General features: G+C 60.5%; 46 protein-coding genes and 2 pseudogenes (2 of these 48 cut by a window edge). 25 read left to right on the top strand and 23 right to left on the bottom strand.

Annotation, left to right across the window (positions count from 1 at the left end):
- The 3 genes from AACY44_RS16545 to AACY44_RS16535 form a co-directional block, all read left to right on the top strand.
- Nucleotides 1-100, top strand: partial view of a 2-hydroxyacid dehydrogenase gene (locus AACY44_RS16545; protein WP_339415941.1) — the 3' portion only. 854 nt of this gene lie to the left of the window's left edge; only the last 100 of its 954 coding nucleotides appear in the window; the start codon falls outside the window, past its left edge; it ends in the stop codon at nt 98-100.
- Nucleotides 101-229: 129 nt separating this feature from the next.
- On the top strand, nt 230-1,297 hold the full coding sequence (locus AACY44_RS16540; protein WP_339415939.1) for a phosphotransferase family protein: 1,068 nt from the start codon (nt 230-232) through the stop codon (nt 1,295-1,297).
- Nucleotides 1,298-1,319: 22 nt separating this feature from the next.
- Complete coding sequence (locus AACY44_RS16535; protein WP_049713006.1) at nt 1,320-2,087, top strand: SDR family oxidoreductase; 768 nt, start codon at nt 1,320-1,322, stop codon at nt 2,085-2,087.
- Between the two features lie 50 nt (nt 2,088-2,137).
- Here AACY44_RS16535 and AACY44_RS16530 read toward each other — a convergent pair whose 3' ends face one another.
- Entirely contained in the window at nt 2,138-2,767 is a 630-nt protein-coding gene (locus AACY44_RS16530) for a DNA-3-methyladenine glycosylase I (protein WP_339436585.1), read from the bottom strand.
- A 217-nt stretch (nt 2,768-2,984) separates the two neighbouring features.
- On the opposite strand from AACY44_RS16530, the gene AACY44_RS16525 reads away from it, so the two are divergent.
- The 3 genes from AACY44_RS16525 to AACY44_RS16515 all read left to right on the top strand — a co-directional run bounded on the left by AACY44_RS16525 (nt 2,985) and on the right by AACY44_RS16515 (nt 5,899).
- Entirely contained in the window at nt 2,985-4,310 is a 1,326-nt protein-coding gene (locus tag AACY44_RS16525) for a C4-dicarboxylate transporter DctA (RefSeq protein WP_339416329.1), read from the top strand.
- Between the two features lie 177 nt (nt 4,311-4,487).
- A complete protein-coding gene (locus AACY44_RS16520; RefSeq protein WP_339415936.1) occupies nt 4,488-5,189 on the top strand; it encodes a FadR/GntR family transcriptional regulator in 702 nt (233 codons plus the stop codon).
- 17 nt (nt 5,190-5,206) lie between these two features.
- Complete coding sequence (locus AACY44_RS16515) at nt 5,207-5,899, top strand: GntR family transcriptional regulator (RefSeq protein WP_339530664.1); 693 nt, start codon at nt 5,207-5,209, stop codon at nt 5,897-5,899.
- 101 nt (nt 5,900-6,000) lie between these two features.
- On the opposite strand, the gene AACY44_RS16510 is transcribed toward AACY44_RS16515, so the two are convergent.
- Complete coding sequence (locus AACY44_RS16510; RefSeq protein WP_339427584.1) at nt 6,001-10,869, bottom strand: NAD-glutamate dehydrogenase; 4,869 nt, start codon at nt 10,867-10,869, stop codon at nt 6,001-6,003.
- A 488-nt stretch (nt 10,870-11,357) separates the two neighbouring features.
- Between AACY44_RS16510 and AACY44_RS16505 the strand changes: the two genes are divergently transcribed.
- The 7 genes from AACY44_RS16505 to AACY44_RS16475 all read left to right on the top strand — a co-directional run bounded on the left by AACY44_RS16505 (nt 11,358) and on the right by AACY44_RS16475 (nt 18,761).
- Complete coding sequence (locus tag AACY44_RS16505) at nt 11,358-11,711, top strand: hypothetical protein (RefSeq protein ID WP_339530662.1); 354 nt, start codon at nt 11,358-11,360, stop codon at nt 11,709-11,711.
- Nucleotides 11,712-11,918: 207 nt separating this feature from the next.
- Nucleotides 11,919-12,878 (top strand): AAA family ATPase, encoded by a 960-nt coding sequence (locus AACY44_RS16500; RefSeq protein ID WP_003174327.1) that lies wholly within the window; start codon nt 11,919-11,921, stop codon nt 12,876-12,878.
- Nucleotides 12,879-12,883: 5 nt separating this feature from the next.
- Entirely contained in the window at nt 12,884-13,816 is a 933-nt protein-coding gene (locus AACY44_RS16495) for a DUF58 domain-containing protein (protein ID WP_339415932.1), read from the top strand.
- On the top strand, nt 13,813-14,307 hold the full coding sequence (locus AACY44_RS16490; protein WP_339456823.1) for a DUF4381 domain-containing protein: 495 nt from the start codon (nt 13,813-13,815) through the stop codon (nt 14,305-14,307). The genes AACY44_RS16495 and AACY44_RS16490 overlap by 4 nt, the downstream gene beginning before the upstream one ends.
- Nucleotides 14,300-15,388 carry a vWA domain-containing protein gene (locus AACY44_RS16485; RefSeq protein WP_339415930.1) on the top strand — a complete coding sequence of 363 codons (1,089 nt, stop codon included), beginning with the start codon at nt 14,300-14,302 and terminating at the stop codon, nt 15,386-15,388. The genes AACY44_RS16490 and AACY44_RS16485 overlap by 8 nt, the downstream gene beginning before the upstream one ends.
- Nucleotides 15,385-17,124 (top strand): tetratricopeptide repeat protein, encoded by a 1,740-nt coding sequence (locus AACY44_RS16480; protein ID WP_339436587.1) that lies wholly within the window; start codon nt 15,385-15,387, stop codon nt 17,122-17,124. Before AACY44_RS16485 ends, AACY44_RS16480 begins: the two co-directional genes overlap by 4 nt.
- The gene (locus AACY44_RS16475) at nt 17,121-18,761 is read left to right on the top strand and encodes a BatD family protein (protein ID WP_339436588.1); all 1,641 of its coding nucleotides are present in this window, start codon (nt 17,121-17,123) and stop codon (nt 18,759-18,761) included. The genes AACY44_RS16480 and AACY44_RS16475 overlap by 4 nt, the downstream gene beginning before the upstream one ends.
- A 660-nt stretch (nt 18,762-19,421) precedes the next feature.
- Here the strand turns inward: AACY44_RS16475 and AACY44_RS16470 are convergent.
- The 3 genes and pseudogenes from AACY44_RS16470 to AACY44_RS16460 all read right to left on the bottom strand — a co-directional run.
- A pseudogene (locus AACY44_RS16470) lies at nt 19,422-19,595 on the bottom strand (xylose operon transcription regulator XylR); the annotation flags it as partial.
- Nucleotides 19,596-19,683: 88 nt separating this feature from the next.
- Complete coding sequence (locus tag AACY44_RS16465; protein WP_339415926.1) at nt 19,684-20,073, bottom strand: hypothetical protein; 390 nt, start codon at nt 20,071-20,073, stop codon at nt 19,684-19,686.
- A 506-nt stretch (nt 20,074-20,579) separates the two neighbouring features.
- Nucleotides 20,580-21,038: a hypothetical protein gene (locus AACY44_RS16460; protein ID WP_339415925.1), complete on the bottom strand. Its 459-nt coding sequence runs from the start codon at nt 21,036-21,038 to the stop codon at nt 20,580-20,582.
- Nucleotides 21,039-21,483: 445 nt separating this feature from the next.
- Between AACY44_RS16460 and AACY44_RS16455 the strand changes: the two genes are divergently transcribed.
- The 4 genes from AACY44_RS16455 (at nt 21,484) to AACY44_RS16440 (ending at nt 27,256) form a co-directional block, all read left to right on the top strand.
- A complete protein-coding gene (locus AACY44_RS16455) occupies nt 21,484-21,678 on the top strand; it encodes a DUF6124 family protein (RefSeq protein WP_339427585.1) in 195 nt (64 codons plus the stop codon).
- Nucleotides 21,679-21,789: 111 nt separating this feature from the next.
- On the top strand, nt 21,790-23,031 hold the full coding sequence (locus tag AACY44_RS16450) for an exonuclease SbcCD subunit D C-terminal domain-containing protein (RefSeq protein ID WP_339415923.1): 1,242 nt from the start codon (nt 21,790-21,792) through the stop codon (nt 23,029-23,031).
- Complete coding sequence (locus AACY44_RS16445; RefSeq protein ID WP_339427586.1) at nt 23,028-26,666, top strand: AAA family ATPase; 3,639 nt, start codon at nt 23,028-23,030, stop codon at nt 26,664-26,666. Before AACY44_RS16450 ends, AACY44_RS16445 begins: the two co-directional genes overlap by 4 nt.
- On the top strand, nt 26,663-27,256 hold the full coding sequence (locus AACY44_RS16440; protein ID WP_339415920.1) for a glutathione S-transferase: 594 nt from the start codon (nt 26,663-26,665) through the stop codon (nt 27,254-27,256). Before AACY44_RS16445 ends, AACY44_RS16440 begins: the two co-directional genes overlap by 4 nt.
- Before the next feature lie 157 nt (nt 27,257-27,413).
- Here AACY44_RS16440 and AACY44_RS16435 read toward each other — a convergent pair whose 3' ends face one another.
- From AACY44_RS16435 to AACY44_RS16410, 6 genes are all read right to left on the bottom strand, one after another.
- Nucleotides 27,414-27,539 (bottom strand): hypothetical protein, encoded by a 126-nt coding sequence (locus AACY44_RS16435; protein ID WP_339415919.1) that lies wholly within the window; start codon nt 27,537-27,539, stop codon nt 27,414-27,416.
- 159 nt (nt 27,540-27,698) lie between these two features.
- Entirely contained in the window at nt 27,699-27,878 is a 180-nt protein-coding gene (locus AACY44_RS16430; protein ID WP_016980181.1) for a hypothetical protein, read from the bottom strand.
- A 156-nt stretch (nt 27,879-28,034) separates the two neighbouring features.
- Nucleotides 28,035-29,207 carry a lactonase family protein gene (locus tag AACY44_RS16425; RefSeq protein ID WP_339427587.1) on the bottom strand — a complete coding sequence of 391 codons (1,173 nt, stop codon included), beginning with the start codon at nt 29,205-29,207 and terminating at the stop codon, nt 28,035-28,037.
- Complete coding sequence (locus AACY44_RS16420; RefSeq protein ID WP_339415915.1) at nt 29,197-29,490, bottom strand: DUF5629 family protein; 294 nt, start codon at nt 29,488-29,490, stop codon at nt 29,197-29,199. Before AACY44_RS16420 ends, AACY44_RS16425 begins: the two co-directional genes overlap by 11 nt.
- Before the next feature lie 79 nt (nt 29,491-29,569).
- Complete coding sequence (locus AACY44_RS16415; protein WP_339439191.1) at nt 29,570-31,945, bottom strand: efflux RND transporter permease subunit; 2,376 nt, start codon at nt 31,943-31,945, stop codon at nt 29,570-29,572.
- 15 nt (nt 31,946-31,960) lie between these two features.
- Complete coding sequence (locus tag AACY44_RS16410) at nt 31,961-33,001, bottom strand: WD40/YVTN/BNR-like repeat-containing protein (protein WP_339416327.1); 1,041 nt, start codon at nt 32,999-33,001, stop codon at nt 31,961-31,963.
- A gap of 307 nt (nt 33,002-33,308) precedes the next feature.
- Here AACY44_RS16410 and AACY44_RS16405 point away from each other — a divergent pair, with 307 nt between their 5' ends.
- Complete coding sequence (locus AACY44_RS16405; protein WP_339415912.1) at nt 33,309-34,424, top strand: Gfo/Idh/MocA family protein; 1,116 nt, start codon at nt 33,309-33,311, stop codon at nt 34,422-34,424.
- Between the two features lie 34 nt (nt 34,425-34,458).
- Here AACY44_RS16405 and AACY44_RS16400 read toward each other — a convergent pair whose 3' ends face one another.
- The 10 genes from AACY44_RS16400 to AACY44_RS16355 all read right to left on the bottom strand — a co-directional run bounded on the left by AACY44_RS16400 (nt 34,459) and on the right by AACY44_RS16355 (nt 48,039).
- Nucleotides 34,459-36,162, bottom strand: a complete 1,704-nt coding sequence (locus tag AACY44_RS16400) for an AMP-binding protein (protein WP_339439190.1) — start codon at nt 36,160-36,162, stop codon at nt 34,459-34,461.
- 31 nt (nt 36,163-36,193) lie between these two features.
- The gene (locus AACY44_RS16395) at nt 36,194-37,492 is read right to left on the bottom strand and encodes an acetyl-CoA C-acetyltransferase (RefSeq protein ID WP_339439189.1); all 1,299 of its coding nucleotides are present in this window, start codon (nt 37,490-37,492) and stop codon (nt 36,194-36,196) included.
- The gene (locus tag AACY44_RS16390; protein ID WP_339415908.1) at nt 37,489-38,379 is read right to left on the bottom strand and encodes a MaoC/PaaZ C-terminal domain-containing protein; all 891 of its coding nucleotides are present in this window, start codon (nt 38,377-38,379) and stop codon (nt 37,489-37,491) included. The genes AACY44_RS16395 and AACY44_RS16390 overlap by 4 nt, the downstream gene beginning before the upstream one ends.
- 3 nt (nt 38,380-38,382) lie before the next feature.
- Nucleotides 38,383-39,726: a 3-oxoacyl-ACP reductase gene (locus AACY44_RS16385; RefSeq protein WP_339427590.1), complete on the bottom strand. Its 1,344-nt coding sequence runs from the start codon at nt 39,724-39,726 to the stop codon at nt 38,383-38,385.
- Between the two features lie 148 nt (nt 39,727-39,874).
- Complete coding sequence (locus AACY44_RS16380; RefSeq protein WP_339415906.1) at nt 39,875-42,400, bottom strand: acyl-CoA dehydrogenase; 2,526 nt, start codon at nt 42,398-42,400, stop codon at nt 39,875-39,877.
- 229 nt (nt 42,401-42,629) lie between these two features.
- Nucleotides 42,630-44,081 (bottom strand): outer membrane protein transport protein, encoded by a 1,452-nt coding sequence (locus AACY44_RS16375; protein WP_339530701.1) that lies wholly within the window; start codon nt 44,079-44,081, stop codon nt 42,630-42,632.
- 120 nt (nt 44,082-44,201) lie between these two features.
- Entirely contained in the window at nt 44,202-44,705 is a 504-nt protein-coding gene (gene praB / locus AACY44_RS16370) for an alkane oxidation protein activator PraB (protein ID WP_339415903.1), read from the bottom strand.
- A gap of 131 nt (nt 44,706-44,836) precedes the next feature.
- Nucleotides 44,837-45,331, bottom strand: coding sequence for an alkane oxidation protein activator PraA (gene praA, locus AACY44_RS16365; RefSeq protein ID WP_339530657.1), 495 nt, complete (start codon nt 45,329-45,331; stop codon nt 44,837-44,839).
- Nucleotides 45,332-45,465: 134 nt separating this feature from the next.
- The gene (locus AACY44_RS16360) at nt 45,466-46,746 is read right to left on the bottom strand and encodes an alkane 1-monooxygenase (RefSeq protein ID WP_339530655.1); all 1,281 of its coding nucleotides are present in this window, start codon (nt 46,744-46,746) and stop codon (nt 45,466-45,468) included.
- A gap of 294 nt (nt 46,747-47,040) precedes the next feature.
- Nucleotides 47,041-48,039: an alpha/beta fold hydrolase gene (locus AACY44_RS16355; RefSeq protein WP_339415900.1), complete on the bottom strand. Its 999-nt coding sequence runs from the start codon at nt 48,037-48,039 to the stop codon at nt 47,041-47,043.
- Between the two features lie 266 nt (nt 48,040-48,305).
- Here AACY44_RS16355 and AACY44_RS16350 point away from each other — a divergent pair, with 266 nt between their 5' ends.
- Genes AACY44_RS16350 through AACY44_RS16340 form a run of 3 tightly spaced genes read left to right on the top strand, consistent with a single transcriptional unit; the run spans nt 48,306 to nt 51,580 of the window.
- On the top strand, nt 48,306-49,844 hold the full coding sequence (locus AACY44_RS16350; RefSeq protein ID WP_339530652.1) for a flavin-containing monooxygenase: 1,539 nt from the start codon (nt 48,306-48,308) through the stop codon (nt 49,842-49,844).
- A complete protein-coding gene (locus AACY44_RS16345; RefSeq protein ID WP_339436597.1) occupies nt 49,841-50,731 on the top strand; it encodes an SDR family NAD(P)-dependent oxidoreductase in 891 nt (296 codons plus the stop codon). Before AACY44_RS16350 ends, AACY44_RS16345 begins: the two co-directional genes overlap by 4 nt.
- A 15-nt stretch (nt 50,732-50,746) precedes the next feature.
- Nucleotides 50,747-51,580, top strand: coding sequence for a metal-dependent hydrolase (locus AACY44_RS16340; RefSeq protein WP_339436598.1), 834 nt, complete (start codon nt 50,747-50,749; stop codon nt 51,578-51,580).
- Here AACY44_RS16340 and AACY44_RS16335 read toward each other — a convergent pair.
- A complete protein-coding gene (locus AACY44_RS16335) occupies nt 51,577-53,652 on the bottom strand; it encodes an EAL domain-containing protein (protein ID WP_339436599.1) in 2,076 nt (691 codons plus the stop codon). The genes AACY44_RS16340 and AACY44_RS16335 overlap by 4 nt on opposite strands.
- A 309-nt stretch (nt 53,653-53,961) precedes the next feature.
- On the opposite strand from AACY44_RS16335, the gene AACY44_RS16330 reads away from it, so the two are divergent.
- A complete protein-coding gene (locus AACY44_RS16330) occupies nt 53,962-54,228 on the top strand; it encodes a hypothetical protein (protein WP_339436600.1) in 267 nt (88 codons plus the stop codon).
- Between the two features lie 13 nt (nt 54,229-54,241).
- On the top strand, nt 54,242-54,571 hold the full coding sequence (locus tag AACY44_RS16325) for a DUF6388 family protein (RefSeq protein ID WP_339436601.1): 330 nt from the start codon (nt 54,242-54,244) through the stop codon (nt 54,569-54,571).
- A gap of 4 nt (nt 54,572-54,575) precedes the next feature.
- Here the strand turns inward: AACY44_RS16325 and AACY44_RS16320 are convergent, their stop codons facing one another.
- Nucleotides 54,576-55,316: a serine/threonine-protein kinase gene (locus tag AACY44_RS16320; protein WP_339415889.1), complete on the bottom strand. Its 741-nt coding sequence runs from the start codon at nt 55,314-55,316 to the stop codon at nt 54,576-54,578.
- Nucleotides 55,317-55,326: 10 nt separating this feature from the next.
- On the opposite strand from AACY44_RS16320, the pseudogene AACY44_RS16315 reads away from it, so the two are divergent.
- Nucleotides 55,327-55,748: pseudogene (locus tag AACY44_RS16315) on the top strand (Tn3 family transposase); the annotation flags it as partial.
- A 185-nt stretch (nt 55,749-55,933) separates the two neighbouring features.
- Nucleotides 55,934-57,671, top strand: partial view of a type VI secretion system Vgr family protein gene (locus AACY44_RS16310; protein ID WP_339415888.1) — the 5' portion only. 872 nt of this gene lie beyond the right edge of the window; 1,738 of the gene's 2,610 nt are visible here — the first part of the coding sequence; its start codon is at nt 55,934-55,936; the stop codon falls past the right edge of the window.

The following is a 57,671-nucleotide window of genomic DNA, read 5'->3' as shown; positions in this document are numbered from 1 at the left end:
CGCCCATGACACGGTGCAGCGCGTAGCGGACAACTTGGTGGAATACTTCGCCGGGCGTCCAGTGCTCACGCCGGTCGCCCTGCCCCCGCCCAATAAATGACCGATCAGGCACGCTGATCATCACCCAACACGCTAACCTATTAAGCCGCCACGACCTTGTCGCTGGGCGGTGGTGCGCATTAGATTAGGAAATAGTCCAAGGCCTTTAGAATAAGCAGAAGGGATAAGCATGGCGCTGAACGACCAATCGACCCAGATTCGCCCAGGCGAAGAACTTGATGCCAGCCTGATCGATCCCTACCTCAAGGCCCACATCCCCGGTTTGAGCGGCACGCCTACGATCAGCCAGTTCCCGGGTGGTGCGTCCAACCTGACCTACCTGTTGGAATACCCCGGTCAGGAATTCGTGCTGCGTCGCCCACCGTTTGGTCACAAGGCCAAGTCCGCTCATGACATGGGCCGCGAATACCGCATTCTCAACCAGCTCAAAGACGGCTTCCCTTATTGCCCCAAGGCCTACGTGCATTGCACCGACGAGTCGGTGATCGGTGCCGAGTTCTATGTGATGGAGCGCGTCAACGGCATCATCCTGCGCTCCGACCTGCCGCCCGAACTGGGCCTGGATGCGGCCAAGACCGAGGCGTTGTGCAAAAGCTTTATCGACAAATTCGTCGAACTGCACCAAGTGGACTACAGCGCCTGCGGCCTGGCTGACCTGGGCAAGCCGCAAGGCTACGTAGAGCGCCAGATCCGTGGCTGGAGTGATCGCTACGAAAAAGCCCTGACCCCCGACGCGCCGCGCTGGGACGCCGTGCGCGCGTGGCTGAATGAAAAAATGCCCGCCGACCACCCGACGTCGAGCATCGTGCATAACGACTACCGCTTCGACAACGTGATCCTCGACCCAAACAACCCGATGCAGATCATCGGCGTGCTGGACTGGGAGCTGACCACCCTCGGCGACCCGCTGATGGACCTGGGCAACACCCTCGCCTACTGGATCGAAGCCGCCGACCCTGCGCCGGTGCAACTGATGCGCCGTCAGCCAAGCAACGTCCCCGGCATGCTCACCCGCCGCCAGTTCGTCGATTACTACGCTGAACGCGCGGGCCTGCAGATCGACAATTTCGACTTCTACTACACCTACGGCCTGTTCCGCCTGGCGGGCATCGTGCAGCAGATCTACTACCGCTTCTTCCATGGCCAGACCCAGGACAAACGCTTTGCGCAGTTCATTCAAATGAACAAGCTGCTGGAGCAAATGAGCCTGAATGTCATCGGCAAATCAGCGCTCTGATCGCACACACCAAGGAACCCTCATGTCCAAGACCAACCTGTTCGACCTCGATGGCAAGATTGCTTTTGTTTCCGGCGCCAGCCGTGGCATCGGTGAAGCCATCGCCAAGTTGCTGGCCCAACAAGGCGCTCACGTGATCGTTTCCAGCCGCAAGCTGGAAGGCTGCCAGCACGTGGCTGATGCAATCATCGCCGACGGCGGCAAGGCCACCGCCGTGGCCTGCCATATCGGCGAAATGGAGCAGATCACCCAAGTGTTCGCCGGCATTCGCGAGCAGTTTGGTCGCCTGGATATCCTGGTGAACAACGCTGCGACCAACCCGCAATTCTGCAACGTGCTGGACACCGATCTCGGTGCGTTCCAGAAGACCGTTGACGTGAACATCCGTGGCTATTTCTTCATGTCGGTGGAAGCCGGCAAGCTGATGCGCGAAAACGGTGGCGGCAGCATCATCAATGTGGCGTCGATCAACGGGATTTCGCCGGGTGTCTTCCAGGGCATCTACTCGGTGACCAAGGCCGCCGTGATCAACATGACCAAGGTGTTTGCCAAGGAATGCGCCGAGTTCGGCATTCGTTGCAACGCCCTGTTGCCGGGCCTCACCGACACCAAGTTCGCCTCGGCCCTGGTGAAGAATGACGCAATCCTGAAAATGGCCCTGGCGCAGATCCCCCTCAAGCGTGTGGCGGATCCGAGCGAAATGGCCGGCGCGGTGTTGTTCCTGGCCAGCGATGCGTCCAGCTACACCACGGGTGTGTCGCTGAATGTGGACGGTGGTTTCCTGTCCTGATAGCCCAGACACCGCCGCACCCACAGTGTTGACAGTCTGGAACCAGGGATTCAGGGCCGTTTGAACTGCTGCCGCAGCGTTTCAATTCGCGGCCGGCAGCAGCAGCCTTCCAGATGATCATTCACCATCCCCATCGCCTGCATCAGCGCATACATCGTGGTCGGGCCGACAAACGTCCAACCCCGCTTCTTCAGGGCTTTCGACAAACGTTCGGAAGCCGGCGAGGTGGGGTTACCTGTCCAGTAAGCCATGTCCACCACGGCCGGGCGCTCATCGTCAGCGGGCTCAAACGCCCACAACCACCGTGCCAGCGAGCCGGTCTCCTCCACCAACTCACACGCCCTGCGCGCATTGTTGATGGTGGACACGATCTTCGCGCGATTACGCACGATGCCCGGGTCCTGCATCAGCCGCTCTATATCCGCCGCGCCGTACTGCGCCACCCGGCGAAAATCAAACCCCTCGAACGCCGCGCGAAACTGCTCGCGTTTGCGCAGGATGGTGATCCACGCCATGCCTGCCTGAAAACCTTCCAGGCAGATCTTCTCGTACAGCTGGGTATCGTCCGCCACCGGCACGCCCCACTCACAGTCGTGGTAATGCGGGTATTCCGGCGCTGCGGTGCGCCAGGTGCAATGGGTGCACCCGGTGTCGTCAGTGGTCAGTCCTGGCGGGTCCATCTATCACCTCGTATGCCGAGCGACGGATGATAAGCGAAAAAAATCCCACCCCGCCAACCGCTCAAGCATCGACCTCACCGACCAACTGGTCAGACCGGGACCCGTCAAACGCTAAATAATGACTTGTTATTTCAAAAATACCTGGCCTAGACTGGCCCCGCACTGGACTTACCGGTATGACCACAACAATTAAGCCCTGGAATCACCAGGGCACCGAATAGAGATCCCTCCCATGCTCAGATGGTGCTCGCGTTCGATTTTCCTGCAAGTCGTGATTGGCCTGATGCTAGGCGTAATCTGCGGCTTGGCCCTTCCCGAATTCTCCTCGCAACTCAAACCCTTGGGCGACGGCTTCATCAAGCTGATCAAGATGCTGATCGGCCTGATCGTGTTCTGCGTGGTGGTCAGCGGCATCTCCGGCGCCGGCGACTTGAAAAAGGTCGGACGCATCGGCCTCAAGTCGGTGATCTACTTCGAGGTCCTGACCACGGTCGCCCTGGTGATCGGACTCATCATGGCTTTTAGCACCGGTATCGGCACTGGCGCCAATATCCATCTGGAGCAGTTGTCGTCTGCCGGTTTGAATGACTTGGCCGACAAGGGCCAGCACATCAAGGGCACCAGCCAGTTTCTGATGGACCTGATCCCCAACTCGGTCATCGGCGCCTTTGCCGAGAACAACGTGCTGCAAGTGCTGTTGTTCTCGGTGCTATTCGGCAGCGCGTTGAACCTGGTGGGCGAAGCGGCGTCGGGCATTTCCCGGCTGATCAACGAACTGAGCCATGTGATCTTTCGCATCATGGGCATGATCGTGCGCCTGGCCCCGATCGGTGTATTCGGCGCGATCGCCTTTACCACCAGCACCTACGGGCTTGATTCGCTGCAACACCTGGGCAGCCTGGTCGGCCTGTTCTACCTGACGTGCTTTGCCTTCGTCGGCCTGATCCTGGGCCTGGTAATGCGCCTGTCGGGCCTGCGCATGCTGCCGCTGCTCAAGTACCTGCGCGAAGAACTGCTGATCGTGATGGGCACCGCCTCCTCCGACGCCGTGCTGCCGCAAATCATGCGTAAGCTGGAGCACCTGGGGATCGGCAGCTCCACCGTGGGCCTGGTAATTCCAACTGGGTATTCGTTCAACCTCGATGGCTTTTCGATCTATCTGACCCTGGCCATCGTGTTTATCGCCAATGCCACCGGCACACCGCTGTCGATGACCGATCTGATGACCATCTTGTTGGTATCGTTGATTACATCCAAGGGCGCCCATGGGATTCCCGGTTCGGCGCTGGTGATCCTGGCGGCGACCCTTACCGCGATCCCGGCGATTCCGGTGGTGGGCCTGGTGCTGGTGCTGGCGGTGGACTGGTTCATGGGCATCGGTCGCGCCCTGACTAACCTGATCGGCAACTGCGTCGCCACCGTGGCCATTGCACGCTGGGAGAAAGACATCGATATCCAGCGCGCCAACAAGGTCCTCGATGGTCACCAAGGCTACGCTTTCCAGGCCAAGAAACCGGTGCTGCCCGCGCATCAGGAGTTCTGAGCAAGCGACACCGTTTAAATGTGGGAGCTGGTTTGCCTGCGATAGCGGTGGGTCAGCCTACAAAGCTATCAGCCGATAGTCAGCCAGCGCAGCGATGCGGCGACCCGACAAGCCAGCGCCCACATTGGCTCAATGCCAGTTTAATTATTGTATTGGCAACTTAAAGGAGTGTACGACGTGATCAGCACCTCAACCGTCGTCAATTCAGTCGTAGAAAAACTCCGAGCCGCTCTGGCGCGGGGCCAGTGGCGCCGCGGCGAAATGCTCCCCGGCCAGCGCGAACTGGCCGAACAAATGGGCATCAGCCGCCCCAGCCTACGCGAAGCCGTGATCGTCCTGGAAACCCTTGGCCTGGTGCGCTCCATGCCCGGCAAAGGTGTGGTGGTGCTGGAAACCAGCGTCAGCGACGCGCACTCCAGCGACACCGTGGCCGACGCCAGCCTCGAAGACATCCTGCAACTGCGCTACACCCTCGAGCCGTTCATTGTCGGTCTGGTGGCCCAATCCATCAGCAGCAAAGAGGTCGGCCAATTGCGCCTGACCTTGATGGACATGCGCGAAGCCCTCGACGCCGGCGACGCCGAAGCTGGCATGAACGCCTACATCGGCTTCCATGAAGAACTGTTCGCCCTGACCTCCAACCCGATCTTCCAGAACGTGGTGCAACAAACCAGTAACGCCCTCAAGCAAAGCGCCCAAGTGCTGCGCAACTCGCCCGAGCACCTGGCGGAGCGCCTGCGGGAAAACGAAGCCGTGGTGCGCGCCATCCGCAACAAGAACAGCGCCCTGGCCAGTGCGGAAATGCGTCGGCACATCCTTCAGGAAGGTCTGCGCATGGGCATCCGTTTGAACATCCCGGACGACCATCTGGGCAGCTGACTTTCTGGAGACAGGCCATGACCGCTCACGCGCTGCAACGCGACCCTATCCTCCCTGCCCTGCGCCTGGTCGCTGGTAAAAAGCCTTCGGTGGACGACATCTACCCGCGCCTGTTCGACGCCATCCTCGAACAACGCATCGCCCCAGCCAGCCGTTTTACCGAAGAAGGCCTGGGCGAAATCTTTGGCGTGAGTCGCAGTGTGATTCGCCGGGTCCTGGCAAAACTGTCCCATCAGCAAGTAATCATCCTGCGGCCCAACCAACGGGCCCAGGTCGCCGCGCCGGACCCGCAGCAAACCCGGCAAATCCTTGAAGCACGGCGCCTGACTGAAATAACTGTGGTGCAACTGGCCTGCGCACACGCCACACCGCCCCAGGTGCGCCAGTTACGCGAGCTGATTGCCCGCGAGCGCGAGTGCATCGAGCGCGACCAGCGTGGACCGGCGATTCGGCTGTCGGGGGAATTTCATCTGCAATTGGCAGCGATGGCGCGCAATGCACCGCTGGCGCAGTTCCTTAACAGTTTGGTGCCGCTGACGTCGTTGATCATTGCCCAATACGAAGCAAAAGCCTGCACGTATTGCGCGTGGCAGGAGCATGCGGCGATTGTGGATGCGGTGGAGCACCGTGACTCAACCACTGCGGTGAACCTCATGATGCAGCACTTGGATCATCTGCAAAGCAAACTAGTAAAACACCACTGCACCTAAGTGAATGAAGATCAAAATGTGCCCTTCAGTGTTTGATAAATAGCGCTGCAACAAAAAGCCCCCGCATCTCACGATGTGGGGGCTTTTGTTTTACCGCTTGATCAAGCCGGTTGCAGCACCGGCTGACCACTCAACGCCAGGTCCAGCAACTCGCGGTTGGCCACGGCATACATGGCGTAGTCCGTACCCACAGCAGCACGAATCTCAACCATCATCGCCACCCAACGCTCGGCCATGTCCTTGTGCTGCTCAAGCCACAGGGCCACGCGGGCTTCCATGTCTTGTGGCGCGTCGGCCATTTGCAGGACGGAGATGGTGATTGCACGCTGCTGCCAGTCCACGTCATCGCGGAAGGCTTCGCGGGCCTGGGCCTGCCAGTTGTTGGCCACCGGCAGATCGCTGATCTGCTGCAGGTACCATGGCAAGTCCAGGGCGCTGCCAACGGCGAAGTAGGCCTTGGCCACTTCGGCGGCGTCATGCCCGGTGACGTCAGCGGCTTCGATGATCGGCAGCAAGGTGTACAGGTGAGCCGTGCCTGCAACCATGCGTGCCAACAGCTCAGGAACACCGGCTTCGGTGTAGGCCTGGTAACGGTTCTGCCAACCTTCACGGGTCGGGCCTTCCAGCAGTTCGTCGAGCTTGAGGCCCAACGCCGCCAGGTGCGGACCGAAGTGCGCGGTGTCACGGCCAGCGTCCTGCTCGTTGCGACGGCTGCGCAGGAACCAGCGCGTGGCGCGACGACCCAGGCGCATCAGCTCGTCCATCAGCTCCAGTTGCACGTCAGCCGACACCTGGTGGTCCAGGGCTTCGATCTGGCGGAACCAGTGCGGGAGATGGAAGATGTCACGCACGATCACGTAAGCGCCGGCTACGTTCGCCGGGGTCATGCCGGTCGACTCTTTGAGCCGTTGAACGAAGGTGATACCCATGTGGTTGACCAGATCGTTGGCGATCTGGGTGCTGACGATTTCGCGCTTGAGGCGGTGGCGGCGCATGGCCTCGCCGAACTTGGCGACCAGACTCGGTGGGAACGCGGTCTCCATGTCTCGGGTCAGGTAGTCGTCATCCGGTACGCGAGACTTGAGCAGCGCTTCCTTGAGGTCGATCTTGCTGTACGAGATCAGCACCGACAGTTCCGGACGGGTCAGGCCCTTGCCATTCGCGGCGCGCTCGACGAGCTGCTCCTCGGTCGGCAGGTACTCGATGGCGCGGTCCAGCTTGCCACGGCCTTCCAGGTCGCTCATCAGGCGCTTGTACTCGGCGGCACGCTCGTAGGCACGGCGCGCAGCCAGGGACAGGGCCTGGGTCTGCTTGTAGTTGTTGCCCAACACCAGGTTGCCGACTTCGTCGGTCATGCTCGCCAGCAACTGGTTGCGTTGCTTGTCGGTCATGTCACCGGCCTGCACCACTTCGTTGAGCAAGATCTTGATGTTCACTTCGTGGTCGGAGCAATCCACACCACCGGCGTTGTCGATGAAGTCGGTGTTGGAACCGCCGCCATTGAGGCCGAATTCCACACGACCCAGTTGGGTCATGCCGAGGTTACCGCCCTCGCCCACCACTTTGCAGCGCAGCTCGTTGCCATTGACGCGCAGTGCGTCGTTGGCTTTGTCGCCCACATCGGCGTGGCTTTCAGTGCTGGCCTTGACGTAGGTACCGATACCGCCGTTCCACAACAGGTCTACCGGCGCCTTGAGCAAGGCGTTCAGCAATTCGGTCGGGGTCAGCTTGTTGGCCGAGATGGCGAAGCGCTCTTTCATCTGTGGCGAGATGGCAATGCTCTTCGCGCTGCGCGAGAAGATACCGCCGCCTTCGGACATGATGCTGGTGTCGTAGTCGGTCCAGGCCGAACGCGGCAGCTCAAACAAGCGCTGGCGCTCAACGAAGCTGGTGGCCGGGTTCGGGTTTGGATCGATGAAGATATGCAGGTGGTTGAAGGCCGCGACCAGTTGCAGCTTGTCGGACATCAACAGGCCGTTACCAAACACGTCACCGGCCATGTCGCCGACGCCCACAACAGTGATGCTGTCTTCCTGCACATTGATGCCGCGCTCACGGAAGTGACGCTGCACACCGACCCACGCGCCCTTGGCGGTGATGCCCATTTTCTTGTGGTCGTAACCGGCGGAACCACCCGAGGCGAACGCGTCGCCCAGCCAGAAGCCGTAGTCGATGGCGATGCCGTTGGCGATGTCGGAGAAGGTCGCAGTGCCCTTGTCCGCAGCCACCACCAGGTACGGGTCATCGTTGTCATGGCGCACAACGTTGGCCGGCGGTACCAGGGCGCCGTCTTTCAGGTTGTCGGTGATGTCCAACAGGCCGGAAATGAAGATGCGGTAGCAGGCGATGCCTTCGGCCGCGATCTCGTCCCGGCTGCCGCCCAGTGGCAGGCGACGCGGCAGGAAGCCGCCCTTCGCCCCCACTGGCACGATGACCGAGTTCTTCACTTGCTGGGCTTTTACCAGGCCAAGCACTTCAGTACGGAAGTCTTCTTCACGGTCGGACCAGCGCAACCCGCCACGCGCCACGTTGCCGAAGCGCAGGTGCACACCCTCAACCCGTGGCGAGTACACGAAGATTTCAAACTTCGGCACTGGCTTAGGCAGCTCAGGAATCGCGTGCGGGTTGAACTTGAAGCTGAAGTACGACTTGTTCTGACCGTTGGCGTCGGCCTGGTAGAAGTTGGTACGCAGGGTGGCCTTGATCAGGTCCAGGTAGCGGCGCAGGATGCGGTCTTCGTTGAGCACCTGAACGTCGTCCAGGGCGCTGAGAATCGCTTGTTCCAGGCGTTGCTGCTTGTCTTCCAGGTCTTCGGCGGTGAGTTTGCGGGCCAGGTAGAAACGGGTCTTGAACAACCGGGTCAACTCGCGAGCGATGTCGGTGTGGTTGTTCAGGGTGCTGGCGATGTAACCCAGGTCAAAGCCCAGGCGGATCTGCTTCAGGTAACGGGCGTAGGCACGCAGCAAGGCCACGTCGCGCCAAGGCAGGCCAGCAGTCAGTACCAGGCGGTTGAACGCATCGTTCTCGGCGTCGCCATGCACGATGTGCACGAACGCGTCTTGCAGGGTGTCGTTGAGCTGCTGGATATCCAGGTTCACGCCTTCGGCGGCGATGAACGCGAAGTCATGGATCCAGAACTCACGACCACTGGCATGACGCAGGCGATACGGGAACTCACCCAGCACGCGAAGGCCGAGGTTTTCCAGGATCGGCAGCACGTCGGACAGCGCCAGCGGGGTGTCGGCATGGTAGAGCTTGCAATGCAGCTCGCGTTGGCCGGAGACCTGGCCCAGTGGCTGGTAGAAGCTCATCACCAGCGGGTTGGCTTCGGTCAGGCTGTTGAGGTGCTGCATGTCGACCACAGCCGAATGCGCAGCAAAACGCTCGCGGTAACCGGCGGGGAAGCCTTTCGGGAAGTCGGCCAGCACGTTGGTGCCTTGGGCTTCGCCGAAGCTTTCCACGACCAGGCTGGAGTAGTCGTCCTGCCAGCTGCGGCAGGCCTGCACCACTTCTTTTTCCAGTTGCAGCGTGTCGATGTCCAGGCGGTTCTTCGGGTCAACCCGCAGAATCAACTGCACGCGCGCCAGCACGGACTCGGAGAAGAAGGTCCAGAATTCGCAGTCCGAGGCCTTCAGGCGATCCATCAGCACTTGCTGGATTTTCTGGCGCACTTCGGTGGAATAGACGTCGCGCGGCACGTAGGCCAGGCAGTAGCAGAAACGACCGTACGGGTCTTTGCGCAGGAACACACGGATCTTGTTGCGTTCCTGGATCTGCACGATCGACATCACGGTGCTGAACAGCTCGTCGACCGGAGTCTGGAACAGGTCATCACGCGGCAGCACCTCAACGACTTGAGCAAGCTCCTTGCCCAGGTGAGCCTTGGGCTGGAAGCCGGAACGGCGTTCGATTTCCGCGACCTTGCGGCGGATGTACGGGATCACCCGCACGCTTTCGCCATACACCGAGGAAGTGTACAGGCCCATGAAACGGTGTTCCTTGATGACCTTGCCGTCGGCGCTGATCTCACGGATCGACACGTAGTCCGGATACGCCGGGCGGTGCACGCGGCTCGGGTGCGCAGCCTTGGCGAACGACAGCACGGTCGGCTCACGCAGGTACGCCACGGCATAGTCTTCGATGCGCAGGTCGTCGGCGGTAAGGCCGGCGCGCAGCAGTTTGGTCAGACCGAGGAAGGAATCGGCGTCATATTCGATATGACCGCCATCCGCCTCGTCACGTACCACAAACTCTTCATAACCGAGGAAGGTGAAGTGGTTGCCCACCAGCCATTCCAGGAAGTTCTTGATCTCGGCTTTTTCTTCGCCGTCGATGCTGAACTGGCTGGCGTCGATACCGGCCAGCAGGTCCTGGACCTTGGCTTTCATCGGTTCGAAATCAGCCACGGCCACGCGCACTTCGCCGAGCACCTGCTCAAGCTCTTTGCTCAGCACGCTCAGTTCGGCGGCGTTGGCGCAGCGGTCAATTTCCAGGTACATCAGCGATTCTTGCTGGATGCCTTCGCCCTGGGTGCCTTTCGGCAGGATTTCCAGCAACTCGCCCTTGGCACCACGACGTACGCTGAGCACGGTAGTTTGCAGGGTGTGGATGCTGTAGCCACGGCGGTTCAGTTCGGTGCGGACCGAGTCCACCAGGAACGGCAGGTCATGGTGCAGCACTTCGACCGCGGTGTGGGTCGACTGCCAGCCATGACGTTCATAATCGGGGTTGTAGACACGCACCTGCGGCTGGGTGTGGTCAAAGCGCTCAAGCAGACGCCACGCAGAGAGGGTGCAGCCGGCCAGGTCGGAAAGGCGACGCTGGGTCAGTTCGTCCAGGGAAATGATGCCGAAGAATTGTTCAGCAAACAGCGCCACTTGTGGCAGTGCCTGTTCACTGATGTGCTGGGCCAGTGCCGCTTGCAGTTGATGCTGGAAGTCGGCCTTGCTGGCTGCGGTGAAGAACGCCATCTGTGGTACTCCGCTTGGGCTTGTTATTGATGGAAGCGTCGCGTGTTATCCCCTTGGGGGACCGTCAGCTCTGTTCGCTGGGAATTCTGGAAACACCATAAACGAATCAGAGTGACAGGTGGGTGAAGCTGGACAAGACAATCAGGTCACATACAACTTCCATAAGATGCGCACCTTGCCGGGTGACGGTACGACGGGCAGGTCAGGCGCCTGGCGGGTGCACATCCGTTGCGCAGCTTAACGAGTGTAGGAAGACAGCTGCTTGCGACGCTGCGACATATTCGGTCATCGGTAAGCAGGCTTGGGGTTGCGACTTGGGCAACCCGGATTTCCAGGTAGAAAAACCGACGCTTTTCAATCCCCCGAGTACCAGAAGTGACTGATTCAGCCGGCCAGGTCATGCACGGGATCTGACACTGGATGCAGCACAAAATTCGTCGCAATGGCACAATTGCCCCCATCACGCCCTACCCCAGACAGGATTCCCCATGCTGCAACTGAAAACCGAGGCCCTGATGGTCACCCCGTGCGACGACGAAGAAGACAACATGGCCATGCTCTGCTGCCACGGCAAAAACGGCGAGATGTTCATGCTCACCCGTTATCCCGATGAAGATGAGGTGGAACTAACCTGGGACTACGCGCCGTCGACCCTGGATGGGTTGAAGGTCACGCTGAGTGAGACGACCGTGCTGGTAGAACTCGCCGCCGGCGATGCCGACGCGTTGGGTGGCAAGGATCAGTTGCAGATCACCCATGCCACGGCCGTGTCGGACATGGCCGAAGTTGAAGAAACCCTGCAGAACATCCTCAAGGGCACCGGTACCTTCTCCCGGACTTAAGTCACTGTTTAGTGAGCGGGCTTGCCCCGCTCACTAAACACCCGGTCCAGCCCTCATTCCTCGCGGACACACAAAAATCCTACAAGTTTTGCCAAAAATACCCGTTACGTCGTTAGTCGCCTGCCCCCTCGATGGATTAAAGTAAGCCCCCCAAGCCCGGCGGTTTTTACTCGACGCCTGCGCTCATCTCTCCAGGAACCGTCATCGATGGAACATCGTGAAGCGCTGCTTGCGCTGCGAACTTTTCTTTCTACGCAGATTCTCGGCCAGGAAAAACTCATCGATCGCTTGCTGATCGCCTTGCTCGCTGACGGCCATATGCTGGTAGAAGGCGCGCCGGGCCTGGCCAAGACCAAGGCCATCAAAGAGCTGGCCGAAGGCATAGAGGCGCAGTTCCATCGAATCCAGTTCACCCCCGACCTGTTGCCCGCCGACATCACCGGCACCGAGATCTATCGCCCGGAAACCGGCAGTTTCGTGTTCCAACAGGGGCCGATCTTCCACAACCTGGTGCTGGCCGACGAAATCAACCGCGCGCCGGCCAAGGTGCAATCGGCGTTGCTGGAAGCCATGGCCGAGCGCCAGGTCAGCGTGGGACGCAGCACCTACGACCTGTCGCCGCTGTTCCTGGTCATGGCCACGCAAAACCCCATCGAGCAGGAAGGTACCTACCCGCTGCCCGAAGCCCAGCTCGACCGGTTCCTGATGCACGTCAAGATCGGCTTCCCCGACGCCGCCGTCGAGCGGCGCATCCTGCAACAGGCGCGTGGCGAAGCCCTGAACGGCGAAACCAAGCCTGAGCGCCGCGTCAGCCAACAGGCGATCTTCGCCGCACGCAAGGAAATCCTCGGCTTGTACATGGCTGATGCGGTAGAGGAATACCTGGTGCAACTGGTGATGGCCACGCGCACCCCGGCCAAGTTCGACCCGGAGATGGCCGAGTGGATCGCCTATGGCGCCAGCCCACGCGGTTCCATCGCCCTCGACCGCTGCGCCCGCGCCCATGCCTGGCTGGCCGGTCGCGACTTCGTCAGCCCAGAAGATATCCAGGCGGTGCTGTTCGACGTGCTGCGCCATCGCATCATTCTGTCGTTCGAGGCCGAAGCCGCCGGCATTGACCAGGACCGCGTGGTGCAACGCATTCTTGACGTCGTTGCCGTGGCTTGAAACCCATGAACACCAGCGATGGAATCCGCGTCACGCTCAGCGAATTGATCGAGATGCGCCACCGTGTGCGCGAAGTGCAGCTGTTTTCCACGCCGAGCCAGCGCAGCCCGCTGATCGGCCTGCATCACTCCAGGCTGCGCGGGCGCGGTGTCGACTTCGACCAGGTGCGCGTGTACCAGGCCGGCGACGATGTGCGCACCATCGACTGGCGCGTGACCGCGCGCACCCAGGAACCGCACACCAAGCTGTTCCACGAAGAGCGCGAGCGACCGATTTTCATCATTGTGGAGCAAAGCTGCCGGCTGTTTTTCGGCTCAGGGCAGATGTTCAAATCGGTGCTGGCGGCCCAGGCGGCCAGCCTGATCGGCTGGGCGGCGCTGGGGCACAACGACCGCGTGGGCGGGTTGGTATTCGGCGATAGCGAGCACTACGAAATCAAACCGCGCCGCAGCAAACAAAGTCTGCTGCAACTGCTTAACCGGTTGGTGCGCGTCAACCAGAGCCTGAACACCGAAAGCCGCCCCGAGGCTGACGCACTGGGCATGGCCCTGCGCCGTGGCCGCGAAGTGTTGCGCCCAGGCAGCCTGGTGATTGTGATCTGCGATGAACGCGCGCTCACCGAAGGTGCCGAGCAGCAATTGAGCCTGTTGTCACGGCACTGCGACCTGCTGCTGTTGCCCATCTCCGACCCGCTGGACCACGCCCTGCCCGCTGCCGGGCTGCTTCGTTTCGCAGAACGCGGTGCCCAGCTGGAACTGGATACGCTCAACGTCGATTTGCGCCAGGCCTACAAGGCCCAAGCCGAAGCGCGCATCGCCCGCTGGGAACTGCTCGCCCAGAAGCTGCGCATCTTGTTGATGCCCTTGAGCACCCAGAGCGAAATGGTCGAGCAACTGCGCGAGTACCTCAACCCGCAGCGTCCGGTTAAAAAACAATGAGCAGCCTTGACCAACTGCAACCGCTGATCGCCCCGCCAGCCGTCGGCTTTTGGCCACCTGCGCCGGGCTGGTGGTTGTTGCTGCTGCTGATTCCACTGCTCGGCTGGGGGCTTTGGTCACTGCGACGCTTCCTGCCAACGCGTCGCCCCATCGCCCGCGCCGAGCAACCGCTGGACCCATTGCGCATCGCCGCCCTCGCGGAACTGGCGCGGATGCCCAAACCCTACGACGGGGCCCCGGCCGGCGCGTGGTTGCAGCAACTCAACGGCCTGCTCAAACGCCTGTGCCGCAACGACTATCCCTACAGCCAGAGCCATACCCTCAACGGCCGAAAATGGCTGGCCTTCCTCGACAACCGCTGTCCCGCCGCTGGCCTCACACGCTGGATGGTGTTGGTGGAAGGCGCCTACAAACCCGAATGCAAACTCGACGACAAGGCCATCGCCGGCCTGACCCAAGCGGTCGACACCTGGATTCGCAAACATGTTTGAGTTCGCCTGGCCGTGGATCTTCGCCCTGTTGCCCTTGCCCTGGTTGATGCGGCTTGTGTTGCCGGCAGCCGACAGCGGTGAGCCGGCGTTGAAAGTTAGCTACCTCAGCGACCTTGAGGGCCTCGCTCGCCGCCGCGCCCGCGTCAACCTGCCCGGCTGGCGCCAGCAAGGGCCCTTTGTGGTGCTGTGGCTGCTGCTGTTAACCGCCGCCGCCCGCCCAGAATGGCTTGGCGAGCCGCTGCCGATTGCCGCCAGTGGCCGCGACCTTCTGGTGGCGGTGGACGTGTCCGGCTCCATGGACTTTCCCGATATGAACTGGCAAGACGAGGACGTCAGCCGCTTGAGCCTGGTCAAACACTTGCTCGGCGACTTTCTTGAAGGCCGTGAAGGTGACCGCGTCGGCCTGATCCTGTTCGGCAGCCAGGCCTACCTGCAAGCACCGCTGACCTTTGACCGCCGCACCGTGCGCACCTGGCTGGATGAAGCGCGCATCGGCATTGCCGGCAAGAACACCGCGATTGGCGATGCCATTGGCCTGGCCTTGAAACGCCTGCGTCAGCGCCCGGCGCAGAGCCGTGTACTGATCCTGGTCACCGACGGCGCCAACAACGCCGGGCAGATCGACCCACTGACCGCCGCGCGCCTCGCCGCTGAAGAAGGCGTGAAGATCTATCCGATCGGTATCGGCGCCGACCCGGAACAAACCGGCTCCCTGGGCATCCTCGGCGTCAACCCGAGCCTGGACCTCGACGAACCGGCACTCAAGGCCATCGCCGAGGCCACGGGCGGTCAGTACTTCCGCGCCCGTGATGGCGAAGAGCTGCAAGCGATCAAGGCAACGCTCGACACGCTCGAGCCCGTTGAGCAGCAACCCACCCAGGCACGCCCGGCCCTGGCCCTGTACAGCGCGCCGCTGGCCTTGGCGTTGGTGCTGAGCATGTTGCTGGTGATCCAGGAACGCTGGCCGAACAACGCCTTGCATCGGTGGCTCACCAAATTGTCGAGCAAGGGGATTTTCCTGCAACAGCACCCGGAATGGCGCCAGCGCCTCACACGCCTGCGCTTGCGGAGGCGTCGATGATCGACCTGTGGCCACACTGGTTCCGCCCTTGGTCGCTGTTGCTCCTGCCATTGCTCGGCTGGTTGCTATGGCACCTGTGGCATCGGCAAAAGCGCGCCGGGCGTTGGCAGATGATCCTGCCGCCGGCCTTCCACGCCGTGTTGCTCAGTGGTGGCAACGGGCGCGAAAGCAAATCGCCATGGGTGGTGCTCGGCGTTGCCTGGCTCTTGGCCGTACTGGCGCTGCTTGGGCCCAGTTGGCAAAGGGTTGAGCAGTCCAGCCAGAAACCCTCCGATCCTTTGGTGGTGCTGCTGGAACTGACCCCGGAAATGCTCGCCACCGACAGCCCGCCCAACCGCCTGGAACAGGCGCGGCGCAAGCTGTATGACCTGTTGCAGGCACGCACCGATGCGCAGACCGCCATCGTCGTTTACGCCGGCAGCGCCCACACCCTGGTGCCGCTGTCAGACGACCTGGGCACCAGCCGCAACCTGCTCGAAGCCCTGCGCCCGTCAATCATGCCGGAGCCCGGCCACCGCGCCGACCTGGCAGTCGAGAAAGCCCTGGGCCTGCTCAAACAAGGCGGCCTCGGCCAGGGGCGTCTGTTGCTGATCGGCTCGTCGCTGTCCAAACAGGAACGCCAGGGCATTCGGCTGCTGCTGCAAAGTAGCCAGGCGCCGACCCTGTCGATCCTCGGTATCGGCAGCCGGGAAGGCACCCCGGTGACCCAGGAAAGTGGCGAGTTCCTCAAGGACGAACACGGCGCGATCCTGGTGCCACGTCTGGACAGCCCGACGCTCAAGGCGTTCGCCAGCGAAATGGGCGGCCGCTACCGCGCCGCCCGCCTGGACGACAAAGACCTGCGCCAACTCGGTGTACTGGACCCGCCACACACCTTGCGCAACGACGCTCAACGGCTGCACCTCGATACCTGGGCCGACCAGGGTTACTGGCTGCTCCTGCCGCTGTTGCTACTCGCTGCCTGCGCCGGTCGGCGTGGCTGGTTGTTCTGCCTGCCCCTGCTGCTGTTGAGCGCGCCACAACCCAGCTATGCCTTCGGCTTGCAGGACCTGTGGCTGCGTCCCGACCAGCAAGGCCAATACCTGCTGAAGCAGAAACGCCCCGCCGAAGCCGCCGAACACTTCGAAGACCCTCAGTGGCAGGGCGTAGCGCTCTACGAAGCCGGCAACTATGCCGAGGCCATCAAGCGTTTCGCCGAGAGCAATGACGCCTACGCCCACTACAATCGGGGTAACGCCCTGGCCAAGTCCGGTGAGCTGGAGGCCGCCATCGACGCCTACGAACAGGCCCTTGAAGCACAACCCGACTTGCAACCGGCCCTGAAAAACAAAGCGCTGGTGGAAACCCTGATGCAGGAAAAAGAGCAGCCCGAACCCGATAAGCCAGCCAATAACGAGGATGACGAAACCACCCAACCCGGCCAAACTGCGCAACCGGGTGCGAGTGGGCAAAGCACCATGGGTGGCGAGCAGTCATCCCAAGGCCAGGGGAAAGCCGGCACCGGCGACACACAGGCCGGTAATACGCCGCACACCGCAGGCAATGAAGTGCCGGGCAGCGAATTGGGCGACGAACAAACCACTACCCCGCCGCTGCTTCCTGCCGACGCCAGCCTCGACGGTGAACGTCGCCAGGCCCTGGAGCAATGGCTACGGGAGATCCCGGACAACCCCGGCGAACTGCTGCGCCGCAAATTCTGGTACGAACAGCAACAACATCAGGACAAGACTCGATGAGCCGTCGCACCACCCTACTGTTCCTGCTCGCACTCTCGGCAGGCCACGCCCAGGCGGCGAGCCTGACTGCCAGCGTCGACCGCAGCCGCCTCAATTCCGGGGAAACGGTGGAGCTCACGGTAGAGTCCAGCGATGTAACGCAGTTCGGCAAACCCGACCTGTCGCCGCTGGATGCGCAGTTCGAAGTCAGCGGTACGCGGCAGATCAACCAACTCACCACGCTGGGCGGCGATAACCACGCCACCACGCGATGGATCATCACGCTGCTGCCCAAGGAAAACGGCACGGTGCTCATCCCGCCCCTGCAAGTAGGCGAGTACAAGACCCAGCCGATCAGCCTGCAAGTGATAGAAACCGCTAGCCAGAACACAGCCGCCGAACTGGCCCCGGTGTTTGTCGAGGCCAATCTTGACCAGACCAGTGTCTACGTCCAGGCCCAGGCACTGTTGACCGTGCGGGTGTACCACTCGGTGTCGCTGTATGACGACAGCAGCCTCACACCGTTGCAGATTGCCGACGCACGCGTCGAACAATTGGGCGAGTCACGCACCTACGAGAAGGTGATCAACAGCATTCGCCACGGCGTGATCGAAACCCGCTACGCGATTTACCCGCAGCACAGCGGCACGTTGGCAATTGCGGCGCAGACGTTCAGCGCCACGCTGGTTGAGTCGCGCCCGCCGCAAGAGAACACACTGCAAGGCACCAAACCCGGCAAGCTGATCCACGTCAGCTCGGCGCAGCTGCCGCTGGTGGTCAAGCCCAAGCCGGCGCTGTATCCCGCCGATACGCCCTGGCTACCGGCGCGCAGCCTGACCCTGAGCGAAAACTGGAACCCGGAGCCCGAGCATGTCCAGGTCGGCGACTCGCTGACTCGCAGCCTCACGGTCAAGGCCGAAGGCCTGTCCAGCGCGCAACTGCCGGCCCTGCCTAGCACCGAGATCAACGGCCTGCGCCGCTACCCGGACCAACCGGTGCTCGGCAACCAGACCAACGACCGCGGCCTGATCGGCAGCCGCGAAGACCGTGAAGCCCTGGTGCCCAACCGCGCAGGTGCACTGGAACTGCCTGCCGTTGAAGTGGTGTGGTGGAACACCCACGAAGATCACCTTGAGCGCACCAGCCTGCCGGCCCGCACCCTGCAAGTGGCGATCAACCCTAGCCTGGTGGTCGACACTCCCGCCACGCCCACCGTCATCACCGCCCCCGATGACAACCACCTGTGGCTGTGGCAACTCAGCAGCCTGCTCCTTGCCTGCACCACCTTGCTGGGCTTTGGCTTGTGGTGGCGCGCACGCCGACAGCCCGCCGTACTGCGCGCCGCACAAACCGGCCCGAGCCCGCGCACCCTGCTCGACGACCTCAAGCGCGCCACCCAGGCCAACGACCCCCACGCCACCCGCCAGGCCCTCGACGCCTGGGCACGGCAACAGCCGGAAACCCTGGCAGACATGGCCGCGCGGTTTGTGCCGCTGTCGGACGCGTTGGACGGCTTGAACGGCGCGCTGTACAGCGAGGGCGGCCATTATTGGCTGGGTGAAGACCTGTGGCGTGCGATCAAAGCCATCCCCGTGGCCGAACGCGAGCAAGACCCGGCCACCGACACCACCAGCTTGCCGCCGCTCTACCCCAAATAACCCACCACAAAACCCTGTGGGAGCGGGCGTGCCCGCGATGGCGGTGTAACAGTTGGCAGATGTGTTGGCTGATACTCAGCCATCGCAGGCAAGCCAGCTCTCACAGGGTTAGGCTGCGTTTAGTGCAGCCGGGGCACGTCCGCTCGATCTACCTGAACGCCAACAAAATCGCTACACCTGCCATCCAAAGGAAACAAGTCGACATGAGCATCATCTTGATGATCAGATGCCTTCTCAGACGCGGAGGAAAACTGGCAAGATCCACCGGGTCTATCTCTCCAATAATGAGCGAAGCCCTCGGCCACACTACCATTCCAGCAATTTTAAATATCTCCAGGAGCGACCAAATCACCCCGCGTTTTCCCAGGCTTGGCCCCAGAGATAAATGTAATGGCTATTTTTCAGAGCCTCCTTGTGTAGTGGCTTTAAGGTGGCACCGACTCAGGTACAGACTGTATGCGATACCAGCCATGCCGAGCAGGCCCGGTACACCTCCAACAATCCAGAAAGCCAACCAGGAGGTTCAAAAATCTCCCGATGTCATGGCAGTGTTTTCTCGTACAACATTTCTCCGCTGACTTCGCCGACCTTCCCACCGATAGTCGTACCCGCCCAGGCGCCAGCTCCTACTAAAGCAGCAGCACATACGACCCCGCCTATACCTGTAGACATATAACTCGCGAACGCACCACCTGCCGCACCGCCAATCAGCGGGTCATCGAAGTCAGCAATGATCCCATCGCCCTGCCAGCGCTCGATACCGCGCAGGCGGCAGAGGATGTCTTCTTCCAGGAATAGGTCCCAGGATGCACGGGTGCTGCTCAGGTATTTGCCTCGGCACAGCCATCGGGAACCCAATGATGGGTCAGGGGCATGGGTGGAAAGTGCCGAGAGCTTTCAAGTTAAAAATTTCACCGCAGAACTACCTGAACTCCAGCAGAACAACCCCGATCAACATCCAAATGAAGGCGATGATCATCGTTTTCAGATTAAGGGTAATTCGTAGCTTTAAGTGAGGTGGGAAATTTTCAAGATCGGTTGGGTCCAGCTCTCCATTAATGAGAGAAGCTTTTGGCCACAGTAGCATTCCCGAGATTTTACCCATCTCTAAGAGTGACCAAATCAAGCCTCGTTTTCCAAGGCTTGGCCCCCAGATATAGATATAACGGCTGTGCTTTAAGGCCTCCTTTATGGCGTCCATGTGACGATGAGTCAGGTACAGGCTGTATGTAAGTGTCAAAGCTGCAAGCAACATTGGCCCCCCTAGAAAAGAGATCGCGATCCAGAGAGGCCAAGTGTCGATACTGCTCATGGTTGATTTACTTGGTAGAGTTTTTCTCCAATAGCTTCACCCGCCATCCCCCCACCCGTCGTACCCACCCATGCGCCCGCCCCCACTATAGCGGCAACACAAATAACCCCGCCAAAGCCTCCAGTCGCCACGCCCATTGCAATGCAAATAGAGCCACTGGCAGCACCAGCCATCACTCCGCTCAAAGCCCCAGGAGAAGTAGACCCCACAAATTTTCCTACTTCCGTAAGCTTGACCCTCTCGCAAGCCGCCCCAGAATCCGCATTACACACCTGCTGTATAGCCAACATCGAAGACACACCGCCAAGACCAATACCGATGTAAACGAGAACGAGAGAGTCAGCGGCAAGCCAAACTTTGGAGAGGGACTTACTTAGGGTAAAGTCAGACGATTCCGGGTATTTCGTCGTATAAGTCTGATAGGCCTGCGACGTCCGGCGCGATGCTTCGGGCTGCTACTCCTAGCTGCGTGATTGGCGGGCCGCTGCGCGGACGCCTGCCTGCACTTAATGATTACGACGCGGCACCTTCCATTCACGATGGGGGAATTTGTACAGGTAGTTCAGGTTGTCCATATCGAACCGGCCATCCTTCTTGCCGGGGCTGATGCCAATATCCAGCTTGCGCAGCAGTTTTGGGCGTGAGAGAAACGCCTTGGCCGCGTGGTGGGCCTCTGGTGAAGATGTCCTGTCGGTAGCTATCAGGCCGGCGGCCTCCCTCAGCTCGTTGAAGTTCACATAGCTGTCGGTCGCGCCAGCGGGGAACTCGCGTAAATGATCGCGGACCAGCCCTATCAGTTGCCGGTCAGTCACGCTTGCGAATGAGCGCGCGTCCGCAGCGTTGGCCTGGGTCTCAGCGCTTCGTGTCTGACGGTGGTTAGCTTGGGTTGAGCGACTGTCAGCCTCCAGTTGCTCTGGTAGAGCGGTGAAAGCAGTGGTGGAAGGTGGTTTTATTGAAAATGTCATGCTGGGCCCCTGATTCATTCAGGGATTGATTGAAAAATCCACTTTGTGAGTGGTCGCCACTCACCCTGCCGTTCCAATTCGTTCGTCACCGTCCGTTCGACATGCATTGTTAAAGGGCAGCAATCCATATCTCTTTAATTTGCAGGACGTTTCCTAGACAGTCCTTTGGCCTTGCGCCTGCTCACCAGTGGCTAGCCTTCGCTTCGTCGCTGCATATCAGCGATCGGGTGCGAGATCCCGTTATTAGCAGGCGCAATGCGCTACAACCGTCTATGGCGGCTGTGTGCGGGCAGACTTCGGTCTGGCGGGGTCCTGTTTTCCGGTATCTCAACCCGCACACAGCTTCCACCTTTTGACGTGTGTGATCGGCAAAATAATGGCTCCCAATCCAAGCAGGAGCTTTATCCATGAACAAACTCATCCCCGACCCACCACCCTCCCCGTCGTGCACCAAGACCTCAGCTTCGAAGACGCCCTCGCCCAGATCTGCGACCTGCTGCGTTGCGCAGCCGCCAACGCAGTCGGCACTACCCATGGGCTGAGCAGTGATCAGCGCAACATGGCCGGCGCCACCGAGCACTTGATCAACAGCGCCAAAACACTCGCCGACCGAGCGCTGGACTGCCTGCATGGCTCATAACCCCTGTGGTGCGGGCTTGCCCGCACACAGTTGATCTGTGTCACCCGCAGGCAACGTGTGTGCTTTTACGGGTAAACTCCCCTCCTTTTCATCTCTTCCACGGAGTTCGCCTTGCGTCTGTTCCACACCTCCGACTGGCACCTTGGCCAAAACCTCCACGGCCAGGAACGCGATTTCGAACACGCCTGTTTCCTCGAGTGGCTGCTGGGCCAACTCAATGCCCAGCGCCCGGATGTGCTGCTCATCGCCGGCGATATCTTCGACACCGTCAACCCGCCGCTCAAGGCTCAGGAGCGGTTGTATGACTTCATCATCAGCGCCCACGAGCAAAACCCCAAGCTGACCATCGTGATGATCGCCGGCAACCACGACTCCGGCTCGCGCATCGAACTGCCTGCGCCATTGATGCGTCGCCTGCGCACCCATGCGCTCGGTCGCGTGCTGTGGCTGGATGACGGCCAACTGGATGCCGAACGCCTGCTGATCCCCCTGCCGGATGCCAAGGGCAAGATTGCCGGCTGGTGCCTGGCCTTGCCATTCCTGCGCCCGGCGGAAGTCACCGGTGCACACCTGGGTGACGACTACCTGCGCGGTATCGGCCAGGTGCATGAATGGCTGATCGCCGCCGCCAACGCCAAGCGTAAAAAAGGCCAGCCGTTGATTGCCATCAGCCATGCGCACATGGCCGGAGGGTCGGTGTCGGAAGACTCCGAGCGCAGCCTGATCATCGGCAATGCCGAGGCGCTGCCGGCCAGCCTGTTCGATAAAAGTGTCGGCTATGTCGCCCTCGGCCATTTGCACAAGCCGCAGAAGGTCAATGGCGAAGAGCGGATTCGCTACAGCGGCTCGCCGATTCCGCTGTCGTTTTCCGAAATCGGCTACAAGCACCAGATTCTCGACGTGACGTTCCAGGGCCAATGCCTGGTGAGTGTCGAACCACTGCTGATCCCGCGCTCGGTTGACCTGCAACGCCTGGAGGCTGCGCCGCTGGCGGATATCCTTAAGCAGTTGGCGGATCTGCCCGACATCGACCTGCTCGCCGAAACCCAACGCCACCCGTGGCTGGAAGTGCGCGTGCGCCTCGACGAGCCGCAACCCGACCTGCGCCAGCAAATCGAAACCGCCCTGCAAGGCAAAGCCGTGCGCCTGGTGCGCATCGCCGCCGAATACGCGGGTAAACGCGCCAGCGACAACACGGACGACGAGCGCCTGATCGAACTCGACCAGCTCACGCCCCAGGAACTGTTCAGCCGCGCCTGGCAGGACAGTTACGGCAGTGAAGTGGATGAACAGACCTTGAAGGATTTCGCCGTGCTGCTCCAGGAAGTGCAACAGGAGGAGCAACAGCCATGAAGATCCTCGCCATTCGCCTGAAAAACCTCGCCTCCCTGGCTGGCCCGTTCGAGATCGACTTCACCGCCGAGCCCCTGGCCAGCGCGGGTTTGTTCGCGATAACCGGTCCCACCGGGGCCGGTAAAAGCACCCTGCTCGATGCACTGTGCCTGGCGCTGTTTGGTGCGGTGCCGCGCCTGGGCGATACCGGCCAGGCCAAGATGCCGGACGCCGACAGCGACATTTCCATTGGCGACCCGCGCACCTTGATCCGTCGGGGCACCGGTGGTGGTTATGCCGAAGTGGATTTTGTCGGCGTCAGCGGCCGTCGCTACCGTGCGCGCTGGGAAGCCAACCGCGCCCGCGACAAGGCCAGTGGCAAGTTGCAGAACAGCCGCCAGAGCCTGATCGACCTGGACAGCGAGCAACTGCTGGCCAGCCAGAAAACCGAATACAAGACCCAGCTGGAACTGGCCCTGGGCCTGAACTTCGAGCAGTTCACCCGCGCCGTATTGCTCGCGCAAAGCGAGTTCAGTGCCTTCCTCAAGGCCAACGATAACGAGCGCAGCGAACTGCTGGAAAAGCTCACCGACACGGCCCTCTACACCCAGCTTGGCCGACGCGCGTTCGACAAGGCCAAAGACGCCAGGGACGCGCACAAGCAGTTGCAGGACCAAGCCACCGGCGTGGTGCCCCTGGCCCCTGAAGCCCGCGCCGAACTGGATCAGCAGTTCGACGCCGCAAACGCCCAGCTCAAGGCCCAACAGGCCCAACTCAAGCAGTTGGAGCGGCAACACACCTGGCTCAAGGAACTGCGCGAATGGCAGGAACGCCAGCTCGCCGCCACCGAACAACTGCAGCGCGCGCAGGCTGATTGGGATGCCCAGGGCCCGCAACGCCAGGACCTGAGTCGCTTGGAGCAATTGGCGCCACAACGTCATCAGTTCGCCCGCCAGGCCGAACTCAACAGCGTGCTTGCCCCGTTGGCCGTGCAGATTCAGTTGCATATCGAACAACAGGGCCAACTGCATGGTCGCCAGACGCAGGCCGAGCAACAGCAAGCCAGCGCGCAAACCGCGTTGGCCGAGGCGCTGAAAAACCAGGCCGATGCCGTGCCTTTGCTGCGCCAGGCGTTTGAAGAGCAGAGCACCCTCACCCACTTGACCAAAGAGCTGGCCAAGCGCACCGAGGACAAAAAGCAGCACGAACACGCCTGCACCGAAGGCCAGGCCCGGCTTAACGGTCTGCTGGAAAAGCAGAACCAAGTCGCCGAACGCCTCCAACGCCTGGTCACCGAACTCGATCGCAGCGCCGCCCTCGCCCCCTTGAGCGACGCCTGGACCGCCTACCGCGATCGCTTGCAACAGCTGATGTTGATCGGCAACCGCCTGAACAAAGGCCAGGCTGAGCTGCCGCAACTGGGACAACGCGCTACCGCTGCCGCTGAACAATTCTCCCAACAGCGCGACGCGTTGGACCTGCTCTATCAGGAAGCCGGCGCCGAACCCCATGCCGTGGCCGAGCAAATCCAGTTGCTGGCCAGCCTGCTGCAAGACAATCGCAAACAACAACGCGCCTTCGAAGACCTGACGCGCCTGTGGGACAGCCAGCAACAGCTGGACCAGCAGGCCAGCGTACTGACGCAAAAGCTCGCCGATGCCCAACAGCAACGCGAGCAACTGAACCAGACCGGCCTGCAAACCAAAGCGGAGCTGACCATTGCCGAACAAACCCTGGCGGTCACGAAGCAACTGCTTGAGCGCCAGCGCCTGGCCCGCAGCGCCAGTGTCGAGGAATTGCGCGAGCAGTTGCAGGACGACCAGCCCTGCCCTGTGTGCGGCAGCCACGAACACCCGTACCACCAGCCCGAAGCGCTGCTTCAGAGCCTCGGTCGCCATGACGAAAACGAGGAAGCCACGGCGCAGAAAGTCGTCGACTCACTCAAGGAAAAGCTCACCGAGCTGCGCGGCGAAGTCGGCGGTCTGATCGCCCAGCAAAAGGAATACCTGCAACAGCAGGAGCAACTGGCGACGCAACAACAAGCACTCAAGCCCAGCCTGGATGCGCACCCACTGTCGGCCGCGCTGTTCAACCAGGAGGCGGCCAAACGCAGCGCCTGGCTTGATCAACAGTTGAGTCAACTGACCCAGAGCATCGCCCAGGACGAACAACGCCAAGGCGCCCTGCTCAACCTGCAACAAAACGCCGGGCGCTTGCAGCAACAACTGCAAGCCGCCCAGGAAGCAAGCCAGCAGGCGCGTCAATTGCTGGTGGATCAGCAACGCGAGTTGGCCAGCGACCGCGAACGTCTTGAGCAGGAACTGACTGCCTTCGCCAGCCTGTTGCCCGCCGAAACCCAGGAAGGTTTGCGTGCCGAACCGGCCGCAACCTTCATGCAGCTGGACCAGCAGGTCAGCCAACGCCTGGAACAGCTCGGCCATCAACGCGATGAGCTGGCCGAGCAACAAGAACGCCAACAGGCGATCGAGAAAGAACAGACCCATCAGCAGCATCGTCAGCAGCAACTCGATGCGCTGAATCAGCAGGTCAACGAGTTGGCCGCCCAGCAACAAGCAGCTCAGGAACAACTCCGCGCATTGCTGGGCGAGCACAGCAGTGTCGAACACTGGCAACAGCAGTTGGATCAGGCCGTGACCCAATCACGCCAGAGTGAAACCGACGCCAACAAGCAATTGCAAGAGATCCACAACGCATTGATCCAGTTGGCCGCCGATCTCAAGGCCCAACAGGAGCGTCAGCAAGCGTTACACGCCGAGCAGCAATCGCTGGACACACGCCTCAGCGAGTGGCGCGCCCTGCACCCGGAACTCGATGACGACGGCCTCAACCGTCTGCTGGCCTACGATGACGCCCAGGTCAGCCAGTTGCGCCAGCAGTTGCAACACAGCGAAAAAGCCGTCGAACAAGCCAAGGTCCTGCTGCAGGAACGCGAGCAACGCCTCGCCGAGCACCAGGCCCTGCACAATGGCAACCTCGACGCCGAAGCACTGGACAGCGCCCTGGCCGCGCTCAACCAGCAGTTGGCCGAGGGAGAGAAAGCCTGCGCCGAATTGCGCGCGCGCCAATCCGAAGACCAGCGCCGCCAGGATGCCAATCAGGCCTTCGCCGAGCAGATCGCCAAGGCCTATGACGAATGGCAACGCTGGGCACGCCTGAATGCGCTGATCGGCTCGGCCACGGGCGACACCTTCCGCAAGATCGCTCAGGCCTACAACCTCGACCTGCTGGTGCACCACGCCAACGTGCAATTGCGCCAATTGGTGCGTCGCTACCGCCTCAAGCGCGGCGGCAGCATGCTGGGCCTGTTGGTCATGGACACGGAAATGGGCGATGAACTGCGCTCGGTGCATTCGTTGTCCGGTGGCGAGACGTTTCTGGTGTCGCTGGCGTTGGCCTTGGGCCTGGCGTCGATGGCCTCCAGCACGTTGAAGATCGAGTCGCTGTTTATCGACGAAGGCTTCGGCAGCCTGGACCCCGAGTCGCTGCAGTTGGCCATGGACGCACTGGACGGTTTGCAGGCCCAGGGCCGCAAAGTGGCGGTGATCTCCCACGTGCAGGAAATGCACGAGCGCATTCCGGTGCAGATCCAGGTCAAGCGCCAGGGCAATGGCTTGAGCACGCTGGAGGTCAAGTGAGCGAGGCGCTGCTGTATTCGTTTCGACGTTGCCCGTATGCGATGCGTGCGCGCCTGGCGTTGCGCTATTCGGGGGCGCCCGTGCGCATTATCGAAGTGAGCCTCAAGGCCAAGCCGGCCGAGATGCTGGCACTGTCACCCAAAGGCACGGTGCCGGTGTTGAGCGTGAATGGCGAGGTGATCGATGAAAGCCTGGCGATCATGCAATGGGCGCTGGCTCAGCACGATCCGCAGGATTGGCTGCTGCCGGGTAACCCGGCGGTATTGGCGTTGATTGCCGAGAACGATGTGGGCTTCAAGTATCACTTGAATCGATACAAGTATGCCGAACGCTATCCGGAACAACCGATGGAACATTATCGGGCCGAGGGCGAGGTGTTCTTGCGCGCACTTGAGGGATTATTGGCGAATCACGAGTACCTATTCGCCGATCACCCAAGCCTGGCAGACATGGCCCTGGCGCCGTTTGTGCGGCAGTTCGCCCATGTGGATCGGGAATGGTTTGCCGGTGCACCGTATCCCCGGTTACAGCAGTGGCTGGAGCGCTTCCTGCAATCGCCGCTGTTCATTGCCGTGATGGCAAAGAACTGACCCGACAGGGCTCTGTAGTGAGCGGGCTTGCCCCGCGCGGGGCTGCGAAGCGGCCCCATCGAAAACGCCGCACGGTGTCAGGTATTCCTCGGCGCCTGGTTTTGGGGCTGCTTCGCAGCCCAGCGCGGGACAAGCCCGCTCACTACTGCAATTCGGCTTAGCCTTCAACCAGGTTAAGCAACCGCTCACGGGCAATCTCCGGCTCACCGTCCACCCCTTGTATGGAGGACAGGATGGGGGCGGAGTAGAGAACCAGGATGAGTGCGGCGAGTCGGAGTGCCATGCTGTCGATTCCAGGAATAAATGCGTCAATATTTGAGCGTCAAATTTAAACACATGGCAATGTGATATCAATCATTTTTATTCTGCAGATGCACAAACGCCAAACCACTGGAACGAGCCAGGCTTCGTTCCAGTGGTTTGGCGTCTGCTTTTGTGCAGGTTATTGCTGAGTCTTGTGATCCAGTGCGGCGTAGAAGTTGGCACTTTGTTGCAGGTATTTCTGGGTGTAGGCGCTGGTGCTGGATTTTTTGCCGGAGACTTCCACACTGGCCGCCGCTGGCAGGGCAACAGTGGCGGAAACTGCGGAAGCGGCGATGATGGAGAAGAGATTCAAGTTCATGTCGGTAACCCTTGTGTTCATTTGGTTGAGTGGCCTTGGAAGGCCTTGGAACCAAACTTACGCCCGAGGGTTAAACCTTAGAAATGCTTTGAAACAGTAGCCGCTATTAATAAAATTAATACACCGGGTCAGGCCCCACAGTGCGGGGCCTGTGGCTTATTGACGCACCAGGAACTTGAGGTCGCTGGGGGCATCAATCGCCAGTTTCTGCACGGTTTTACCCAGCAGACCGGTTTTGGGGTCGCGTTCAACCACCACGATTTCGTTGCTTTTCTGGTTGGCGATCAGCAAAAACTTGCCGCTCGGGTCCAGGCTGAACTCGCGCGGGTGGTCGCCGTCCACTGAACGGCGTTGCAGTTCCTTGAGGTGCGCGGTAGCCGGGTCGATGCTGAACACCAGCAACTGATTGGCCGTGCCACGGTTGCTCACGTAGAGGAATTTGCCATCACTGGACGCATGCAGCGCGGCGCTGGCCTTGTCGGACACCGGTTGCTCGGCCGCCAAATCCACCCGTTGCGTCTGGGTCAGTTGGCCGTCTTTGTAGTCAAACACCGCGACCTGTGCGCTCATCTCGGTGGTCAGCCAGGCATGCTTGCCATCAGCGCTGAACAACAAGTGACGCGGACCGCTGCCCGGCGGCAGTTGCACCGAGGCCGGAGTGGCCGGGGTCAATGGCAGTTCATGATTGGCCTTGGGGTCGTAGTGATAGGCAAACACCTTGTCCGCGCCCAGGTCCTGCACGAACACGTAGTTGCCATCTGGCGACGACACCACCGAATGCACATGGTTGGATGCCTGGCGCTCCGGGTTGACGCGGCTGGCCGGGTGGCCGCTCAGTTGCACCGGGGCTGACAGCTTGCCCTCGGCATCGACCGGCAGCACCGCCAGGCTTCCGCCCGGATCTTCCACTACCGAGTAGTTGGCCACAAACAGGTAGCGCCCATCGGCGGCCACGCTGGAATGGGTGGGCTCGTTGCCAAGGCTCTGGACCTGGTTGATCAAGGTCAACTGATGATTCTGCGGATCAATGCTGTAGCTGCTCACGCGGCCGACCGCATCCTGTTGGCCCGGCCCGTTTTCGTTGACCACAAACAGGTGCTTCTGGTCCTTGGAGACCGTCAGCCACGACGGGTTCGCCGCCTTGGCCGCTAACACCGGCTGGCCTTGGAACGTGCCGGTACGGCTGTCGAATTGCAGGCGGTAGATGCCTTGGCTGGTGCCAGCGGTGTAGGTGCCCACCAGCAGTTCATAGGTGTCGGCCGGCGCGGCTTGCACCGACATCGCGCCTACGCTGCCGGCCATCAGCAGGGGCCAGAATTTACGCATCATCCGCTTCATCCTCGTCGTTGTTGTTGTCGCCCTTGATCGCACTCAGGCAGACCAGACGGTGTTCACCGTCTTCGTTGCTCAAGAGCCAGCTTTGCAAGCTGCCATCAAAGGTGGCGGCGTTCAGTTGATCTGGACTGAACGTCCAACGCTTGAGTTCCCGGCCGTCCATGCTTTCGATCTGCAAGTGCTGATCGAACGTGAAGTCGAAGGCGTGCAGCCCGTTGATGATCAGCATGTCGCTGTCTTTGAGGGCGGTGCTCAGGTTGGGTGCTGCGTCGGTCATGATGTGAAGTCACTGCGGGGGAAAAGACACATGATAGGTCAATTCCCCCGCAGTGCCTTGCGGCAATGGTCTCTATCGGTCAGTGAGCAAACAAAGAATTGCCCTTCTGCCCCGCCAACTTCTCCGGTTTGATCAGGAACCGCGCCAGCGCCGGCAGCAGCCACAGCGCACCAAACATGTTCCACAGCAGCATGAAAGTCAGCATCAAGCCCATGTCGGCCTGGAACTTGATGGCCGAGAAGATCCAGGTGCACACGCCAATCGCCAGGCACAAACCGGTGAACAGTACGGCTTTACCGGTGGACTTGAGCGTCTGGTAGTACGCCTCTTGCAGCGGCAGGCCGGCACGCAGGAAGCTTTCCAGGCGGCTGTAGATGTAAATGCCGTAGTCCACGCCAATCCCCACGCCCAAGGCCACTACCGGCAAGGTCGCGACCTTGACGCCGATCCCCATGAACGCCATCAGCGCGTTGCCGAGCACCGAGGTCAGCACCAGCGGCAGCACGATGCACAGGGTCGCGGCCCAGGAGCGGAAGGTGATCATGCACATGGTCGCCACGCACAGGTACACCAGGATCAAGATGGTCAACTCCGATTCCTTGATCACCTCGTTAGTAGCTGCCTCGATCCCGGCATTACCAGACGCTAGAATGAATTCCAGGCCATCCTTGTTGTTTTCCTTGGCGAAGTCCTGCACCGCATGCACCGCGCGGTCGAGGGTTTCGGCCTTGTGGTCGTTGAGGAACACCAGCACTGGCGCCACAGAGCAGTTGTTGTTGTACAGGCCATCGGCACGGGCGATGGAGTTGTTCAGCACATCCGGGTTGCGCGACAGCGTTTCCCATTTCAGGTTGCCCTCGTTCATGCCCTTGATCATCTGCTTGGACACGGTCACCAGCGAGATCGCCGACTGCACGCCTTCAGTGTTCTGCATCTTCCACATCAACTGGTCGATGGGCGCCATGGTTTCATAGCGCGAGCAGCCTTCGGCCTTGGTCTTGACCATGACCACTAGCACGTCAGAGCTGGTCGAATAGTTGCTGATGATGAAGTTGTTGTCTTTGTTGTAGCGCGAGTCCGGGCGCAGTTCCGGCGCGCCTTGGTCCAGGTCGCCGATCTTCAGGTTCTGGCTGTACCAGAGGCCACCACCAAAGGCGACCAACGCGAGCAGGATCGAGACTGGCGCCACTTTGGCGCTGGCGAATTTCGACAGCAGGCGCCAGAACGGGTGTTCGCGGTGCGCGTCTTTCTTGCTTTGGGCAATGGCGCGCTTGCTGATGCCGACATAGGAGATCGCCACCGGCAGCAGGATAAGGTTGGTGAACACGATCACCGCCACCCCGATGGACGCGCCGATGGCCAGTTCGTGGATCACGCCGATATCGATGATCAACAGCGTGATAAAGCCCACCGCGTCGGCGAGGATCGCGATCATTCCCGGCAGGAACAGCTGCCGGAATGTGCGGCGCGCCGCCGTCAGCGCGTTGTCCGCCTCACTGGACTGCAGCGCGATGCCGTTGATCTTCTGCACGCCGTGGGAAATACCGATGGCGAAGATCAGGAACGGCACCAGCATCGAATACGGATCGAGGCCAAAACCGAAAAAGTGCATCAACCCGAGCTGCCAGACCACCGCCACCAATGTCGTGCTCAACACCGCAATGGTGCTGCGCAGGCAGTGGGTGAACCACAGCAGCAGAATCAGCGTGATGACAAACGCGATGCCAAAGAACAGCACCACCATCACCAGGCCATCGATCAGGTCGCCGACCTTCTTGGCAAAACCGACGATGTGGATCTTGACGTTGGGGTTCTGCGCTTCGAACTTGTCGCGAATCTTGTCTTCAAGCTCATGGGAGAACTTGCGGTAGTCAAGGGCCAGCAACGTGCCTTGGTCCTGCGGATCCGGGTAAGACTCCAGCAGCGGGATATCGACAATGCTTGATTTGAAATCGTTGGCTACCAGGCGCCCGACCTGGCCGGACTTGAGCACGTTGTTGCGCAGTTGATCAAGGCTTTGCGGCGAGCCGTTGTAACTCTGCGGAATCACTTCACCACCGGCAAAGCCTTCTTCGGTCACTTCGGTCCAGCGTACGCTGGGGCTCCACAGCGACTTGAGGCCCGAACGGTCGACGCCGGAGATGTAGAACACTTCGTCGTTGATCTGGCGCAGGGTCTCCATGTACTCCTTTGTAAAGATGTCGCCGTTCTTGGCCTCCACCGAAATGCGCACCGTGTTGCCCAGGTTGGCCAGGTCGTTGCGGTGCTCCATCATCTTCTCGATGAAGGGGTGCTTGAGAGGGATCATCTTTTCAAAGCTAGTGGACGGGCGAATCAACGTCGCCTGCCAGAACAGGAAAATACTCACCAGCAGGCAGATGACGATCACTGCCGGGCGGTTGTTGAAGATCAGGCGCTCAAGAAAGGTCGCTTTATCGTTGTGATGACTGCTCATTCTTTGCCCGCCTTCTTATTGTTTTGTCGGTTCAGCGCCGGTGGGCATGGCAACACGAACGCCACCCTGCCCGACCAGAATCAAGTTGCCATTGCCTGCCGCCGTGACGGCCGACAGCGAAATACGGTCCGGACGGTTGAACACGCTGAAGGTCGCCCCGCCGTCATGACTGATCACCACGCTGCCACCGTTGCCGACGACAACGATGGAACCGTCATCCAGCAAAGTCGCGCCCGACAAACCGAACTCCAGCGCTCCCCGCGCCGCGTTCAGCTCGACTTGTTCCCACGTGCTGCCGAAATCCGCGGAGCGGTAAAGGTTGCCACGCAAGCCATAAGCCAACAGGGTCTGCGGTTGGGCGGTGCTGATCACACCAAACAGCGAGCCCTCGTAAGGGCCTTCGAGTTTTTCCCAGGTCTGGCCGTCGTCGCTGGAGCGGAACATGCTGCCTTGCTCACCGACGATGAACAGGCCGGCGTCCTTGATATGGGCGATGGCGTTGAGGTGGAGCTGGTCTTCGTTGTCGAGGCGGTCGCTGACGTCGTTCCAGGTTTTGCCGCCGTCGGTGGTTTCGATCAACGCACCGTAGGCGCCGACGGCCAGGCCGTGATTGGCGTTGTTGAACCACACGTCGAGTAACGGGGCTTCGTGTTTGAGGTCTTGATACTGCCGGGTCCACGTAGCGCCGCCATCGGAACTGGCGAGAACTTGCGCATCATGGCCCACCGCCCAGCCCTGCTTCTCATCGACAAAAAACACCGCCGTGAGCAGTTGCCGGGTGGGGACTTTGGCTTGGGTCCAGGTGCTGCCCTGATCATCGGAATAGAGGATATGCCCGCGATCCCCAACGGCCACCAGCCGCTTGCCGGCATGGACCACGTCGATCATCAGGCCTTTGGCGGCCTTGGGGGATTCAATCGCAAACGCAGGCGTTGCGGTGGTATCGCTGGCTGCCAGTGCGGACGTGGACAACACGCCACCGACCAGCAACGAGAGCGCTGTGGCCAACAACGCAACCGTGCGTGCGGCGCGTGGGCGGCAAACAACCCAACCCATGACAGGCTCACTCATAGACCTTTCTCCCATTTATTATTGTTATCGCCTGCCTTCCGGGGCCTTGAAACCTGCAATCTAGAGCGCCTGGAGGAAGCAGGGGCCATCCTATCGGGCTTTCGAATCGTCTGACAATCGGCGCTACGTTATCTTTTGTTAACTGATGCCATTTCCCCATCACCTGAATATAGCTGCATTCGCTGAGGTGATCTTCAGCGGCTTAATGAATTTTTATTCCACCTATTGAATTTAGTGAATTTTTATTCCATTAATACCTTTTCTCAAAACAATAATGCAAAGGACCACGGCAATGCGCGAACTCGGAATCGGCTTGATCGGCACAGGCTTCATGGGCCGCGCCCATGCGTTGGCGTTCAACAATGCGCGAGCGGTATTTGAGCTGCCGGTACAGCTCAAGCTGGCCGCCCTGGCCGATGCCGACACCGAGCGTGCGCAGCGCTGCGCCAATGCCTGGGGGTTTGCCCAGGCCCACGGCGACTGGCAGGCGTTGATCAATGATCCCGGCGTCGGTGTAGTGGCCATCACCACCCCCAACCATTTGCACTACCCAATGGCCATGGCCGCCATCGCGGCAGGCAAGGCGGTTTACTGCGAGAAGCCCCTGGCGGTCAGCCTGGAGCAGGCCGACGCCATGCGCCGCGCCGCCCGTGCGGCCGGCGTGGTCACGCGGGTCGGCTACAACTATCAGCACAACCCGATGATCACCCTGGCCCGACAGATGATTGCCACTGGCGAGCTTGGCGAGATCATCAGCTTCCAGGGTGAATTCAGCGAAGACTTCATGGCCGACCCGACGTCCCCTTGGTCGTGGCGCTGCGAAGTGGAACATGCCGGCGGCGCGCTGGCGGACTTGGGCAGCCATCTGCTGTCGATGGCGCGCTATCTGCTGGGGGATGTAGTCAGCGTGTGTGCCGATACCCAGACCGTCCACGCCCGCCGCCCTGCCGTCAAAGGGAGCACGGAGGTGAAACCCATCGCCGTGGACGATCAGGTGCATGCCTTGCTGCGTTTCGCCAACGGCGCGCGCGGCACGGTGAGCAGTAGCTGGCTCAAGCATGGCTACAAGAACCACCTGAGCTTCGAGATCAGCGGGACGAAAGGCACGCTGGCGTTCGATCAGGAGCGCTTGAATGAGTTGCGCGTTTGCCGGGTTGGTCAGGAGGGTTTCCAGCGTCTGTTGGCCGGTCCCGCCCTGCCCGGCTATGCGGCGTTCAGCCCGGCTGCGGGGCACCAGTTGGGGTACAACGAGTTGAAAACGCTGGAGGTGCAGGCGTTGATCCTGGCCGTGGCGGGCCAAGGTACGGATGGCACTGACTTTGAGGCGGCATGGGAGGTTGAGCGGTTGGCGACGGCGATTCGCCTGGCTGCCAGGGAAGAACGCTGGGTAGCCGTGAACTCACTCTAAAATCCACCACATTTGGATCACCTAAACCTTCGAGTCAGCGCAAGGCTCGGCGCAGCACTTTACCCACGGTGGTCTTAGGCAGCTCAGTGGTCCGAAACTCCACATACCTTGGCACCTTGTACCCCGTCAGATACTCGCGGCAATGCGCCAGGATCTGCTCCTGCGTCAGGTTCGGGTCCTTGCGCACCACGATGATCTTGACCTTCTCCCCCGTCACGCCATCTTCCACCCCAATCGCCGCCACTTCCGCCACCCCTGGGTGCAACGCCACCACGTCTTCGATTTCATTGGGGTACACGTTGAAGCCCGAGACCAGGATCATGTCTTTCTTGCGATCCACCAGGCGGATATAGCCACGCTCGTCCATCACACCGATATCGCCGGTCGACAGCCATCCCTCGGCATCCAGCACCTCGGCGGTGGCTTCCGGGCGTTTCCAGTAGCCCTGCATCACCTGCGGCCCGCGCACTTGTAGTTCGCCCTGCTCGCCAATCTCGGCCAGCTCCCCGTCTTCACGGATAAACCGCACCCAGGTCGACGGCAATGGCACACCGATGCTGCCGGTGAATTCCATCTCGCGCATGCGCGCAATATTGATCGGGCTGATGCTCACCACCGGCGAACACTCGGTGAGGCCATAGCCTTCGATGATCGGCAGTCCGGTGACTTCCTTCCAACGCTTGGCCACTGCGGTGTGGGTGGCCATGCCGCCCGCGATCACCATGCGCAGGTCGGAAAAGTCCCGCGCGCAAAACGCCTTGTTTTCCAGCAAGCCATTAAACAACGTGTTGACCCCGGCAATGCCGTTGAAGCGCTCCTTGCGCAGGATCATCTGCACCCGCTTCACGTCCCGTGGGTTGGCAATCAGGATATTGCGCCCGCCCAGGCACATGAACATCAGGCAGTTCACCGTCAGCGAAAAGATGTGGTAAAGCGGCAGCAAGGTGACGTTGGTTTCCTGCTTGTGCTGGTCCAGTTGGTCACCGACCCAGGCCTTGGCCTGCAGCAGATTGGCGATGATGTTGCGATGACTGAGCATCACGCCCTTAGCGTCGCCGGTGGTGCCGCCGGTGTATTGCAGGAAAGCCAGGTCATCGAGGTGCATTTCCACCGGAAAATGATTGAGCCCGCGCCCCTGTTTCAAGGCCTGATTGAACCGCACCGAGCCGCGCAGATTGAACGCCGGCACCTGCTTTTGCACGCTACGCAGGATAAAGTTCATCGCTGCGCCCTTGAAGGTGCCGAGCAAATCGCCGATGGCCGCGATTACCACGCGCTTGACGCTGCTGCCGGCAATGACTTTTTCCAGGGTATGCGCGAAGTTTTCGAAGATCACCACGGTCTGCGCGCCGCTGTCCTTGAGCAAATGCTTGAGTTCATGGGAGGTGTACAGCGGGTTGACATTGACCACCACTGCGCCGGCCAGGATCGTACCCAGCAGGCAGATCGGGTACTGCAAGCAGTTGGGCATCATCAACGCCACGCGGTCGCCCTTTTGCACACCCTGGCCCTGCAACCAGGCGGCGAACGCAATACCTTGCACCTGCCAGTCAGCGTAGGTCATTTCGGTGCCGATGCTCACATACGCCACACGCTCGTGGAATTTCTCCAAGTGTTCGAGGAACACCTCGCGCAACGATGGGTAATCTTCAATCGCGGCATCGATATCCGCCGGGACGCCAGGCAGGTAAGCGTCAAGCCAGATCCGTTCGGTTTGTTCCAGGCTTACAGCGTTCATGGCAGTCTCCTTATTGTTGTTTTTGATAGCGCTACTTTTCGACGATGGCGGCAATGCCCAGTCCGCCTGCCGCACAGATGGAAATCAGGCCGCGCCCGCCGCCGTTCTCATGGATGATCTTGGCTAGCGCTGCCAATTGCCGGCCTCCGGTGGCGGCGAACGGGTGACCGCAGCCCAGCGAGCCACCGTTGACGTTCATTTTCGACCGGTCAATGGGCCCCAGCGGCGCGTCCAAGCCTAGACGCTCGCGGCAATAATCGGCGTCTTCCCAGGCCTTGAGCGTGCACAGCACCTGGGCGGCAAAGGCCTCGTGGATCTCGAAAAAATCGAAGTCATTAAAGCTCAGGCCTTCACGTTTGAGCATGCGTGGCACCGCGTAGGCCGGGGCCATCAGCAGGCCTTCGGTGCCGTCGACAAAGTTCACGGCTGCCGTTTCGCCGGTCCGCAGGTAAGCCAGCACTGGCCAGCCGTGCTCGGCCGCCCATTCTTCGCTGGCCAGCAACACCACCGAAGCGCCGTCGGTCAGCGGCGTGGAGTTGCCTGCGGTGAGCGTGCCGTTCTGGCGGTCGTAAGCGGGTGACAGCCCGGCGAGTTTCTCCAGGCTGGCGTCAGCGCGTAGGTTATTGTCCCGGGCCAGGCCGCGATGGGGGCTGATCAGGTCGTCGAAGAAGCCACATTTGTATGCGGCATCCAGGCGCTGATGGCTGGTGAGTGTCAGCTCATCCTGGGCCAGACGCTTGATCTGCCAGCGCTTGGCCATTTCCTCGCAGTGTTCGCCCATGGACAGGCCGGTGCGTGGCTCACCATTGCGGGGCAGCAAGGGCTTGAAAAACATCGACGGCCGAACCTTGAGCAGCGCTTTCAGCTTGTCGCCCATGCCCTTGGCGCGGTTGGCGGCGAGCAAGGTGTGGCGCAGGGATTCGTTGATCCCGATGGGGGCGTCGGAGGTGGTGTCGGAACCACCGGCAATGCCCACCTCGATCTGGCCCAGTGCGATCTTGTTCGCCACCAGCAATGCTGCTTCCAGGCCGGTGCCGCAGGCTTGCTGCACATCATAGGCCGGCGTATCCGGAGACAAGGTGGTGGACAACAACGACTCACGCGCCAGGTTGAAATCCCGCGAATGCTTGATTACCGCGCCGGCGGCAAACTCACCCAGGCGTTGGCCGTGCAGGTTGTAGCGGTCGACCAGCCCCTGCAAAGCGGCGACCAGCAGGTCCTGGTTGCTGTCGTGGGCATACACCGTGTTGGAGCGCGCAAAAGGGAGGCGGTTACCGCCGATAATCGCGACGCGGCGAACCGGGGCTGGGTTGAAGCTGTAATCAGTCATTTAAGGCTCTCTTTCCAGACGAACAGTCCACGCATGTGAGGCTTGTCACCTGCGAAATTGCGGACTTCAAACTCACGGCACGGGCCCGCTGCCGGACGGTTCCACAGCGCGACCTGGCCGGGCAGGAAGATCGGCAGCTTGAAGTCGCAATGCGCCTCGGCCTGGTCCAGCCCACCGGGCGGTTGCTGCGCAGCAAGGGCACGGCCCAAGGTCCACATGCCGTGGGCGATGGCACGGCGAAAGCCGAAGATTTTCGCGCCGATCAGCGACATGTGGATCGGGTTGAAATCCCCCGAGACCTTGGCAAAGCGCCGGCCCAGGTCGGCGGGCAGCACCCAACGTTGAGTGCGCAACACCCCTTCTTCCTGCAACGGCAACGCGTCGTCCCAGGGCTCGCCGACCGGGTCTTTGACATCCCGGCGCAGGTACAGGCTGTCGCTTTCCCATACCAGGGTGCCAGCGCTGTAGGCACGGGTCGCGATGCTCAACGCCTGCCCCTTGGGATGCGCGACCCAGCGCTCGCAATACACTTCCAGGCGCAAGGCCTGGCCTTCGTGCAGGCGTTGGTGCTGACGAATGCGATTCGCCAGGTGCACCATGCCGCTGGCCGGGTACGGGAAACTCGGGCGGGTCAGCAGCATCAGGTGCAGCGGGAACGCCAACACATGGGGATAAGACAGCGGCACGCCTTGCTCGCGGCGAAAACCACAGGCACGGCCATACGCGGCGATGCCAGCGGCGGATAACTCCACTGCCGAGCGCACCAGGCGTTCCTTGGGCAATACAGGCGCACCGTCGAGCGCTGGCTTGCGTAAGGCCCGCACGCCGTCCAGCAGCAAGCGGGTGCGTGATGGCGGTGGGTCGATAATCTGTGTCACGTAGTCCATGGCTCAGGCTCCCAGCAGGCTTTGACCACACACGCGTACGACTTGGCCGTTGACCCCGCCAGACGCTGGGTGCGCCAGCCAGGCAATGGTCTCGGCCACATCGATCGGCTGCCCGCCTTGGGACAGCGAATTCATGCGCCGCCCCGCTTCGCGAATCATCAGCGGGATCTTCGCGGTCATTTGGGTTTCGATAAACCCCGGCGCCACCGCATTCACGGTGACGTGCTGCGCCGCCGCACGCGGTGCCAGGCCCTGGACCAGGCCGATCACACCAGCCTTGGAAGTGGCGTAATTGCTTTGCCCGAGGTTGCCAGCGATGCCGGAAATCGACGACACGCACACGATGCGCCCACCGGGGTTCAACCCTTGGTTTTGCAATAACGCGTCGCTGAGTTGCAGGGGCGCCTCAAGGTTGACCGCCAGCACACTGCGCCACGCCGCCTCGGTCATTTTGGCGACGGTTTTGTCGCGGGTGATCCCGGCGTTGTGCACCACCACGTCAAAAGCGCCGTATTGACTGACATGGGCCTGCAGCAGTGCGGCAGCATCCGCTGCAGTGATATCCAGGGGCAGCGCCAGACCACCGACACTCTGCGCCGCTTGTTGCAGCGACGCCTGGGCCTGCGGTACATCCACGCACACCACATGGGCGCCGTCGCGCGCCAACACTTGGGCGATTGCCAAACCAATGCCACGGGAAGCGCCAGTGACCAGCGCGCGGCGGCCGGCGAAGGGTTTGTCCCAGTCGACGGGAACCTGGCCGTCCACCGGCTTTTCCACGCGCACCACTTGCCCCGAGACATACGCCGAACGGCGCGACAGGAAGAACCGCAGGCTGCTGTCCAGTGCGTCTTCGGCGCCAGGCGCTACGTAGATCAGTTGCACGGTGATCGCCCGGCGCAACTCCTTGGCCAGCGAACGCACCAAGCCTTCGAGGGCGCGTTGGGCGATGGCTTGGGGCAAGTCCTGGCAGTGTTCCGGCGCGGTACCGAGTACCACCACGCGGCCGTGCTGACCGAGGCGCTTGGCGTTGGCGTGGAAGAACAGATAGAGCTCATCCAGTTGCTGCAGATCGGCCACGGTGCTGGCGTCAAACACCGCGCCCTGCACGTTCACCGTGGACGGCGCCTTGAGCGTGGCCGGGGTAGCGGTGACTGTGTCGGTGGCCGCGAAAATCCGCTGCACCTCAAAGGCCAGGCGCCCTGCCCCGGCGAGGATCACCGGGTTGGCCAGGCCTTGCTGGCCGCTGCGATGACGTTGCAGCGGCAAGGGTTGCGGCAGACCAACGGCCTGGGCCAGGCGACGGCCCCAAGGGGAATTGACGAAAGAAAGGTAGCTGTCACTCATAAGTAGACCCACTGTCTTGGCGTGTAAACCCGATCAATGTGGGAGCTGGCTTGCCTGCGATGGCATCACCTCGGTGCTTCTGATGGACCGAGTCGTCAGCATCGCAGGCAAGCCAGCTTCCACACTGACCGTGTACATTCAGTGCCACTCAATTGACCGAGGCGTTTTCACCTTGGGCGGTTCGGCGCTTTGGCATAGGCTCCAGCGCTTGCTTGCGCCGCTGCAACGCCTCCAGCAACCCGAAGTCCTGCGGGAAGTCATCCACTTGGATGCCGTGGTCGGCGTATTCCACATAGCGACCGAGCAAGGTGTCTTCGTCGTCGCTGATCAGGTCCAGCGCCCGCGCCTTGACGCGCCAGGCGGTGAAGGCTGTGGCTGAGATCGGCATCGGTTCGATCAAGCCCTGCTTGACGGCGGACTTGAGTCGGGCGTCGATCAACTCCACCTGCGGCAACAGGCGGAAGCCCAGTTCGCCGTAGGCCAATTTGTCGATTTCCGGACGTGGGATGTAGGAATTGGCCAGCAAGCGTTCGCGGGTTTCGCCTGGTGTCTGCACCACATCCGCCACCTCGGCCAGCAGACGGTCCGAAGGTTTGCGCAGCGGGATACCGAACGGGAACGTCAACGCCCGCACCACGGCCGCCGCCGCTTTTGACGGGTAGTTGTCGAGCACCTCGGCCAGCGCTTCATGAGCCCGCAGCAATGCATCCTGGGCCGACCAGTGCACCAACGGCAGGTCCGCCTGGGGCCGGCCGTCATCCTCGAAGCGCTTGAGCACGCAGGACAAAATGTACAGCTGCGACAGAATATCCCCCAGGCGCCCGGTGATACTTTCCTTGCGCTTGAGGGCCCCGCCCAGTACGCCCATGGAAACGTCCGAAATCAACGCAAGCACCACCGACAGACGATTGGCCTGGCGGTAGTAGGACGCCAGCGCGGGGTCGGTCTTGGCCGGTACGGATATCAGCCGCCCCGCCGTCAGAGAATGCACCGCCGCGCGTACGGTGTTAGCCAGCACAAAGCTCACATGGCCGAACATCGCGCTGTCGAAGGCTTCCAGCGCCTTGCGCCGGTCCGGGTTGCGTGCCGCTTCCATTTCGCGGAACACATAAGGATGGCAACGAATCAACCCCTGGCCATAGATGATCAGGCAGCGCGTCATGATGTTCGCGCCTTCCACGGTAATGGCGATGGGGCTTTGCTGATAGGCACGCGCCAGGAAGTTGTTCGGGCCCATGCAGATGCCCTTGCCAGCAACGATGTCCATGCCGTCATTGACGATGATGCGCGCGCGCTCGGTGACGTGGTACTTGGCGATGGCCGAGATCACCGAGGGTTTCTCACCCGCATCCAGGGACGCTACCGAGACTTTACGCACCGCATCGCAGGCATACAGGTGCCCAGCCATGCGTGCCAGTGGCGCCTGCACGCCTTCGAATTTCCCGATAGGCAGGCCGAACTGTTTACGCATGGCAGCGTAGGCCGTGGTGCCGCGCACCGCGACCTTGCCCAGGCCGACGTTGGCCGACGGCAAGGAAATCGCCCGCCCCGCGGCCAGGCATTCCATCAACATGCGCCAGCCATTGCCGATTTGCTCGCGGCCACCGATCACCCATTCCAGTGGGATGAAGACATCCTTACCGGTGGTAGGACCGTTCTGGAACACGGCATTCAATGGCCAATGACGGCGACCGCTGTTCACGCCGGGATGCGACGTTGGAATCAGTGCACAGGTGATGCCGAGTGAACCGGGAGCGCCGAGCAAGCCGTCCGGGTCCTCGGCGCGGAATGCCAGGCCCAACACCGTGGCAATCGGGCCGAGGGTGATGTAGCGCTTGTCCCAGGTCACACGAAAACCCAGCACTTCCTCGCCTTCATGGGTGCCTTTGCAGACGATGCCCAGGTCGGGAATCGCCCCCGCATCAGAGCCGGCGTATGGGCTGGTCAGCGCGAAGCACGGGATGTCCTCGCCCCGCGCCAGACGCGGCAGGTAGTAATTTCGCTGGGCATCGGTCCCGTAATGCAACAGCAGCTCCGCCGGGCCCAGGGAATTGGGCACCATCACCGAAATCGCCGCCGCCGAGCAGCGCGTCGACAGCTTCATCACCACTTGCGAGTGCGCGTAGTGGGAGAACCCTTTGCCGCCGTACTGCTTGGGAATGATCATGCCAAGGAACCCGGCATCCTTGGTGTACTGCCAGCCTTGCGGCGACATGTCCTGCCAGACCTGGGTGGTTTCCCAGTCATTGGCGATGTCGCACAGGGTTTCCACTTCATTGTCGAGGAAGGCTTGTTCTTCAGCGCTCAGGCTGGCCGGAGCAGCTTGCAAGAGGCGCTGCCAATTCGGCTTGCCGCTGAACAACTCGGCGTCCCACCACACGGTGCCAGACTCGATAGCGGCACGCTCAGTGTCGGACATGGCCGGCATAATCGTACGAAACAGGCTCAAGGCCCGGCGAGTCAGCAAGGTGCGGCGCAGGGGCTTGATCGTCATCAACAACGCCGGCAACACCACCAGCACCGCCGCGACGCTCACGCCGAAACCGGCGACCACGTTGAACAGGTAACCTGCCGCCAGCCAGATCAGGCCAATGAACAACCACAGGGTCGCGGCGGCTTGTCGATATGCCAGGGCAATCGCGGCGGCGAGGCCCATCAATAACCAGATAACCATGGGGATACCTCATATTCGATTCAGGGTATTGCCAATGCGCGGCCGGTCGAAGTGACCTGCGTGGCGCCACACTACAAAATTTGGAATCAAATTCAAATCTTGTTTTTAAATTTTAATTTAATTGTTTGGCAAAAAAAATTAGCTGACCCCTCAGCCGATTGGGCCAGCCATTGCGGCAGGTGCATGACGCGAAGACCAGAATGCGCTTGATGTTCGCGTCATAGCTGCCTTAAAACTTGTAAGTGGCCGACAAACTGACGACATCGCCTGAAGACTCGGCAGTGCCGTCAAGACGGCCACCACCAAGACGATCGACGTTCTGGGTTTTGATATTGACCTTCTGAACGAATTGGTGCGAATACGCGGCATCCAGCGTCAGGCCGGGAATGGCCTTGACGTCGTAACCCGCGCCCAGCGATGCAAAATAACGGTCGCCGTCGGGGATGCGCGGATCGCGCGTCGAATTACGGGTCGGCGTCTGGTCGTACGCCACGCCTGCCCTCAAGGTCAACTCATCCGTGGCCTTGAAATCGCCCCCCAGGGAGTACATCCACGTGTCCTGATAATTATAAGGAATGGCAACAATCGTCGAGCCATTGGACTTGAGTGTCAGGTCCTTGAAGGACGACCATTGCGTCCACACGGCGCTGACACCTAACGTCCAACGATCATCGAACTGGTGCACCCAGTCGATAGCGGCAGTCGCCGGAATATCCAACTGCGTGCTGGCATTGGCGCCATTGGGGAACAACTTCAGTCCAGGGTACGCCGTTTCAACCAGCGTCTTGCCATCACCAAAGATCGAATCGTCCGTCATCAAGCCGTTGTTCAGCGCATCGGCCCGAACCTTGTACTTACCCGTCAGCTTGTTTTTGATTTTGGCGTGGTAGTTCAGACCCAAGGAGTCTTTGTCGGTCGGTTTCCACACAACGCCACCAAACCAGCCAACGGAAACATTGTCCACTTTGACCCGCATCAGCGCGGTACCTACGCCTGGCGGGAACGCCCCGTTACCCAAGCCGGGAGAGACCGAAGCAGCCGAGAATAGATCGATGTTCTGGCTGACGAAGCCTTGGCTACGTTGGACGATCATGCCACCGCCGATGGAAAAGTCGTCGCGCACCTTGAAGGATAAGGACCCCGTCAAGCCGACGGTTTCAATTTTGGTGTCCACGGCGAAGTCGCGAAACTTGGAATTTTCATTCCAGGTGCTGCGCATGCCTTGCGGCACGACCTGACTGAGGCCGAATGCAAAGCGGTCGCCAATCGGGATCACCAGAAACCCGGTTGGCAGCCACGCGGTGAAACCACCCTGGCCGCCATTGTTGTTATTGACGGTTGCAGTGCTCGGATCAAAGCTACCATCGGGCGACACTGCAGTATTGCTGGCCGGATTACCGGTGTAATCGTAAGACTGCCCCGTGTATTTGATCTTGATCCGGGCATAGTCGACGGTTTGTTGAACCACGGATTGATCGACGAACGCCATCGCTGCCGGATTGTTGTATGCAGAACTTGGGTCATTCTTGAACAGAGAACCGCCGCCGAACGCCCGGCCCCAACCTGGGGCACCGTAAGTCGGCGTAGAGAACCCACCCGCCTGCACGGTAGCGGCCGTCATCAGCCCCCCCAGTATTGCCAACCCCAACAGTGTATGAGCCTGTTGTTTCTTAGTGATCATGCGGCACTCCTTATTATTATTCGCTTCCGGCATTGCCGGCTTTCTACGTCAGCCGGCACCTCAAACGAGGCACCGGCCTTTCAAAGGGTGATCAACCCTGCGTTCCGTAACGTGTGCCCGTTATGGGTTAACCGTCAGACCAGAGGCAGTGGTAGTCAGCGATACAATGTTGCAACCGCCACTCAGAGGCTGGTTTGCCGCGGTAAGGGTGTGAGACGAAGCATTCCAGGTCACATTGATGGAGGATGGACCGCAGTCGGTGCCGGGGATAATAAAAGTCTTTTTAATGGTGTAACCAACGTTTGCCACTTTGCCTTCAGTGGCCGACGACGCAGTCAGCACCCAGCCTGGCGACGGAATGCTCTTGAGCGTAGGCAAAGCACACAAGCCACCTCCGGTCAGTGCGGCATTGGTGATAGTGGCAACACCGCCACTGACAGTACCGCTGAAAGTAATGCCACAGGTCACACTGCCGCCGAATGAAGACGGTGATTGCACCACGATGGAACCTGCGGTGGTGGTAAAGGGGCCTTCAGGGCTGATCGAAGCCGCATTGGCCATCGAAGCAGCACCCATGCAAACAGCCAAAGCAGACAACGATACGAGGGTTTTCAAACTTTTCATTGTTATGCCTCACATGTTAAGGCGAGTTATTCGCCAGGGGGTAATGGCCATGATCGAGAGGTCACGGTGAAACTGCAGAACTTCCCTTTCCAGCCAAATCTCAATTCAATTACCGCAACAACATTTACTGTTTATTCAACCACTTTGAAGTTCGGTGGCATCTTGATCGACACCGTCTTGATTGTGCAGTCTTCGCCAATCGGTACGTTCGCGGCTTCCAACTTACCGGTGGCGTTATCCCATGTACCCTCGGCGGTAGAAGGCCCGCACTTGCCACCCAGGCCAAACGCATGAACATCTACGCTGATGTTCGACATGGAACCGCTCTTGGTGTCTTTGGCAACTAATACCCAGGGCAGGTTAATGGCTTCGACTCGGCTGCATTTGAGGCCGCCATCGAATTCAACTTTGTCGACATTCACCGATGAGCCGTCGGCCGCCACTTTGCCGGCGACCTTGATGGTGCAGTCGGCGCTGATCAGCGCACCTTTGGAAAAACTGATGGGGCCCTGGGCGTTAAACGCACTGCCGGCTGGCTCAATGCGCGCAGCTTGAGCCTGGTGGTAGACGATCAGGCCCAGCGCGGCCAATACGATATGGGTGGTCAACTTGGCAGGTGATTGCATGATGTACGTCCTTCCCTTGAAATTATTTTTGTTCGGGTCAAACAACTTTTTTGCAACTCATTTTGAGAATCCTGGGCGATAGAGACCTGCGCGATGCACAGATCCCGAGCGCGCAACACACGTTTTAATTCACATCAGAACGGCTTGGCACTGCTGCTGTACTTCTCCAGATACTTCAAGCGTTGTGACGGTTGAAGATTGGTCAGGGTGATATCCCCGGCGTAATGATTCAGCACTCGATGATCCATGCGACGTCGCCACAAGTAAGGCACATAGGCCCAGACAATCATGCTCGCATAGCCGTAGGGAAGTTGCGGCGACTCATCAAAGTGGCGCAACGACTGATAACTACGGGTTGGGTTGGCATGGTGATCGGAGTGCCGCTGCAATTGGAACAGAAAGATATTGGTGACAATACGGTTACTGTTCCATGAATGCCGTGGTGAGCAACGCTCATAACGACCATTGGGCAACTTCTGGCGTTTAAGCCCGTAATGCTCGACGTAGTTCACCACTTCCAGCAGCGAGAAGCCGTAGATGCCCTGAATGATCAGGAACGGGATCACTGCCGCCCCCAACCAGGCGATCATCGCGCCCCACAACACCACACTGTACATCCACGCGCTGAGTACCCCGTTCTGCCAGTGCCAGGCCGGCAAGCCGAGCTTGCGCAGGCGTTCGCGCTCCAGGTTCCACGCCGAACGGGCACTGAGCCATACCGAGCGCGGCAGGAAGGCCCAGAAGCTCTCCCCGAGGCGCGAACTGGCTGGATCTTCCGGGGTAGCCACACGTACGTGATGGCCACGGTTGTGTTCGGTGTAGAAGTGCCCGTAAAAGGTCGGGGCCAGGGTGACCTTGGCCAGGAACACTTCCAGCGCGTTGGGCTTGTGCCCCAGCTCGTGGGCCGTGTTGATTGCGATGCCGGTAGCGGCACCTGTCGACATGGCCATGCCCAGGTAAGTAAACCAGCTCGCTTCGCCATGCAGTTGAGTGCGCGCAGTGATGTAGCTGGCGGCGTGGGACAGCCAGTTGGACGGTTCCAGGTTCGCCGCAGCCTGCAACAAACCACCCCGGATGATCCAGTCGATACCGCCGGCGGCCAGCCAACCGGTGATCACCACCGATGAGATGACGAACAGCACGCCGGTGTAGACGATCCAGCGGTAATAGCTTTGGGATTCGAGGTGGCTCACGGCGGATTCGGGCGGGTTGCTCACATCCTCACCGAGCAAGCCGTCGATCAGCGGGATCAGGCCGAAGATCACCAGCACGCCGACCCACCAGAGTTGCTGGATACCGGTGCAGATGGCCAGTGCACCGGAGAGCAATGGCGTGGCCAGGGGCGTGATGCCCAGCCACCACAGGTGACGCTTGCCGTCGGTCCATACGCTTGGGGCTGCCAGAGTCTGATTCATGGCAACCTCCGTGGCAGGGAGGCAGAAAACAGGTTCAGGGAGCGCTGAATGCTCCGGGAAATCAACCATGCGATAAAAGGCGTTTTTTTCATTTTTATTCGCTCTTAGGCATTTCAAAAATCATTTCAAAACAAACATTGAAATATTTTTTTAAATAAATAGCGCGGAATCGATAGGTCGTCAACTACTTTTTCGAGGCCTTTTCCGCGTGACTGGGCAGTCTGTTTTTCTGCCGTTTGGTCAGGTCTCTAGGGCAAGCATCTCGGACCGTCCACCGCGCAGTGGAGGCCACGATTATTTGTTCGCCAAGGCAAATGGCGGATGCAGGATCACCGCGGTTTCCGGCGGCCGGGCACGCTTGGCCAATTGCAGTACCGCCTCGGCCACCCGCGCCGTGGCGGTGATCGGCAACATATGGCCGCGCCCTTCCACCACCTGCAGCTTCAGGCCGGGGACCCTGTCAGCCAGGGCCTGCCCGTGTTTGCGAAAGTCCAGGACCTTGTCACGCGCGCCATAGATCAGGCTGATCGGCAGCGTCAGTTGCGGGTAGCGCTTGACCATGTCCGGCAGGCAATCGTTGACCAGCGCGATCTCGCTGGACGCCGCATAGAAGTTGTCGGGCCGCATGCCCAGCAGCCCGCCGCCCCGGGTAGCAAAATCCTCTGGGGCAGTGTCCGGAGCGAACACGCCCTTGACCACCGAGCGGCGCGTGAGCAGGCCCATTGGCACGGTCAGGGTGTATGACACCCAACGCCGAAGCAGGGCCGGTCGTATCGCCAGTGACCAGAACACCAAGGGCAATGTGGGTTGCGGATGGGTCAGTGGTGCCACCAATACCAGGCCGGACACCGCATGCGGGTGGTCCAGGGCCAGCGCCAGTGAGATCGCGCCGCCGAGGGAATGGCCCAGCACCAGCGGTTTGGCCAGGCCTAGCGTGTCGATAAAGGCTGCCACTTGCCGCGCTTGGGCCGGCAAGTCCGCGGCGGTGCCTTTATGGCGCGTGGAATAGCCCGACCCCGGACGGTCAAGCGTGATCACTCGAAAGTGCTCGCACAACTGGCCGGACAAGGCGTAGGTGAGGTTGCGACTGCTGCCCATCAGCCCGTGAATCATCAACAGCGGTGGGCCCTTGCCCTCCTCGTAATAGTGAAAGCGCTCGCCATTCACGTCCACAAAACGCCCGTTGCTCGGAACGGCAGCTTCGATACGCCGCGTGATCCAGACACTGAACCCCCACAAAGCAGCGCTTACGCCCATAAACACAGCCGCAGCAATAACCCATTCAACAGCCATAGCTCGGTCCTCTGCATCCCTGTTGCTGGCGACCCGACCGGAATTGATCAAGGCCTCAGCTATCGTCCACACCCTGGACCTAACGTCGTGCCTGTCCGTCGGACAAATCGCACATGAGGAACCGGGGACTAGCGTAGGCGATATTTTCAGGTAGATTATTTAAAATCTTTTTTAAAATAAGTAATTCAATTTTTCTTTGCAATGGTGTTCTATCTAAAAGACAAAACAAGAAAGGGAGCACACCCGATGCCCACGAAGGACTGCTTATGAATGCCCAGAGTGATTCAATCGACATTGCCATCATCGGCTCAGGCTTTGCCGGCCTGTGCATGGCGATCAAGCTCAAGGAGGCCGGGTTCACCGACTTATTTATCGCCGAGCAGGCCGACACGCTCGGGGGTACCTGGCGGGACAACCACTACCCGGGTTGCGCCTGCGATGTGCAGTCGCATGTGTACTCGTTTTCCTTTGCTCCCAACCCGGACTGGACGCGGCAGTTCGCGCCGCAGGCAGAGATCCGCGCTTACCTGGAACAATGCGCCACGCGCTTTGGGCTGGCGCCCTACCTGCGCTTCGGCATGGGCCTCAAACGCGCGGTGTTCGACGACCAACAGCAACGCTGGCAGTTGAGCTTCAGCGATGGCCGTCAGGTCAGTGCGCGGGTACTGGTATCGGGCATGGGGGGCTTGTCGCGCCCGGCGCTGCCGGAAATTCCCGGGCTCGACAGCTTCAAGGGCAAGCGCTTTCACTCCCAACAATGGGATCACGACTACGCCTTGAAGGGTAAGCGGGTGGCAGTGATCGGCACCGGCGCCAGTGCCATTCAGTTCGTGCCACAGATCGCGCCGCAGGTGGCTCACCTGGACCTGTTCCAGCGCACCCCGCCGTGGATCATGCCCAAGCCCGACCGCGCGGTTTCGCCCTTCGAACGCTGGCTGTTCAAGCACCTGCCCTTCACTCAGCGCCTGGTGCGCGGCGCCTTCTACTGGGCGCTGGAAGGCCGCGTAATCGGCTTCGCCCTGCACCCACGGCTGATGAAGATGGTGCAGAAAATCGCCCTGCGCCACCTGCATAAACAAGTGGCTCGCCCTTCGCTGCGCAAAACGCTGACCCCGGACTACACCATCGGCTGCAAGCGCGTGTTGATTTCCAATGACTACTACCCAGCGTTGTCGCGCAGCAATGTCGATGTGGTCACCGAACACGTGGTACGCATTGAAGCTGACGGTGTGATCACCGCCGACGGCATCAAGCACCCGGCCGATTGCCTGATTTTCGGCACCGGCTTCCAAGCCACCGATCCCCTGCCCCGCGATTGCATCATCGGGCGCGGTGGCGTGGACCTGATGGACACCTGGCAAGACGGCGCCCACGCCTACAAGGGCACCACCGTGCCGGGCTATCCCAACCTGTTCCTGATCGTCGGGCCCAACACCGGCCTGGGGCATAACTCGATGATCCTGATAATCGAAGCCCAGGTCACCTACATCCTCGACGCACTCCAGCACATGCAGCGGCATCGCATCGCCACTGTCGACGTCAAACCCAGTGTCGAAAGCGCCTACAACCAACAGCTGCAAGACAAGCTCAAGCGCACCATCTGGAACACCGGCGGTTGCCAAAGCTGGTACCTCGACCCGCGCACGGGCAAGAACACCACCCTATGGCCCGGCTCGACCTGGCGCTTCAAGCAGGTCACCCGGCAGTTTGCGCTCAAGGACTACGTGGCCGACCTGCTACCGGTCAACGCGCCCAGCCGTCCAGTGTCGGCGCCCCACTCCACCGCAGAAGGCAGCCTGTCATGAAGTCATTCAACGGTCGCGTAGCGGCCATTACCGGCGCGGCATCCGGCATGGGTCGCGCCCTCGCCCTGGCCCTGGCTCGGGAAGGTTGCCACTTGGCGCTGGCGGACAAAAACAGCCAGGGCTTGGAACAGACCGAGGCGTTGATCAAGACCTCGACCTTGGCCCCCGTGTTGATCTCCACCCAGGTGCTGGATGTTTCCGACCGCCAGGCCATGCTGGATTGGGCCGCGCGCTGCGTTGCCGAACACGGCCAGGTCAACCTGGTGTTCAACAATGCCGGGGTGGCCCTGTCGAGCACGGTGGAAGGTGTGGACTACGCCGACCTGGAATGGATTGTCCGCATCAACTTCTGGGGTGTAGTCCACGGCACCAAGGCGTTCCTGCCGTATCTGAAAGCCTCGGGTGACGGCCACATAGTCAACACGTCCAGCGTATTCGGCCTGTTTGCCCAACCCGGCATGAGTGGCTACAACGCTACCAAGTTCGCCGTGCGCGGCTTTACCGAATCCCTGCGCCAAGAGCTGGATATGCAGCGCTGCGGCGTCTCTGCCACCTGCGTACACCCGGGAGGCATTCGTACCGATATCTGTCGCAGCAGCCGTATCGACGCGAACATGACGGGTTTCCTGATCCACAGCGAACAGCAGGCCCGCGCCGACTTCGAGAAGCTGTTCATCACTGACGCAGACCAAGCCGCCAAAGTGATCCTGCAAGGCGTGCGCAAAAACAAGCGTCGTGTGCTGATCGGCCGCGACGCGTATTTCCTCGACCTGCTCGCCCGGTGCCTGCCGGCGGCCTATCAAGCCTTGGTGGTACTCGCCAGCAAGCGCATGGCCCCAAAAGCCCGCACGCCGGTGTTTGAAACCAACGACGAGCCCCGCCTCTGAACAGGAGCATGCACTATGTTGCCGATCCGCCGTGACATCCATTTTGACCTGCCCGCCGAGCGCATCAAGGACTGGCATGAACAGGGTCCGTTCATCACGCATTTTTTCAACGCCTTGTCGCTGTTGTTCCCCCAGGGCGAGCTGTTTTTCATGGACAGCGTGCGCCACTACCGCCAGCACATTGATGATCCTGAACTGAAGAAAGAGGTCCAGGGATTTATCGGCCAGGAGGCCATGCACAGCCGTGAGCACGTGGCCTACAACAACCTGCTGCAAGATGCAGGATTGCCGGCACACACCCTGGACCGACGGCTTAAATTCATCCTCGAGCTGCAGAAAAAACATCTGCCGCCGTCCTTCAACCTCGCGGTGACCATTGCGCTTGAACACTACACCGCGATGCTGGCGGAAATACTCCTGAGCGACCCGACACGTTTCGGCCATTCACTCAAAGGCTACCAGCAGATGTGGTACTGGCACGCTCTGGAGGAAACCGAACACAAGGCCGTGGCCTTCGATGTGTGGAACCGCGTGATCAAGCCCGGCCCCAAGCGTTACCTGCTACGCACCGGGACCATGCTGACCACCACGTTGCTCTTCTGGCTGGTGGTATTCGATTTCCACCTGCGGCTGCTGATTGCCGACCGCAAATCGGGGGGGCACCTGAAAGGCTTCTGGCGCATGCTGAAGTTTCTGTATGGCCCCAAGGGGGTTTTCCCACGGATGCTGGTGCCGTGGTTGCATTACTTCAAACCCGGTTTTCACCCCTGGGACCATGACAACCGGGCACGTCTGGCTGGGATAGACGGCCTGGTCGAGGAAATCGAGCAGACCCAGCGCGGTTATTAGCCCTTGGCTAACGCGGCACGCGCTCGCACAAAGCCTTCCAACTGATCGCCCGGCAGCGCCTTGCTGAAATACCAGCCTTGGATAATCAATTCGGCGCCGGTGTTCAGGAAGGCCAACTGCTCGGCAGTCTCTACCCCTTCCACCACCACACCCAGGTTCAGGGCCTCACAAAAACGCAACAGGCCGGTCATGACCTGAGCGCCCTTGGGATCATGCTGGGCCACCACGAAACTGCGGTCGATCTTGATGAAGTCCACCGGAAACTGGTGCAGATAACTCAAGGCCGAAAACCCGGTGCCGAAGTCATCGATGTAAACCTTGGCGCCGATGGCTTGCAGCTTCTGGATGGTCCGGCGCGTGGCCTGGATATCACTGACCAGCGCGTCCTCGGTGATTTCCACCGATACCTGCCCGTGGGCCTGGGCCAGAATCTCCACAAGGCGCTCGCCATAGGCAGCGTCGGTCAGGGTCGCGCTGGAAATATTGATGGTCATCGGCAAGGCAAAGCCAAGTTTTTGCCACTTCTGGTATTGGCGAACCGCCTGGGATGCCACCCACACATCCACGTCCGGCATCAACCGCGCCTGGGCCAGCCATTGCAGGAACTCCCACGGCGAATGCACCGTGCCCTGGGCGTCACGGGCACGCATCAGCGCCTCACAGCCGGTGCAAAGGCCGGTGCGAATCGAGACCTGCGGCTGAAATTCGAGGTAGAACTCGTAGTCGCTGATCTGCTGGATGCGGCTCAGCTCAGTGGCCTGGCGCGCCAAGGTCTTGTGCGAAGCGAGCACCGGGTCCAGCTCGCGCAACCGGCCCTTTTCCTCAAGGCCGCGGAAGGTCATGTCCAGGGACTTGAGGTATACCGTGCCGCCCTCAGTGGCCTGGCGATGAATCGCCTGCACATAAGGCGCATACACCAGCGTGCCCAGGGCCAGCAGCGCCAGTTGCAGCGCCACCGCCGCCAGGTCGCCGTGGGTACTGAGATAGGCATTGAGCAGCACAGGCGCAGTGAACGGTACGCTGACCACTGCTGGCGACACCCACCCCATCTGCACCACGGTTAACGCCACCGTGGCGTTCAACGCAGGTACGATCAGAAACGGTAAGAACAAGCGCGGGTTGAGAATGATCGGTAAACCGAACAGCAGCACTTCACTGACGTTGAACAGTGAGAGCGGCAAACTCGCCACCGCCAACAGGCGCATGGACTGGCTCTTGGAGAACAGCAGGATCGCCAGCAACAGGCACAATGCACCGCCCGAACCACCGATAAACGCAAAGCTGCCCAACAGGCCGCTGTTCAACACATACTTGATCGGCTCGCCCGCTGCCGACGCCGTGCTATTGAGCACTACGGCCTGGTCCAGCACATCGAACAAAGGTTGCATGGCGTACACACCGTGGATCCCGAAAAACCACAGCAGCGAATTCATCAATGTCACAAACAGGCCGCTGCCGTAGGGCGATTCCAACGCATTGAGTACCTGCGGCCCTTGGAGTTGGGCCATATAGGGCACCTGCAACAATAAGGACAGCACTGCCACCAACGCCAAGGCAGTGATGGCCCCCGGCACCACCATGTTGATCGTGCCCCGCAGGTTGTGCCCCACCAGGTCTTCGTTGACCAGCCGGCTCCAGCGGTAACGGTGCAGCCAGGCAATGGCCGGCACGTTCAACAGCGGCGAGGCAATCGCGATAAACAGTACGAAGGTGGCCGAGGCGCGCGGGTAGTCCCTCAGGACAAACGTCGCCACCACCACATGAGCCAGGCACAGGAATGCCACCGGCAGTTGCGGCAGGCGATGCTGGATCGCCAGCATGTAGCCAATGGAAGCGGCCACCAGCAGTGGAATGACGGAGCTGATCTGATTGTGGAGGCCGGCGAGGAACGCCACCACCGGCGGGTCGAAGCCAAGCACGCGGGCACATTCAGACAGGATCAGAAAGGTCGCCGACACCAGCAGGCACGGCAGGATCCACAACAACCCTTCGCGGATCGCTCGCAGCGACTCAGTGCTGGCCAAGGCGGCCAGGCGTTGGGTGAAGAAAAGCTTGAACAGCGTTTGCGCCATAACCCATCCCTCTGCCCATCGCCCACTGTCCCTGGAAGGCAGCGCCGGAAACACGGGCTAACGCTACACGTGCTGGCACAGTGAGCGAAAGCTTTTTGCCATTCATCCGGGTGTTTTTTCAACAATGGATGACAGGAAATTCGCTGAAGTTTTCCAAATAATTGACTTTTCTGAGCTGGGCCAATCGCGGAGTCTGCTTCAATACTGACTGTCTGTGTGTTTATGTGCGCAGGCTCGCGGCGCCGGGGACTCAACTGATCAAGGAAGGTTGTTTGCGAAGGCAGCAGGCACCAGGGAGATAAGCTGGCTATGCAAAGTAAGCTGCCAATGAAGGGGCACCCGCTGTTTTTCAACGTGCTGCTGTGGGTGTTCGGCGTTGCGCTGCTGTTGACCAGCAGGGGCGTTATTGAACGAGCGACCGGGTCCCCGGGCGATAGCTCTGTGGACTTGGCCCTCGTGCTGAGCGCCTATCTGTTATTGTTTTTACTCAACCCTATACGCGCCTGGACCTACCGCCGGCTGCGCAAACGCGCGCGTCGCCTCTGTGCATCCCACCGACCGGAATCCGGCCCTTGATTGGAGCAAGCCTTTGTCACCACCTGGCGATAACCACCAGCTAGCACTGGACAGGTTCCTCAACGAACACCCCGATGTGGCCTCCGAACTCAATACCCTGAACCCGCTGGCCGCCCAGGCCAAGGGCGAAACCCTGGCGCAGTACCGCGCCGAGCGGCTGCATGAAGCCTTCGAAGCGGAAGCCGAACGCCAAGGCCTGTTTGCCTGGGAATTGACCCTCAAACTGACCTCCGAGTCCGCCGAAGCCTTCGAAGCCCAGCGCCTTGAGGTGCACAGGGAAGTGGCGCAGATGGCGGGCCTGGGCTGGAGCGAGTACTGCCAGTTGCATGACCTCCCCGGTTGACGCACTAGCTCAGGAACCAGCAACGACGCCAGCCCGCCAACGCGTCGCGCAACTCGGCGACGCCTACCGTTCGCTGCTCGGGGTCCATCGCCAATGCTGAACACAACGGAGGCCAGCAGTGCCTGGGCAGTTGCCTGGGCCGACGCAGTCGCTGATTCTGCTGGCGCTCGCCGGGGCGCCGGCCTTCGGCCAGTTCATAGAGCACGCAGGCAGCCCCGTACAAATCGGCACTGGCCGACGGTAACCCTCCCGCTATCAGCTCTGGCGCCGCATACGCCGGCGTCCAGGCATTCAGGCGACTGCGGCTTAAGCTCGGTAACCCAGCTTTTGCCTGCGTCTCGGCATGGCCCAGGCCAAAATCGAACAAGCGTACCCCTTGCTCCCCCACCATGATATTCGCCGGTTTCACGTCCCCATGCAGGACGCCTTGCCGATGGGTATAGGCCAGTGCATCCAGCAATTGCAGGGCCATGGGTTGCAGCTCCTGCCATGCCAGCCCCTGCGGACACTCCGGGAGCATGCGATCCAGGGTCAGGCCCGGCATCACTTCCATCGTGAAAAATGCCAGTTGGTGCGTGGTGTCTACCTCGAATGAAAACGCGCGTACCACATGGTCATGGCACAGACTTCGGGTCAGGGCGAATTCGCTGTACAGCAACACATGAGCGTCGGCAGAGGCAGAAAGGGTCTCGCCCAACAGCTTCAGCGCCACACGGCAGTCGGGCTCGCCGAACGCCTCATGCATCAGGTCCCGGGCCCTCAGGGACCTGGGCCGGATCGAGCGCACGCTCTTTATCTTGGACTGACTGCAAAGTGTCGAACTGCGTCGACGCGTGCATACAGGCTTGAACAAGGGCGAGGCGCGCAATGCTCTGGCCAGGGCGGTGTTCTTCAACCGACTTGGTGAAATTAGGGATAGGAGCATCGAGCAACAACGCTACCGGGCCAGCGGCCTCAACCTGGTGACCGCCGCTATCGTGTGTGGAACGCGGTCTACTTGGAACGGGCCACCCAAGGGCTGGCTGACGCCGGAAAGCCGGTGAATACCGACCTGTATCAGTATCTGTCGCCGTTGGGCTGGGAGCACGTCAACCTGACCGGCGATTACGTCTGGCGGCAGAGCCGCAAGCTGGAAGACGGGAAATTCAGGCCGCTACGACAGGTCGGAAAACCTTAACGTACGATTTTTCAGAATACTGTAGGCTCCCATAATTTAGTGCTTTCAGAGTATTCCTACTCGAATGAGGCTGCCATCCGACACGCCACTTTCCTCCCTCTATGCTCAAATTCCTGCCTTTAGGCGAACCTGCATCCCCATCAAGTAGATGAACGTCCGCCGCCCTCCGCAATATAGAGGCCAGCATGTTCATCGATCCAGCATCACTTCTTTCCTCTCAAAAACATCGTTTGATCAAACTCTCTGTTCACGCCGAATCCGATCACGAACTGTTGCTGGACAGTTTCAGTGGCCATGAAGCGATATCCCAACCGTTCAGCTTTGACTTAGCGTTGCTTAGCCGCGATCCGCTGCTTGAGCTCAAGACCGTGATCGGCCAACCCACGCTGCTTGAAGTCGAATTGGCCAATGGCGCTCACCGCTGCATTCACGGTCACATCACGGGCTTCAACCACCTGAAAAATGACGGTGGCTTGAGCTATTACTCGGCAACGATGAGCCCATGGTTTTGGTATCTGAGCCAGCGGGTAGATTCCCGTATTTTCCAAGACCTCACCGTGGTCGACGTGTTGCACAAAGTTTTCAGCCATTACGGCGCATTGGCCACGTTCCGATTCGATCTTGCGCAGGACGAGCCCCTCAGAACCCACAGTTGCATCACGCAGTTCAATGAAACAGACGAACACTTTGCACGGCGCCTACTTGAGCAAGAAGGCTTGCTGTTCTACTTCGAGCACACCGCGCAAAGCCACACGCTGGTGGTGCGAAATGATTCCGACAGGCTCGCGCCGTTGGAGCAGCAACCGGTCATTCAATACCATCAGAACTCGATTCCGGCCACTGCCGACACCATCAGCGAATGGACTGCCCAACGCCAGCAGCAATCCGACGCCATCAGTGTTCCCTCGTTCGATTACAAGCAGGCAGAGCCGTGGGAACACATCGATACAGGCTTGCTGAAGTCTGCCAGCGACTCCGTACGATTTGAGCAGTACGAATTTTTAGGTCAATACAACGCGGGTAGCCGTGCTGACACTGTCAATCGTGTCGGCTGGCGCCGTGATGCCGTGCATGCGCTAGGCAAAACCTTTCGCGGCGTCAGCAATTGCCGAGCCATGGTGCCCGGTTACACCTTCACGCTGACGCAGCATCCCCGACATGATCCCTCACAGGCGAATAGCCGCAACAATCAGCGCGAGCCAGGGGCCACGGTTAATGAGTTTCTGCTGCTGAGCGTGCAGCATCAGGGACACAACAATTACCTCAACGAATCTGAGGCGGACTACAGCAACACCTTCACCAGCATCCGTCGCCATATTCCTTATCGCCCTCAATGCTTGACGCCATGCCCAGTGGTTGCCGGGCCTCTGACCGCCATCGTGGTCGGCGATAAGAACTTGGGGGAAGTGCATACCGATGAGTGGGCGCGAGTGAAGGTGCGCTTTCATTGGCAACGCCAACAGCCCGATGAGCGCGACAGCGCCAAGCTACATGCGCAAGACACCGCGTGGCTGCGGGTATCCCAGCCCAGCGCCGGGGAAGGCTTTGGTCATCAGTTCATGCCGCGTATCGGGCAGGAAGTGGTGGTGAGCTTTATTGCCGGGGACGTTAACCAGCCTTTGATCACCGGCACGGTTTACAACAGCCGTCACCACTCGCCACGCTTCAGCGATGGGGCAGGGTTGAAGCAGTTGCCGAACAACAATGCCTTGAGCGGAATCAAGACAAAAGAGCACCAAGGCGGTGGCTACAACGAGTTGCTGTTCGATGACACCGCAGGTGAACTGCGCACCCGACTCGCCAGCCGACATCAGGACAGCGCGTTGAACCTGGGCAAACTGACGACGCCGCGCAACGAAGGCAAGGCCCAACCGCTGGGCAACGGTGCAGAACTGCGTACCAATGCCGCAATAGCCTTACGCG

Origin of the sequence: Pseudomonas sp. RA_15y_Pfl1_P11 (genome assembly GCF_963970975.1) — a bacterium.
Lineage (GTDB): Bacteria > Pseudomonadota > Gammaproteobacteria > Pseudomonadales > Pseudomonadaceae > Aquipseudomonas > Aquipseudomonas tritici.
The sequence above is the reverse complement of the archived record's forward strand: the minus strand, read 5'-3'. Positions and strand labels throughout refer to the sequence as shown.

Excerpts from the sequence above, each read along its gene's own strand:
- AACY44_RS16540 (WP_339415939.1), top strand. The coding sequence starts at position 230 with ATGGCGCTGAACGACCAATCGACCCAGATTCGCCCAGGCGAAGAACTT.
- AACY44_RS16535 (WP_049713006.1), top strand. The coding sequence starts at position 1,320 with ATGTCCAAGACCAACCTGTTCGACCTCGATGGCAAGATTGCTTTTGTT.
- AACY44_RS16530 (WP_339436585.1), bottom strand. The coding sequence starts at position 2,767 with ATGGACCCGCCAGGACTGACCACTGACGACACCGGGTGCACCCATTGC.
- AACY44_RS16515 (WP_339530664.1), top strand. The coding sequence starts at position 5,207 with ATGACCGCTCACGCGCTGCAACGCGACCCTATCCTCCCTGCCCTGCGC.
- AACY44_RS16510 (WP_339427584.1), bottom strand. The coding sequence starts at position 10,869 with ATGGCGTTCTTCACCGCAGCCAGCAAGGCCGACTTCCAGCATCAACTG.
- AACY44_RS16505 (WP_339530662.1), top strand. The coding sequence starts at position 11,358 with ATGCTGCAACTGAAAACCGAGGCCCTGATGGTCACCCCGTGCGACGAC.
- AACY44_RS16500 (WP_003174327.1), top strand. The coding sequence starts at position 11,919 with ATGGAACATCGTGAAGCGCTGCTTGCGCTGCGAACTTTTCTTTCTACG.
- AACY44_RS16495 (WP_339415932.1), top strand. The coding sequence starts at position 12,884 with ATGAACACCAGCGATGGAATCCGCGTCACGCTCAGCGAATTGATCGAG.
- AACY44_RS16490 (WP_339456823.1), top strand. The coding sequence starts at position 13,813 with ATGAGCAGCCTTGACCAACTGCAACCGCTGATCGCCCCGCCAGCCGTC.
- AACY44_RS16485 (WP_339415930.1), top strand. The coding sequence starts at position 14,300 with ATGTTTGAGTTCGCCTGGCCGTGGATCTTCGCCCTGTTGCCCTTGCCC.
- AACY44_RS16480 (WP_339436587.1), top strand. The coding sequence starts at position 15,385 with ATGATCGACCTGTGGCCACACTGGTTCCGCCCTTGGTCGCTGTTGCTC.
- AACY44_RS16475 (WP_339436588.1), top strand. The coding sequence starts at position 17,121 with ATGAGCCGTCGCACCACCCTACTGTTCCTGCTCGCACTCTCGGCAGGC.
- AACY44_RS16465 (WP_339415926.1), bottom strand. The coding sequence starts at position 20,073 with ATGAGCAGTATCGACACTTGGCCTCTCTGGATCGCGATCTCTTTTCTA.
- AACY44_RS16460 (WP_339415925.1), bottom strand. The coding sequence starts at position 21,038 with ATGACATTTTCAATAAAACCACCTTCCACCACTGCTTTCACCGCTCTA.
- AACY44_RS16445 (WP_339427586.1), top strand. The coding sequence starts at position 23,028 with ATGAAGATCCTCGCCATTCGCCTGAAAAACCTCGCCTCCCTGGCTGGC.
- AACY44_RS16435 (WP_339415919.1), bottom strand. The coding sequence starts at position 27,539 with ATGGCACTCCGACTCGCCGCACTCATCCTGGTTCTCTACTCCGCCCCC.
- AACY44_RS16430 (WP_016980181.1), bottom strand. The coding sequence starts at position 27,878 with ATGAACTTGAATCTCTTCTCCATCATCGCCGCTTCCGCAGTTTCCGCC.
- AACY44_RS16425 (WP_339427587.1), bottom strand. The coding sequence starts at position 29,207 with ATGATGCGTAAATTCTGGCCCCTGCTGATGGCCGGCAGCGTAGGCGCG.
- AACY44_RS16420 (WP_339415915.1), bottom strand. The coding sequence starts at position 29,490 with ATGACCGACGCAGCACCCAACCTGAGCACCGCCCTCAAAGACAGCGAC.
- AACY44_RS16415 (WP_339439191.1), bottom strand. The coding sequence starts at position 31,945 with ATGAGCAGTCATCACAACGATAAAGCGACCTTTCTTGAGCGCCTGATC.
- AACY44_RS16410 (WP_339416327.1), bottom strand. The coding sequence starts at position 33,001 with ATGGGTTGGGTTGTTTGCCGCCCACGCGCCGCACGCACGGTTGCGTTG.
- AACY44_RS16405 (WP_339415912.1), top strand. The coding sequence starts at position 33,309 with ATGCGCGAACTCGGAATCGGCTTGATCGGCACAGGCTTCATGGGCCGC.
- AACY44_RS16400 (WP_339439190.1), bottom strand. The coding sequence starts at position 36,162 with ATGAACGCTGTAAGCCTGGAACAAACCGAACGGATCTGGCTTGACGCT.
- AACY44_RS16395 (WP_339439189.1), bottom strand. The coding sequence starts at position 37,492 with ATGACTGATTACAGCTTCAACCCAGCCCCGGTTCGCCGCGTCGCGATT.
- AACY44_RS16390 (WP_339415908.1), bottom strand. The coding sequence starts at position 38,379 with ATGGACTACGTGACACAGATTATCGACCCACCGCCATCACGCACCCGC.
- AACY44_RS16385 (WP_339427590.1), bottom strand. The coding sequence starts at position 39,726 with ATGAGTGACAGCTACCTTTCTTTCGTCAATTCCCCTTGGGGCCGTCGC.
- AACY44_RS16380 (WP_339415906.1), bottom strand. The coding sequence starts at position 42,400 with ATGGTTATCTGGTTATTGATGGGCCTCGCCGCCGCGATTGCCCTGGCA.
- AACY44_RS16375 (WP_339530701.1), bottom strand. The coding sequence starts at position 44,081 with ATGATCACTAAGAAACAACAGGCTCATACACTGTTGGGGTTGGCAATA.
- praB (WP_339415903.1), bottom strand. The coding sequence starts at position 44,705 with ATGAAAAGTTTGAAAACCCTCGTATCGTTGTCTGCTTTGGCTGTTTGC.
- praA (WP_339530657.1), bottom strand. The coding sequence starts at position 45,331 with ATGCAATCACCTGCCAAGTTGACCACCCATATCGTATTGGCCGCGCTG.
- AACY44_RS16360 (WP_339530655.1), bottom strand. The coding sequence starts at position 46,746 with ATGAATCAGACTCTGGCAGCCCCAAGCGTATGGACCGACGGCAAGCGT.
- AACY44_RS16355 (WP_339415900.1), bottom strand. The coding sequence starts at position 48,039 with ATGGCTGTTGAATGGGTTATTGCTGCGGCTGTGTTTATGGGCGTAAGC.
- AACY44_RS16350 (WP_339530652.1), top strand. The coding sequence starts at position 48,306 with ATGAATGCCCAGAGTGATTCAATCGACATTGCCATCATCGGCTCAGGC.
- AACY44_RS16345 (WP_339436597.1), top strand. The coding sequence starts at position 49,841 with ATGAAGTCATTCAACGGTCGCGTAGCGGCCATTACCGGCGCGGCATCC.
- AACY44_RS16340 (WP_339436598.1), top strand. The coding sequence starts at position 50,747 with ATGTTGCCGATCCGCCGTGACATCCATTTTGACCTGCCCGCCGAGCGC.
- AACY44_RS16335 (WP_339436599.1), bottom strand. The coding sequence starts at position 53,652 with ATGGCGCAAACGCTGTTCAAGCTTTTCTTCACCCAACGCCTGGCCGCC.
- AACY44_RS16330 (WP_339436600.1), top strand. The coding sequence starts at position 53,962 with ATGCAAAGTAAGCTGCCAATGAAGGGGCACCCGCTGTTTTTCAACGTG.
- AACY44_RS16320 (WP_339415889.1), bottom strand. The coding sequence starts at position 55,316 with ATGCATGAGGCGTTCGGCGAGCCCGACTGCCGTGTGGCGCTGAAGCTG.